General features: G+C 65.8%; 60 protein-coding genes and 1 pseudogene. 49 read left to right on the forward strand and 12 right to left on the reverse strand.

All coding sequences use genetic code 11. The features are described from left to right. The 29 genes and pseudogenes from tuf to QZ853_RS00870 all read left to right on the forward strand — a co-directional run. Positions 1-127, forward strand: a pseudogene (gene tuf, locus QZ853_RS00730) (elongation factor Tu); the annotation flags it as partial. A gap of 333 nt (positions 128-460) precedes the next feature. Beyond that, positions 461-772: a 30S ribosomal protein S10 gene (rpsJ, locus tag QZ853_RS00735; protein WP_010341589.1), complete on the forward strand. Its 312-nt coding sequence runs from the start codon at positions 461-463 to the stop codon at positions 770-772. An 11-nt stretch (positions 773-783) separates the two neighbouring features. Beyond that, the gene (rplC, locus tag QZ853_RS00740) at positions 784-1434 is read left to right on the forward strand and encodes a 50S ribosomal protein L3 (RefSeq protein ID WP_295569965.1); all 651 of its coding nucleotides are present in this window, start codon (positions 784-786) and stop codon (positions 1432-1434) included. Positions 1435-1446: 12 nt separating this feature from the next. Then, entirely contained in the window at positions 1447-2052 is a 606-nt protein-coding gene (gene rplD, locus QZ853_RS00745; RefSeq protein ID WP_295569968.1) for a 50S ribosomal protein L4, read from the forward strand. Next, positions 2049-2348, forward strand: coding sequence for a 50S ribosomal protein L23 (gene rplW / locus QZ853_RS00750; RefSeq protein ID WP_004145338.1), 300 nt, complete (start codon positions 2049-2051; stop codon positions 2346-2348). The genes rplD and rplW overlap by 4 nt, the downstream gene beginning before the upstream one ends. A gap of 10 nt (positions 2349-2358) precedes the next feature. Further along, entirely contained in the window at positions 2359-3186 is an 828-nt protein-coding gene (rplB, locus tag QZ853_RS00755) for a 50S ribosomal protein L2 (RefSeq protein ID WP_004145339.1), read from the forward strand. Between the two features lie 6 nt (positions 3187-3192). Beyond that, complete coding sequence (gene rpsS, locus QZ853_RS00760; RefSeq protein WP_005415413.1) at positions 3193-3462, forward strand: 30S ribosomal protein S19; 270 nt, start codon at positions 3193-3195, stop codon at positions 3460-3462. A gap of 12 nt (positions 3463-3474) precedes the next feature. Beyond that, positions 3475-3810 (forward strand): 50S ribosomal protein L22, encoded by a 336-nt coding sequence (gene rplV / locus QZ853_RS00765; RefSeq protein ID WP_080375339.1) that lies wholly within the window; start codon positions 3475-3477, stop codon positions 3808-3810. An 18-nt stretch (positions 3811-3828) separates the two neighbouring features. Continuing rightward, positions 3829-4563, forward strand: coding sequence for a 30S ribosomal protein S3 (gene rpsC / locus QZ853_RS00770; protein WP_004145350.1), 735 nt, complete (start codon positions 3829-3831; stop codon positions 4561-4563). A 5-nt stretch (positions 4564-4568) separates the two neighbouring features. Beyond that, entirely contained in the window at positions 4569-4982 is a 414-nt protein-coding gene (gene rplP, locus QZ853_RS00775) for a 50S ribosomal protein L16 (RefSeq protein WP_053519743.1), read from the forward strand. Then, complete coding sequence (gene rpmC, locus QZ853_RS00780; protein WP_004154487.1) at positions 4982-5167, forward strand: 50S ribosomal protein L29; 186 nt, start codon at positions 4982-4984, stop codon at positions 5165-5167. Before rplP ends, rpmC begins: the two co-directional genes overlap by 1 nt. 11 nt (positions 5168-5178) lie before the next feature. Further along, entirely contained in the window at positions 5179-5448 is a 270-nt protein-coding gene (gene rpsQ / locus QZ853_RS00785; RefSeq protein ID WP_004145355.1) for a 30S ribosomal protein S17, read from the forward strand. Between the two features lie 12 nt (positions 5449-5460). Beyond that, complete coding sequence (rplN, locus tag QZ853_RS00790) at positions 5461-5829, forward strand: 50S ribosomal protein L14 (protein WP_004145357.1); 369 nt, start codon at positions 5461-5463, stop codon at positions 5827-5829. 16 nt (positions 5830-5845) lie between these two features. Further along, positions 5846-6163 (forward strand): 50S ribosomal protein L24, encoded by a 318-nt coding sequence (rplX, locus tag QZ853_RS00795; RefSeq protein ID WP_004154490.1) that lies wholly within the window; start codon positions 5846-5848, stop codon positions 6161-6163. A gap of 11 nt (positions 6164-6174) precedes the next feature. After that, positions 6175-6717: a 50S ribosomal protein L5 gene (gene rplE / locus QZ853_RS00800; protein WP_004145361.1), complete on the forward strand. Its 543-nt coding sequence runs from the start codon at positions 6175-6177 to the stop codon at positions 6715-6717. A gap of 18 nt (positions 6718-6735) precedes the next feature. Then, positions 6736-7041, forward strand: a complete 306-nt coding sequence (rpsN, locus tag QZ853_RS00805) for a 30S ribosomal protein S14 (RefSeq protein ID WP_107229957.1) — start codon at positions 6736-6738, stop codon at positions 7039-7041. A 254-nt stretch (positions 7042-7295) separates the two neighbouring features. After that, positions 7296-7694 (forward strand): 30S ribosomal protein S8, encoded by a 399-nt coding sequence (gene rpsH, locus QZ853_RS00810; protein ID WP_197583408.1) that lies wholly within the window; start codon positions 7296-7298, stop codon positions 7692-7694. Positions 7695-7712: 18 nt separating this feature from the next. Next, complete coding sequence (gene rplF / locus QZ853_RS00815) at positions 7713-8237, forward strand: 50S ribosomal protein L6 (protein ID WP_197583407.1); 525 nt, start codon at positions 7713-7715, stop codon at positions 8235-8237. A gap of 80 nt (positions 8238-8317) precedes the next feature. Then, positions 8318-8677, forward strand: a complete 360-nt coding sequence (rplR, locus tag QZ853_RS00820; protein ID WP_295571114.1) for a 50S ribosomal protein L18 — start codon at positions 8318-8320, stop codon at positions 8675-8677. 161 nt (positions 8678-8838) lie between these two features. Further along, the gene (rpsE, locus tag QZ853_RS00825) at positions 8839-9381 is read left to right on the forward strand and encodes a 30S ribosomal protein S5 (RefSeq protein WP_053448882.1); all 543 of its coding nucleotides are present in this window, start codon (positions 8839-8841) and stop codon (positions 9379-9381) included. Further along, positions 9374-9565 (forward strand): 50S ribosomal protein L30, encoded by a 192-nt coding sequence (rpmD, locus tag QZ853_RS00830; protein WP_004145412.1) that lies wholly within the window; start codon positions 9374-9376, stop codon positions 9563-9565. The genes rpsE and rpmD overlap by 8 nt, the downstream gene beginning before the upstream one ends. A gap of 6 nt (positions 9566-9571) precedes the next feature. Then, the gene (rplO, locus tag QZ853_RS00835) at positions 9572-10015 is read left to right on the forward strand and encodes a 50S ribosomal protein L15 (protein ID WP_004154498.1); all 444 of its coding nucleotides are present in this window, start codon (positions 9572-9574) and stop codon (positions 10013-10015) included. A 6-nt stretch (positions 10016-10021) separates the two neighbouring features. After that, the gene (secY, locus tag QZ853_RS00840) at positions 10022-11389 is read left to right on the forward strand and encodes a preprotein translocase subunit SecY (RefSeq protein WP_197583406.1); all 1368 of its coding nucleotides are present in this window, start codon (positions 10022-10024) and stop codon (positions 11387-11389) included. 347 nt (positions 11390-11736) lie between these two features. Then, positions 11737-12093: a 30S ribosomal protein S13 gene (rpsM, locus tag QZ853_RS00845; protein ID WP_004154500.1), complete on the forward strand. Its 357-nt coding sequence runs from the start codon at positions 11737-11739 to the stop codon at positions 12091-12093. Between the two features lie 11 nt (positions 12094-12104). Beyond that, on the forward strand, positions 12105-12494 hold the full coding sequence (gene rpsK, locus QZ853_RS00850; RefSeq protein ID WP_004145443.1) for a 30S ribosomal protein S11: 390 nt from the start codon (positions 12105-12107) through the stop codon (positions 12492-12494). A 15-nt stretch (positions 12495-12509) separates the two neighbouring features. After that, complete coding sequence (rpsD, locus tag QZ853_RS00855; RefSeq protein WP_004145446.1) at positions 12510-13139, forward strand: 30S ribosomal protein S4; 630 nt, start codon at positions 12510-12512, stop codon at positions 13137-13139. Between the two features lie 55 nt (positions 13140-13194). After that, positions 13195-14193 (forward strand): DNA-directed RNA polymerase subunit alpha, encoded by a 999-nt coding sequence (rpoA, locus tag QZ853_RS00860; RefSeq protein WP_004145453.1) that lies wholly within the window; start codon positions 13195-13197, stop codon positions 14191-14193. Between the two features lie 193 nt (positions 14194-14386). After that, a complete protein-coding gene (rplQ, locus tag QZ853_RS00865) occupies positions 14387-14770 on the forward strand; it encodes a 50S ribosomal protein L17 (protein WP_005408217.1) in 384 nt (127 codons plus the stop codon). A gap of 188 nt (positions 14771-14958) precedes the next feature. Beyond that, complete coding sequence (locus tag QZ853_RS00870; protein ID WP_295569977.1) at positions 14959-15465, forward strand: disulfide bond formation protein B; 507 nt, start codon at positions 14959-14961, stop codon at positions 15463-15465. A gap of 88 nt (positions 15466-15553) precedes the next feature. Here QZ853_RS00870 and QZ853_RS00875 read toward each other — a convergent pair whose 3' ends face one another. Further along, complete coding sequence (locus QZ853_RS00875) at positions 15554-17680, reverse strand: TonB-dependent receptor (protein WP_295569979.1); 2127 nt, start codon at positions 17678-17680, stop codon at positions 15554-15556. 221 nt (positions 17681-17901) lie between these two features. Here QZ853_RS00875 and QZ853_RS00880 point away from each other — a divergent pair, with 221 nt between their 5' ends. Then, positions 17902-19296 (forward strand): 3-deoxy-7-phosphoheptulonate synthase class II, encoded by a 1395-nt coding sequence (locus QZ853_RS00880; protein ID WP_295569980.1) that lies wholly within the window; start codon positions 17902-17904, stop codon positions 19294-19296. A gap of 493 nt (positions 19297-19789) precedes the next feature. Further along, positions 19790-20917 carry a mechanosensitive ion channel family protein gene (locus QZ853_RS00885; RefSeq protein ID WP_345777862.1) on the forward strand — a complete coding sequence of 376 codons (1128 nt, stop codon included), beginning with the start codon at positions 19790-19792 and terminating at the stop codon, positions 20915-20917. 72 nt (positions 20918-20989) lie between these two features. Here QZ853_RS00885 and QZ853_RS00890 read toward each other — a convergent pair whose 3' ends face one another. The 3 genes from QZ853_RS00890 to typA are packed head-to-tail and all read right to left on the reverse strand — an operon-like array spanning position 20990 to position 24980. Continuing rightward, positions 20990-22612, reverse strand: a complete 1623-nt coding sequence (locus tag QZ853_RS00890; protein WP_295569983.1) for an amidase — start codon at positions 22610-22612, stop codon at positions 20990-20992. 41 nt (positions 22613-22653) lie between these two features. Beyond that, complete coding sequence (locus tag QZ853_RS00895; RefSeq protein WP_295569984.1) at positions 22654-23121, reverse strand: DUF2127 domain-containing protein; 468 nt, start codon at positions 23119-23121, stop codon at positions 22654-22656. Between the two features lie 11 nt (positions 23122-23132). After that, positions 23133-24980: a translational GTPase TypA gene (typA, locus tag QZ853_RS00900; protein WP_295569986.1), complete on the reverse strand. Its 1848-nt coding sequence runs from the start codon at positions 24978-24980 to the stop codon at positions 23133-23135. Between the two features lie 272 nt (positions 24981-25252). On the opposite strand from typA, the gene QZ853_RS00905 reads away from it, so the two are divergent. The 6 genes from QZ853_RS00905 (at position 25253) to QZ853_RS00930 (ending at position 31653) form a co-directional block, all read left to right on the forward strand. After that, entirely contained in the window at positions 25253-25744 is a 492-nt protein-coding gene (locus QZ853_RS00905; RefSeq protein ID WP_005408225.1) for a peptidylprolyl isomerase, read from the forward strand. A gap of 118 nt (positions 25745-25862) precedes the next feature. Beyond that, positions 25863-26849 carry a malate dehydrogenase gene (locus QZ853_RS00910; protein ID WP_004153634.1) on the forward strand — a complete coding sequence of 329 codons (987 nt, stop codon included), beginning with the start codon at positions 25863-25865 and terminating at the stop codon, positions 26847-26849. A gap of 92 nt (positions 26850-26941) precedes the next feature. Continuing rightward, entirely contained in the window at positions 26942-27556 is a 615-nt protein-coding gene (locus QZ853_RS00915; protein WP_295569988.1) for an RluA family pseudouridine synthase, read from the forward strand. Positions 27557-27950: 394 nt separating this feature from the next. Beyond that, complete coding sequence (gene prpE / locus QZ853_RS00920) at positions 27951-29831, forward strand: propionate--CoA ligase (RefSeq protein ID WP_295569990.1); 1881 nt, start codon at positions 27951-27953, stop codon at positions 29829-29831. Between the two features lie 216 nt (positions 29832-30047). Beyond that, positions 30048-30551 carry a hypothetical protein gene (locus tag QZ853_RS00925; RefSeq protein WP_295569992.1) on the forward strand — a complete coding sequence of 168 codons (504 nt, stop codon included), beginning with the start codon at positions 30048-30050 and terminating at the stop codon, positions 30549-30551. A 46-nt stretch (positions 30552-30597) separates the two neighbouring features. Continuing rightward, positions 30598-31653, forward strand: coding sequence for a suppressor of fused domain protein (locus tag QZ853_RS00930; RefSeq protein ID WP_295569994.1), 1056 nt, complete (start codon positions 30598-30600; stop codon positions 31651-31653). Positions 31654-31711: 58 nt separating this feature from the next. On the opposite strand, the gene QZ853_RS00935 is transcribed toward QZ853_RS00930, so the two are convergent. The 5 genes from QZ853_RS00935 to QZ853_RS00955 all read right to left on the reverse strand — a co-directional run bounded on the left by QZ853_RS00935 (position 31712) and on the right by QZ853_RS00955 (position 37072). Further along, a complete protein-coding gene (locus QZ853_RS00935; protein WP_295569996.1) occupies positions 31712-32323 on the reverse strand; it encodes a glutathione S-transferase N-terminal domain-containing protein in 612 nt (203 codons plus the stop codon). An 84-nt stretch (positions 32324-32407) separates the two neighbouring features. Next, on the reverse strand, positions 32408-32866 hold the full coding sequence (locus tag QZ853_RS00940; protein ID WP_025878087.1) for a cell wall hydrolase: 459 nt from the start codon (positions 32864-32866) through the stop codon (positions 32408-32410). A 296-nt stretch (positions 32867-33162) separates the two neighbouring features. Then, on the reverse strand, positions 33163-35193 hold the full coding sequence (locus QZ853_RS00945; protein WP_295569998.1) for an NADPH-dependent 2,4-dienoyl-CoA reductase: 2031 nt from the start codon (positions 35191-35193) through the stop codon (positions 33163-33165). A gap of 102 nt (positions 35194-35295) precedes the next feature. Continuing rightward, positions 35296-35940 (reverse strand): hypothetical protein, encoded by a 645-nt coding sequence (locus QZ853_RS00950; protein WP_295570000.1) that lies wholly within the window; start codon positions 35938-35940, stop codon positions 35296-35298. A gap of 112 nt (positions 35941-36052) precedes the next feature. After that, on the reverse strand, positions 36053-37072 hold the full coding sequence (locus QZ853_RS00955; RefSeq protein WP_295570002.1) for a zinc-binding alcohol dehydrogenase family protein: 1020 nt from the start codon (positions 37070-37072) through the stop codon (positions 36053-36055). 346 nt (positions 37073-37418) lie between these two features. Here QZ853_RS00955 and QZ853_RS00960 point away from each other — a divergent pair, with 346 nt between their 5' ends. From QZ853_RS00960 to QZ853_RS00975, 4 genes are all read left to right on the forward strand, one after another. Beyond that, positions 37419-38507, forward strand: a complete 1089-nt coding sequence (locus tag QZ853_RS00960) for an OmpA family protein (protein ID WP_295570004.1) — start codon at positions 37419-37421, stop codon at positions 38505-38507. 217 nt (positions 38508-38724) lie between these two features. Next, positions 38725-39231, forward strand: coding sequence for a hypothetical protein (locus QZ853_RS00965; protein WP_295570006.1), 507 nt, complete (start codon positions 38725-38727; stop codon positions 39229-39231). Between the two features lie 104 nt (positions 39232-39335). Beyond that, the gene (locus QZ853_RS00970; RefSeq protein ID WP_295571116.1) at positions 39336-40058 is read left to right on the forward strand and encodes a pseudouridine synthase; all 723 of its coding nucleotides are present in this window, start codon (positions 39336-39338) and stop codon (positions 40056-40058) included. An 85-nt stretch (positions 40059-40143) separates the two neighbouring features. Next, a complete protein-coding gene (locus tag QZ853_RS00975; RefSeq protein WP_295570008.1) occupies positions 40144-40479 on the forward strand; it encodes a hypothetical protein in 336 nt (111 codons plus the stop codon). 87 nt (positions 40480-40566) lie between these two features. On the opposite strand, the gene kbl is transcribed toward QZ853_RS00975, so the two are convergent. Continuing rightward, positions 40567-41775, reverse strand: coding sequence for a glycine C-acetyltransferase (gene kbl, locus QZ853_RS00980; RefSeq protein ID WP_295570009.1), 1209 nt, complete (start codon positions 41773-41775; stop codon positions 40567-40569). A gap of 198 nt (positions 41776-41973) precedes the next feature. On the opposite strand from kbl, the gene QZ853_RS00985 reads away from it, so the two are divergent. Then, a complete protein-coding gene (locus tag QZ853_RS00985; RefSeq protein WP_295570010.1) occupies positions 41974-42666 on the forward strand; it encodes a TorF family putative porin in 693 nt (230 codons plus the stop codon). 190 nt (positions 42667-42856) lie between these two features. Here QZ853_RS00985 and tdh read toward each other — a convergent pair whose 3' ends face one another. Beyond that, a complete protein-coding gene (gene tdh, locus QZ853_RS00990) occupies positions 42857-43879 on the reverse strand; it encodes an L-threonine 3-dehydrogenase (protein WP_249844903.1) in 1023 nt (340 codons plus the stop codon). 226 nt (positions 43880-44105) lie between these two features. Here tdh and QZ853_RS00995 point away from each other — a divergent pair, with 226 nt between their 5' ends. The 7 genes from QZ853_RS00995 to QZ853_RS01025 all read left to right on the forward strand — a co-directional run bounded on the left by QZ853_RS00995 (position 44106) and on the right by QZ853_RS01025 (position 52709). Further along, positions 44106-46271: a S46 family peptidase gene (locus QZ853_RS00995; RefSeq protein ID WP_295570011.1), complete on the forward strand. Its 2166-nt coding sequence runs from the start codon at positions 44106-44108 to the stop codon at positions 46269-46271. 228 nt (positions 46272-46499) lie between these two features. Continuing rightward, positions 46500-47144, forward strand: coding sequence for a histidine phosphatase family protein (locus tag QZ853_RS01000; RefSeq protein ID WP_295570013.1), 645 nt, complete (start codon positions 46500-46502; stop codon positions 47142-47144). Between the two features lie 41 nt (positions 47145-47185). Further along, the gene (folC, locus tag QZ853_RS01005; protein ID WP_295570014.1) at positions 47186-48457 is read left to right on the forward strand and encodes a bifunctional tetrahydrofolate synthase/dihydrofolate synthase; all 1272 of its coding nucleotides are present in this window, start codon (positions 47186-47188) and stop codon (positions 48455-48457) included. An 81-nt stretch (positions 48458-48538) separates the two neighbouring features. After that, on the forward strand, positions 48539-49573 hold the full coding sequence (locus tag QZ853_RS01010) for an SPOR domain-containing protein (protein WP_295570016.1): 1035 nt from the start codon (positions 48539-48541) through the stop codon (positions 49571-49573). A gap of 43 nt (positions 49574-49616) precedes the next feature. Further along, entirely contained in the window at positions 49617-50378 is a 762-nt protein-coding gene (locus QZ853_RS01015) for a CvpA family protein (RefSeq protein WP_295570017.1), read from the forward strand. Between the two features lie 30 nt (positions 50379-50408). Next, positions 50409-51875, forward strand: a complete 1467-nt coding sequence (gene purF / locus QZ853_RS01020) for an amidophosphoribosyltransferase (RefSeq protein ID WP_295570019.1) — start codon at positions 50409-50411, stop codon at positions 51873-51875. Between the two features lie 9 nt (positions 51876-51884). Beyond that, positions 51885-52709 carry a ferritin-like domain-containing protein gene (locus QZ853_RS01025; RefSeq protein ID WP_295570021.1) on the forward strand — a complete coding sequence of 275 codons (825 nt, stop codon included), beginning with the start codon at positions 51885-51887 and terminating at the stop codon, positions 52707-52709. Between the two features lie 20 nt (positions 52710-52729). Here QZ853_RS01025 and QZ853_RS01030 read toward each other — a convergent pair whose 3' ends face one another. After that, on the reverse strand, positions 52730-54187 hold the full coding sequence (locus QZ853_RS01030) for a DUF2235 domain-containing protein (protein WP_295570023.1): 1458 nt from the start codon (positions 54185-54187) through the stop codon (positions 52730-52732). Positions 54188-54244 lie beyond the last annotated feature (57 nt).

Consider the following 54244-nt stretch of genomic DNA (forward strand, 5'->3'; position numbering starts at 1 on the left):
GGGTGACAACGTCAAGATGGTCGTCACCCTGATCAACCCGGTGGCAATGGACGAAGGCCTGCGCTTCGCCATCCGCGAAGGCGGCCGTACCGTCGGCGCCGGCGTGGTCTCGAAGATCATCGAGTAATCTGCTAGACTCTGCGCCCCGATGTTGCCTGGGTAGGGCATCGGGGCGTATCAAAATGGGAAAGCAGGCACAGGATGTGCCTTGTGTTCCCCGGACCAGGAAGGGTCAATGCCATTCAGGCGGCGTCAACAGGAAGCTGTTGACAGCTGCCTTGTGTGCCATTATGCTTCTTCGTCTGGGCAGGCCTGGCAACGGGTCTGCCTACGTTTTTGAGGTCTACGGATTGACCTTGTCGGCCTGCAGGAGTGTGGGCCGTCCGCATTCAGGAATTTCATGGGGCAAAGCAACCCAGAGGCTTTGTCTGTCGCTCTTTTAACGAAGGAACCTACCGCCATGGCGGACCAAAAGATCCGGATCCGGCTGAAAGCGTTCGATCATCGTCTGATCGACCGTTCGGCCAGCGAGATCGTTGAAACGGCAAAGCGGACCGGCGCGCAAGTGCGTGGCCCGATCCCGCTGCCGACCAAGATCGAGCGTTACACCATCCTCGTCTCCCCGCACGTCGACAAGGACGCGCGCGACCAGTACGAGACCCGCACGCACAAGCGCGTGCTCGATATCGTTGACCCGAATGACAAGACCGTGGACGCGCTGATGAAGCTCGAACTGGCTGCCGGCGTCGACGTTCAGATCAAGCTGACCTGAGGACTACGACCATGACGAAGAAGTATTCGTTGGGCTTCGTGGGCCGCAAGGCCGGCATGAGCCGCGTGTTCACCGAAGATGGCCGTTCCATCCCGGTGACCCTGATCGAAGCAAGCCCGAACCGCATCGCGCAGATCAAGACCGTCGAAACCGACGGCTACAGCGCCGTGCAGGTGACCGTTGGCGCACGTCGTGCCGCCCTGGTCAACAAGCCGGAAGCCGGCCACTTCGCCAAGGCGAAGGTGGAAGCGGGTCGTGGCCTGTGGGAATTCCGCGTTGAAGACGCGCAGCTCGGCGATTTCGCCGTTGGCGGCGAAGTCAAGGCGGACATCTTCGAAGTCGGCCAGATCGTCGACGTCCAGGGTGTCACCAAGGGTAAGGGCTTCCAGGGCACCATCAAGCGCCACAACTTCCGTATGGGCGATGCAACCCACGGTAACTCGCTGTCGCATCGCGCGCCGGGTTCGCTGGGTCAGCGCCAGACCCCGGGTCGTGTTTTCCCGGGCAAGAAGATGTCGGGCCACATGGGCGCGGTGCAGCAGAGCACCCAGAACCTGGAAGTGGTCAAGGTCGACGTCGAGCGCGGTCTGATCGCGGTTCGCGGCGCCGTTCCGGGCGCGGCGGGTGGCGACGTGATCGTCCGTCCGGCGAGCAAGGCATAAGGAGAGATGACGATGGAACTCGTTATCACGGGTAGCAACAACAAGGTCTCGGTCTCCGAAGCCGTGTTCGGTCGCGATTTCAGCGAAGATCTGGTTCACCAGGTCGTCGTTGCTTACCGCAACGCCGGTCGCGCCGGCACCAAGGCACAGAAGACTCGTTCTGAAGTGGCTGGTACCACCAAGAAGTCGAAGAAGCAGAAGGGCGGCGGCGCGCGTCATGGCGCACTGACGGCTCCGATCTTCGTCGGCGGTGGTGTCACCTTCGCGGCCAAGCCGCGCAGCTTCGAGCAGAAGGTCAATCGTAAGCAGTACCGTGCCGCCATGTGCGCGATCCTGTCCGAGCTGAACCGCCAGGGCCGTCTGACCATCGTGGAGTACTTCGACGTCGAAGTGACCAACACCAAGGGTCTGATCGCCAAGCTGGCCGGCCTGGAAGTGGGCAAGCGCCCGCTGATCGTCACTGAAGAAGCCTCCGAGCACCTGTACCTGTCCGCCCGCAATCTGCCGTACGTGCAGGTGCGTGACGTGCAGGGTCTGGATCCGGTCTCGCTGGTCGGTGCCGACACGGTCGTCATCACCGCTGACGCGGTCAAGAAGGTCGAGGAGTGGCTGGCATGAACAGCAACGAAAAAATCTTCAGCGTGCTGCGTGCCCCGCGTGTCTCCGAAAAGACCGCGCGCCTGCAGGAACTCTCCAACCAGTATGTCTTCGAAGTTTCGAACGAAGCCACCAAGGCCGATGTAAAGGCCGCGGTTGAGCAGCTGTTCGACGTCAAGGTCGAAGCCGTCAACGTGGTCAACGTCAAGGGCAAGAACAAGTCCTTCCGTAACCGTGCTGGCCGCCGCGGCGATTGGCGCAAGGCGTACGTTCGCCTGGCCGACGGCCAGTCGATCGATGTAACGGCCAAGGCCTGAGGTACATCCCATGCCATTGATGAAATTCAAGCCCACTTCCCCCGGCCGCCGTTCGGCCGTGCGCGTGGTTACGCCCGACCTGCACAAGGGTGCTCCGCACGCCGCACTGGTCGAGTCGCAGAGCCGCTCGGGTGGTCGCAACCACCACGGCCGCATCACCGTTCGTCACGTCGGTGGTGGTGCCAAGCAGCACTACCGCATCATCGACTTCAAGCGCAACAAGCTGGGCATCCCGGCGCGCGTGGAACGCATCGAATACGATCCGAACCGCACCGCCCACATCGCCCTGCTGTGCTACGTCGACGGTGAGCGTCGCTACATCATTGCCCCGAAGGGCCTGAAGGCTGGTGATCAGGTGATCGCTGGTTCGGACGCCCCGATCAAGGCTGGCAACACCCTGCCGCTGCGCAACATCCCGGTCGGTACCACCATCCACTGCATCGAGCTGAAGCCCGGCAAGGGCGCTCAGATCGCTCGCGCCGCGGGTGCGGCCGTGCAGCTGGTGGCCCGTGAAGGCATCTACGCCACCCTGCGCCTGCGCTCGGGTGAAATGCGTAAGGTTCCGGTCGAGTGCTGCGCCACCATCGGCGAAGTCGGCAACGACGAGCACAGCCTGGAAAAGCTGGGCAAGGCCGGTGCCAAGCGCTGGCGCGGCGTCCGCCCGACCGTTCGTGGTGCTGCCATGAACCCGGTTGACCACCCGCACGGTGGTGGTGAGGCGAAGGCCGGCCAGGGTAACCCGCACCCGGTCACCCCGTGGGGTGTCCCGACCAAGGGTTACAAGACGCGCCATAACAAGCGCACTCAGCAGTTCATCGTCCGCGATCGTAGGGGCTAATCGACCATGGCACGTTCACTCAAGAAGGGCCCGTTCGTCGATCACCACCTCGTCAAGAAGGTGGAGGCCGCTGCGGGCAGCAAGAAGCCGATCAAGACCTGGTCGCGCCGTTCGATGATCCTGCCTGACATGGTAGGCATCACCATTGCCGTGCATAACGGCAAGAACCACATCCCGGTTCTCGTCAACGAGAACATGGTCGGCCACAAGCTCGGCGAATTTGCCATCACCCGGACCTTCAAGGGTCACGGTGGTGACAAGAAGTCGGGCAAGTAAGGAGAGATGACAATGGAAGCGAAAGCCATCCTGCGCACTGCGCGCATCTCCCCGCAGAAGGCTCGTCTGGTCGCTGACCAGGTGCGCGGTCTGCCGGCCGAGCGTGCGGTCAACCTGCTGAAGTTCTCGGACAAGAAGGCTGCCCACCTGATCAAGAAGGTGGTGGAGTCGGCAATTGCCAACGCCGAGAACAACCAGGGCGCCGACGTCGACGAGCTGAAGGTTCAGACCATCATGGTTGATGAAGGTCCGACCCTGAAGCGTTTCATGGCGCGGGCGAAAGGCCGCGGCACCCGCATCCTCAAGCGCACCAGCCACATCACTGTGGTTGTGGGCGCCGGCAAGTAAGCGGATAAGGAAAAGACCATGGGTCATAAAGTTCATCCGATTGGTATCCGTCTCGGTATTTCCAAGGACTGGAACTCCAAGTGGTACGCCAACAAGGCCGAGTTCGCTGGTTACCTGGCAGCCGACCTGAAAGTTCGTGAAATGCTGCGCAAGAAGCTGGCTCAGGCCGGCATCAGCAAGATCCTGATCGAGCGTCCGGCCAAGACCGCTCGCGTGACGATCCACACTGCCCGTCCGGGCGTGGTGATCGGCAAGCGCGGTGAGGACATCGAGAAGCTGCGCAAGGAAGTGAGCGAGATGATGGGCGTCCCGGCGCACATCAACGTCACCGAAGTGCGCAAGCCGGAGCTGGACGCACAGCTGGTTGCCGAATCGATCGCTCAGCAGCTTGAGCGTCGCATCATGTTCCGCCGCGCGATGAAGCGCTCGGTCGGCAACGCGATGCGCCTGGGTGCCCTGGGCATCAAGGTCAACGTGGGTGGCCGCCTCAACGGTGCAGAAATCGCCCGTTCGGAGTGGTACCGTGAAGGCCGTGTGCCGCTGCACACCCTGCGTGCCGACATCGACTATGGCTTCGCTGAAGCCAAGACGACCTACGGCATCATCGGCATCAAGGTCTGGATCTACAAGGGCGAGGTCTTCGACTTCTCCCAGGTTGGCCAGGAAAAGCAGGACGACACCCCGTCGCGCAACGATCGTCACGATCGCGGCGACCGTGGTGACCGTCAGCGCCCGGCCCGTGAAGCGAGGTAACGACAATGTTGCAACCCAAGCGAACCAAGTACCGCAAGGTACACAAGGGCCGTAACGAAGGCCTGAGCTGGAGCGCCAACGCTGTCAGCTTCGGCGAATACGGCCTGAAGGCAACCGCACACGGTCAGCTGACCGCGCGCCAGATCGAAGCGGCCCGCCGCTCGATCAGCCGCTACGTCAAGCGCGGTGGCAAGATGTGGATCCGCGTGTTCCCCGACAAGCCCATCACCAAGAAGCCCATCGAAGTTCGAATGGGTTCGGGTAAGGGCAACGTGGAATACTGGGTGGCCCAGATCCAGCCCGGCCGCATGATCTATGAAATCGAGGGTGTTTCCGAGGAAGTGGCTCGCGAGGCGTTCCGCCTGGCCGCCGCCAAGCTCTCGGTCACCACCACTTTCGTGACCCGTACGGTGCGCTGATGGATATCAAAACTCTCCGTGAAAAGTCGGCTGACGAACTGAAGGCCCACCTGATCGACCTGCGTAAGGAACAGTTCTCTGTCCGTATGCAGCAGGTCACCGGCCAGCTGCCGAAGACCCACGACATCCGCCGGGTCCGTCGCGAGATTGCTCGCGTCAAGACCCTGCTCGGCAGCACGAAGTAAGGATGGCCGCTATGAGCGACAATACTGAAAACAAGGCGCTGCGCACGGTCGAAGGCCGTGTCGTCAGCAATAAGATGGACAAGACGGTTACCGTCCTGGTTGAGCGTCAGGTCAAGCACGCGCTGTACGGCAAGTACATCAAGCGCTCGACCAAGCTGCACGCCCACGATGCCGACAACGCCTGCAAGGAAGGCGATGTCGTCCGCGTGACCGAGATTGCTCCGATGTCCAAGACCAAGAACTGGCGCGTGGTGGAAGTCATCACGCGTGCGGCTGAATAAGGAGTCTGAATCATGATCCAGATGCAGAGCTACCTTGACGTCGCGGACAATTCGGGTGCCAAGCAGGTGATGTGCTTCAAGGTGCTGGGTGGTTCCAAGCGCCGTTACGCCGGTATCGGCGACATCATCAAGGTCACCGTGAAGGATGCGATTCCGCGCGGCAAGGTCAAGAAGGGTGAAGTGTATGACGCCGTCGTGGTGCGTACCCGCAAGGGTGTGCGTCGCGCCGACGGCTCGCTGATCCGCTTCGATGGCAACGCTGCCGTTCTGCTGAACAGCAAGCAGGAGCCGATCGGTACCCGTATCTTCGGGCCGGTGACCCGTGAACTTCGTTCGGAGAAGTTCATGAAGATCGTCTCGCTCGCTCCCGAAGTGCTGTGAGCGACAGGAGATAATCATGGCTAACCGTATCAAGAAGGGCGACCAGGTTGTCGTCAACGCCGGCAAGGACAAGGGCAAGCAGGGCGAAGTCGTCCGCGTCGACGGCGACCGTGTGGTCGTCGCCAACGTGAACATCGTCAAGCGCCACACCAAGCCGAACCCGCAGGCAGGTGTTGCCGGCGGCGTGGTCGAGCGTGAAGCTTCGATCCATATCTCCAACGTGAATGTGCTGAACCCGGCTTCGGGCAAGGGCGAACGCGTTGGCTTCAAGGTGCTGGAGGATGGACGCAAACTGCGTGTGTTCCGCTCCAGCGGTGAGGCGCTCGACGCCTGAGGAATGTGAAGATGACTTCCCGTCTCGAAAAGTTCTACAAGGAAGAAGTGGTGCCGGCGCTGATGAAGCAGTTCGGCTACACCAATCCGATGGAAGTGCCGAAGCTCGTCAAGGTCACCCTGAACATGGGTGTCGGCGAAGCGGCCACCAACAAGAAGATCCTGGAAAACGCCGTCGGCGACATGACCAAGATTTCCGGCCAGAAGCCGGTTGTCACCAAGTCGCGTATTTCGGTTGCGTCGTTCAAGATCCGCGATGGTTGGCCGATCGGCTGCAAGACCACGCTGCGTCGCCACAAGATGTACGAGTTCCTGGACCGCCTGATCAACATCTCGCTGCCGCGCGTGCGCGACTTCCGTGGTGTTTCCGGTCGCTCCTTCGACGGTCGCGGCAACTTCAACATGGGTGTGAAGGAACAGATCATCTTCCCGGAAATCGACTTCGACGCTGTCGACGCGATCCGCGGTATGGATATCGCCATCACCACCACTGCGAAGACCGATGCGGAAGCGAAGGCGCTGCTGGCGGCGTTCAAGTTCCCGTTCCGTAACTGATCCGTCGAGGAAACCGAAATGGCAAAGACCTCCATGGTCAACCGCGACATCAAGCGGGAAAAGCTGGCCAAGAAGTACGCTGACAAGCGTGCGGCTCTGAAGAAGATCGTGTCCTCGGTGGATGCGAGCTACGACGAGAAGATCGAAGCCGCTACCAAGCTGGCCAAGCTGCCGCGCGATTCGTCGCCGAGCCGCCAGCGCAACCGCTGCGAGCTGTCCGGCCGTCCGCGTGGCGTTTACAGCAAGTTCGGCCTCGGCCGCAACAAGCTGCGTGAAGCCACCATGCGTGGCGACGTCCCGGGCCTGCGCAAGGCCAGCTGGTAATCCCAGCGGCCCTGCGATCAGGAGCCCTCCGGGGTTCCTGAACCGGGGAGGGGGGTGTTCAGCCTCCCTTCTGCGAAAAAACCCGAAGAGCCCGACGCAAGTCGGGCTCTTTTGGCGTATACTCCCGCGTCTTGCCCTGTGCAAACCGGGTTTCAGGGCGGGCCGCTGGCCTGCCGCAAGAAGGGGCCTGGCCCGTTTCCAGGAGACAACAGATTTTCGCGAAAGCGGATATCGGTGCACTCAAAGGTACTCATATGAGCATGACTGATCCCATCGCCGACCTGCTGGTCCGCATCAAGAATGCGGCCGCGGTTGGCAAGCAGACGGTGAAAGCCCCGTCGTCCAAGATCAAGGTTGCGATCGCCCAGGTCCTGAAGGATGAGGGTTACATCACCGACCTGCGCGTGACCAAGCTGGAAAACAACAAGTCCGAGCTGGAAATCGTGCTGAAGTATTTCGAAGGCAAGCCGGTCATCGCGACCCTGAAGCGCTTCTCGCGTTCGGGCCTGCGCCAGTACCGCGGCAAGAGCGAGCTGCCGAAGGTCATGAACGGCCTGGGTATCTCCATCATTTCCACCTCCAAGGGCATCATGACTGATGCGCAGGCGCGCCAGCTGGGCGTCGGCGGCGAAGTCCTGTGCTTCGTGGCCTAAGGCGAAAGGAGTAGAACTATGTCCCGCGTAGCCAAGAAGCCGATCGACCTGGGTAAGGTTGAACTGAACGTCCAGTCGGACACCGTCACCGCCAAGGGCCCGAAGGGCACCCTGTCGCTGGCCAAGCCGGCCGGTATTGCCATCAACGTCGACAACGGCGTTGCCACCCTGAGCACCGAGAACGCCGAACTGGTCGCACTGACCGGTACCGTGCGTGCGATCCTGGCCAACATGGTCAAGGGCGTGTCCGAAGGCTTCGAGCGCAAGCTGGAGCTGGTCGGCGTGGGTTACCGCGCTGCCATGCAGGGCAAGGACCTGAGCCTGTCGCTGGGCTTCTCGCACCCGGTCGTGTTCGTGGCGCCGGAAGGCATCACCATCACCACCCCGACCCAGACCGAGATCCTGGTCCAGGGCGCGGACAAGCAGGTGGTCGGTGAAGTCGCCGCCAAGATCCGTGCGTTCCGCAAGCCGGAACCGTACAAGGGCAAGGGCGTGAAGTACTCCGACGAAGTCATCATCCGTAAGGAAGCCAAGAAGGCGTAAGTGCGAGTCCCTCGCAAGAGCCCGCACTTCCCTGTGCGGACTCCTCAGGGAAAAGCCCATCCTTCAGCTTTCAAGGAACAATCAAAATGAACAAGAACATCGCCCGCCTGCGTCGCGCCAAGTCGACCCGCGCCCACATCCGTGAGCTCGGCGTTGCCCGCCTGTCGGTGCTGCGCACCGGTCAGCACCTGTACGCCCAGGTCTTCACTGCCGACGGTTCCAAGGTGCTGGCGGCTGCCAACACCACCCAGGCCGACGTCAAGGAAGGCCTGAAGAACGGCAAGAACGCTGATGCCGCTGCCAAGGTCGGCCGCATCGTCGCTGAGCGCGCCAAGGCCGCCGGCGTCGAGAAGGTTGCCTTCGATCGTTCGGGCTACCGCTACCACGGCCGCATCAAGGCCCTGGCAGAAGCCGCCCGCGAAGCCGGCCTGCAGTTCTAAGGGATAAGGGCAGGGGACTTCCGGTCCTCTGCCCGCCTGCTCGCCAGCCTGAGTGAGGCTGGACGGCGCCGCTCTTCTGCAGTGGCCCACCGGAACGACGCGTCACTCCACAACCATAAGCGGCCCCGAGCCGTACATACCCAAACTACCAAGGAATCAAAATGGCAGAAGAGCGTCAGCAGCGGGGTCGCGATCGCGACCGTAACCGCGAAGAGAAAGTCGACGACGGCATGATCGAAAAGCTGGTCGCGGTCAACCGCGTCAGCAAGACCGTCAAGGGTGGCCGCCAGTTCACCTTCACCGCCCTGACCGTGGTCGGCGACGGCGAAGGCAAGGTCGGTTTCGGTTATGGCAAGGCCCGCGAAGTGCCGGTCGCCATCCAGAAGTCGATGGAGCAGGCCCGCAAGAACCTGGTCAGCGTTGACCTGAACAACGGCACCCTGTGGCACACCATCAAGGATGGTCACGGTGCAGCCCGCGTGTTCATGCAGCCGGCTTCGGAAGGTACCGGCGTCATCGCCGGCGGCGCCATGCGCGCCGTGCTGGAAGCGGTTGGCGTGAAGAACGTGCTGGCCAAGGCCACCGGTTCGCGCAACCCGATCAACCTGGTGCGTGCCACCGTGAAGGGCCTGACTGCTGCGCAGTCGCCGGCTCGCATCGCGGCCAAGCGCGGCAAGAAGGTGGAGGAACTCAACCATGGCTAATGAGTCCAACAAGACTGTGAAGGTGCGCCTGGTGCGCGGCCTGCGTGGTGCTCAGTCGCGTCACCGCCTGTCGGTGCGTGCCCTGGGCCTGAACAAGCTCAACGATGTCCGTGAACTGAAGGACAGCCCGCAGGTTCGCGGTCTGATCAACACCGTTCACTACCTCGTCAAGGTTGAGGAGTAATCGATCATGACTCTGCGTCTCAATGAACTGAGCCCGGCACCGGGCGCCCGCACCGAGCGCACCCGCGTCGGTCGCGGTATCGGCTCGGGCCTGGGCAAGACTGCCGGCCGCGGCCACAAGGGTTCGTTCGCCCGTAAGGGTGGCGGCAAGATCAAGGCTGGCTTCGAAGGCGGCCAGACCCCCATGCAGCGTCGTCTGCCGAAGATCGGCTTCCGCTCGCCGATCGCCAAGGACACCGCTGAAGTGCTGCTGTACGCGCTGGACAAGCTGCCGGCCGGTGAGATCGACTTCGCCGCCCTGCGTGCTGCCAAGCTGGTCCCGAGCACTGCAAAGAAGGCCAAGGTCGTCGTCAAGGGCGAAGTGACCAAGGCGTTCACCCTGAAGGGTATTGCTGCCACGGCTGGTGCCAAGGCTGCAATCGAAGCTGCCGGCGGCAGCGTGACGGAGTAATAAATCATGGCGCAAGCTGGCATCGGTAACCTCGCGGGCGGAATGGGCAAGTTCACTGAACTTCGCCAACGTTTGCTGTTCGTCGTCGGGGCTTTGATCGTCTATCGCATCGGCTGCTATGTGCCGGTGCCGGGCGTCAATCCCGATGCCATGCTTGCCATGATGCAACAGCAGGGCGGCGGCATCGTGGACATGTTCAACATGTTCTCGGGCGGCGCCCTGCACCGTTTCAGCATCTTCGCGCTGAACGTGATGCCGTACATCTCGGCATCGATTGTGATGCAGCTGGCCGTGCACATCTTCCCCGCCCTGAAGGCGATGCAGAAGGAAGGTGAGTCCGGCCGCCGCAAGATCACCCAGTATTCGCGCATCGGCGCCGTGCTGCTGGCAGTGGTGCAGGGCGGTTCGATCGCGCTGGCCCTGCAGGGCCAGGTCTCGCCGTCGGGCGCTCCGGTCGTGTATGCGCCGGGCATGGGCTTCGTGCTCACCGCCGTGGTCGCGCTGACCGCCGGCACCATGTTCCTGATGTGGGTCGGTGAGCAGGTCACCGAGCGCGGCATCGGCAATGGCGTGTCGCTGATCATCTTCGCCGGTATCGTGGCTGGCCTGCCGGGCGCGATCATCCACACCTTCGACGCCTATCGCGACGGCAACATCCAGTTCATCCAGCTGCTGCTGATCGCCATCGTCGTGCTCGCCTTCACCTTCTTCGTGGTGTTCGTCGAGCGTGGCCAGCGCCGGATCACGGTCAACTACGCGCGCCGCCAGGGCGGTCGCAACGCGTACATGAACCAGACCTCGTTCCTGCCGCTGAAGCTCAACATGGCCGGCGTCATCCCGGCGATCTTCGCCTCCAGCCTGCTGGCCTTCCCAGCGACCCTGGCGATGTGGTCCGGCCAGGCCGCCAACCAGAGCAGCATGGGCCAGATCCTGCAGAAGGTCGCCAATGCCCTGGGTCCGGGCGAGCCGCTGCACATGATCGTGTTCGCCGCGCTGATCACCGGTTTCGCGTTCTTCTATACCGCGCTGGTGTTCAACTCGCAGGAAACCGCCGACAACCTGAAGAAGTCGGGTGCGCTGATTCCGGGCATCCGTCCGGGCAAGGCCACCGCCGACTACATCGACGGCGTGCTGACCCGCCTGACCGCTGCTGGCTCGGCCTACCTGGTGATCGTCTGCCTGCTGCCGGAACTGATGCGCACGCAGTTGAACGCCTCGTTCTACTTCGGTGGTACCTCGCTGCTGATCGTGGTGGTGGTGGTGATGGACTTCATCGCCCAGGTGCAGGCGCACCTGATGTCGCATCAGTACGAGAGCCTGCTGAAGAAGGCCAACCTGAAGGGTGGCAACCGCGGCGGTTTTGCTCGCGGCTGACAGGCCTGTTATACTTTCGTCTTCCTGACGTGATGGTCCCTCCGCTTCGCGGACTCCGGCCACACAAACGAAGGGCGGCCCCCGCAGCGGTTCCGGGTGGGGGTGTGATGAGGTGGTCCCGCGCTGGAGTAGCGCGGGCGGCCCCGGGGGAAGCCCCAGGTCCAACCCCATCCGGCGCCGGAGCCTGGGCACACTCCCCAGGCCGGGTTCATGAAACCAATGGTTTCACGGGCTTCCATGTAAACCGGAACCTTGTTAGTATCGCTAGTTCACTTTTTTGATCCATCCTGCCGGATTGGCGTGCCCGAGGCGCGCTGTCGGCCATCACTCAGCTGGAGAACCGCGTCATGGCGCGTATTGCAGGCGTCAACCTGCCAGCCCAGAAGCACGTCTGGGTCGGGTTGCAAAGCATTTACGGCATCGGCCGTACCCGTTCGAAGAAGGTCTGCGAAGTCGCAGGCGTTGCTTCGACCACCAAGATCCGCGATCTGTCGGAGCCGGAAATCGAGCGCCTGCGCGCCGAAGTCGGCAAGTACATCGTGGAAGGCGATCTGCGCCGTGAAATCGGCATCGCGATCAAGCGCCTGATGGACCTGGGCTGCTACCGCGGCCTGCGTCACCGTCGTGGCCTCCCGCTGCGTGGCCAGCGCACCCGTACCAACGCCCGCACCCGCAAGGGTCCGCGCAAGGCGATCAAGAAGTAAGGGACTGAGAAATGGCTAAGCCCGCTGCTAAGACCAAGAAGAAGATCAAGCGCGTCGTCACTGACGGCGTTGCCCACGTCCACGCTTCGTTCAACAACACCATCGTCACCATCACCGACCGCCAGGGCAACGCTCTGTCGTGGGCGACCTCCGGTGGCGCTGGCTTCCGCGGTTCGCGCAAGTCGACCCCGTTCGCTGCCCAGGTGGCTGCTGAAAAGGCCGGTCGTGCTGCGCTGGACTACGGCGTGAAGTCGCTGGAAGTCCGCATCAAGGGCCCGGGTCCGGGCCGTGAGTCGGCCGTGCGTTCGTTGAACAACGTCGGCTACAAGATCACCAACATCATCGACGTGACGCCTATCCCGCACAACGGGTGCCGTCCGCCGAAGAAGCGTCGCGTCTAAAGGGAGCGATAAGAAATGGCTCGTTATATCGGTCCTACCTGTAAGCTCGCCCGCCGCGAAGGCGCCGACCTGTCCCTGAAGAGCCCGGCGCGTGCGCTGGACTCCAAGTGCAAGCTGGAGCAGAAGCCCGGCCAGCACGGCGCCACTGCCCGCAAGGGCAAGCTGTCCGACTACGCCACCCAGCTGCGTGAAAAGCAGAAGGTCAAGCGTATCTACGGCCTGCTGGAGCGTCAGTTCCGCAACTACTACAAGAAGGCCTCGACCAAGAAGGGCAACACCGGCGAGAACCTGCTGCAGCTGCTGGAAACCCGCCTGGACAACGTCGTCTACCGCATGGGCTTCGCTGTGACCCGTCCGGCTGCCCGTCAGCTGGTGTCGCACCGCGGCGTCACCGTGAATGGCAAGTCGGTCAACCTGGCTTCGTACCAGGTCAAGGCTGGCGACGCCATCGCTCTGTCTGAAAAGGCTGCCAAGCAGCTGCGCGTCCAGGAAGCCCTGACCGTCGCCGCCCAGCATGACCTGAGCCCGTCGTGGGTTGAAGTGGATTCCGGCAAGTTCACCGGCATCTTCAAGGCTGTTCCGGATCGTTCGGATCTGCCTGCGGACATCAACGAAGCGCTGATCGTCGAGCTGTATTCGAAGTAATTCACATTGGAGAGCCCCCGGCGACGGCCGGGGGTTCACTAGGAGAACCCGCAACATGACGGTTACCGCCAACCAGGTTCTGCGTCCTCGCGGTCCGCAGATCGAACGCCTTACCGACACCCGTGCAAAGGTCGTTATCGAACCTTTGGAGCGGGGTTACGGGCATACGCTGGGCAATGCCCTGCGTCGCGTGCTGCTGTCGTCCATCCCGGGCTTCGCCATCACGGAAGTCGAAATCGACGGCGTGTTGCATGAGTACACCACAGTCGAAGGTCTGCAGGAGGACGTGCTCGAAGTCCTGCTGAACCTCAAGGACGTGGCCATCCGTATGCACTCCGGCGACAGCGCCACCCTGTCCCTGTCCAAGCAGGGCCCGGGCGTTGTCACCGCTGCCGACATCAAGGTTGACCACAATGTGGAAATCTTGAACGGCGACCATGTGATCTGCCACCTGACCAAGGATACGGCAGTGAACATGCGTCTGAAGATCGAACGTGGTTTCGGCTACCAGCCGGCTGCCGCGCGTCGTCGTCCGGACGAAGAGACCCGTGCCATCGGCCGTCTGGTCCTGGATGCCTCGTTCTCGCCGGTCCGCCGTGTCGCCTACGCCGTGGAAGCGGCGCGTGTCGAACAGCGTACCGACCTGGACAAGCTGGTCATCGATATCGAGACCAACGGCACCATCGATGCCGAGGAAGCCGTGCGCACCGCCGCCGACATCCTCAGCGACCAGCTGTCGGTGTTCGGTGACTTCACCCACCGCGATCGCGGTGCGGCCAAGCCGGCCAACAACGGCGTGGATCCGGTGCTGCTGCGCCCGATCGACGATCTGGAGCTGACCGTGCGTTCGGCCAACTGCCTGAAGGCAGAAAGCATCTATTACATCGGCGATCTGATCCAGAAGACCGAAGTGGAGCTGCTGAAGACCCCGAACCTGGGCAAGAAGTCGCTCACCGAGATCAAGGAAGTGCTGGCTCAGCGCGGCCTGTCGCTCGGCATGAAGCTGGAGAACTGGCCGCCGGCCGGCGTCGCCAGCCACGGCATGCTGGGCTGATATCGGCAATACCTGAAGGCTCCACCGTTCGCGGTGGAGCCTTCAACCGGTTTACCAAACATGCCACGACGAACGTCAGGTTCGCGGGCAGGGCGTCCAGGACGGACGACCAGGACCATCCGCAGTCCACGCAGCAACGCCAGGATGGCGACAACGATCCACACAGCCTCATCATTAACCAAGGAATATCACCATGCGTCACCAGAAGTCTGGCCGTAAGTTCAGCCGCACCAGCGCCCACCGCGAAGCGATGTTCAAGAACATGGCTGCCTCGCTGTTCAAGCACGAGCTGATCAAGACCACCCTGCCGAAGGCCAAGGAACTGCGCCGCGTTGCCGAGCCGCTGATCACCCTGGCCAAGGTCGACTCCGTCGCCAACCGCCGTCTGGCGTTCGCCCGCCTGCGTGACAACGAGGCCGTGGGCAACCTGTTCACCATCCTGGGCCCGCGCTATGCGAACCGTCCGGGCGGCTACCTGCGCCTGCTGAAGTGCGGCTTCCGCGCCGGCGACAACGCGCCGATGGCCTACGTCGAGCTGGTCGACCGTCCGGTCGTGGCCGAGGAAGTGGCCGAGTAATCGGACCGCTCCAACGCGACACAGCGAAAGCCCGGCGACTGCCGGGCTTTTTCGTTTCTGCGGGGCGGGATCCCTTTGCGAATGCAAGGGAATCCGACCCACACCGTTCCGACAGGCGTCACCTGTGGCGGTTCGAATGGCGCGCACTCTCGGTTACCCTTGGCGCCTGATCCATTCGAGCGTTGACGATGAATCCACTGCGCTGGCCGTTCCGTGCCCAGTTCTTGCTGGGCTTCCTGATCTGCGCAGGCCTGCTCGGCTACGCGATTTTCCTGCAGCTGAAGATGGGCCTGGAGCCGTGCCCGCTGTGCATCTTCCAGCGCCTGGCGTTCGCCGCACTCGGCCTGCTGTTCCTGATCGGCGCCTTGCATGGGCCGTCCAATCGACCGGGCCGTGCGACCTACGGCGTACTGGCCTTCATCGCCGCTGCAGTGGGCGTCGGTATCGCCGCGCGCCATGTCTACGTGCAGATGCTGCCACCGGAAATGGGCGCGACCTGTGGCCCGCCGTTGAGCTTCCTGCGCGAAACGATGGGGCCGCTGGAAGTGTTCCGCACCGTGCTGACCGGCACCGGCAACTGCGGCAACATCGACTGGACGTTCCTGGGCCTGACCATGCCGATGTGGTCGGGCGTGTGGTTCGTGCTGCTGGCGCTGTGGGCGCTGCTGGCGTCGCTGCGCAAGGTCAAGCGCTGAACGTGGCCACGCATGGCATGGCTCCACTGGGCAGTGCCGGCCGCCGGCCGGCATGCCGTGGTAACGCCGGCCAGCGGCCGGCACGGCCTCAGAAGTCCTGCTGCAGGCTCAGGTAGGCGCCGCGGCGCGGTCCCCACTGCGGGGCGAACACGCCGACGCCGCCACCATCGCGCAGCTGGTAGCTGCGATCCAATGCGTTGATCAGCGCCAGCTGCACATGCAGCGGATGGCCGCTGTCGGCATTGAAGTCGTGGCCTGCGCTGAGGTTGACCTGCAGGTACGACGGCAGCTCACCACCGTTGGGCACCGTGTCGGTATCCGAGCGCAGGCCGCTGCCGAACACATAGTTCGCACCGATGCGGTTGTGGCCGGCGAAGGCGTAGCTGAAGCCACCCGACGAGGTCAGCTTCTGGTCGTGGTCCAGGTGGATCCAGTGGTCGGCCACATAGGCCAGGGCCTCCGGGTCGAGGTTGTACTGGCTGGTGATGACGTCGGTACCGATGGCCTTGTTCAGGGCTGCGTTGAAGTAGGCGCTGAACGGACCGTTGCTGTAGTCGGCGCTGAATTCCAGGCCGCGGATGTGGCCGCGACGGTAGTTGAACGTCGAGTAGATGTAGGCGGCGCCGAACTGGCCTTCGTCCTGCAGTCGCGAGACGTGGCGATCATAGGCATCCAGGCCCAGGGTGAGGTGGTCGCCGACCTGCTGGGAGACGCCGATGTCGTAGTAGTCGCTGCGCTCGGCCAGCGGAATGTTGTTGCCACCGGACGGCTGCGCGTTGGTGGTGCCGTCATACAGGCTGATGTCGCTGCTGGCGATCAGCTCACTGGCGGGCGGGGTGAAGTAGCGCGAGTAGCCGGCGTGCACGGTGGTGCTGTCGCTGGCCGTCCAGACCACGCCCAGGCGCGGGCTGAGCTGGCCCTCGGTCTGGCCGAAGGCCTTGTAGCGGTCACCGCGCAGGCCGTAGTTGACCGTCCAGTCCTCGCCGATCTTCCACTCGTCCTGCACGTAGACCGCCATCGTGGTGGCCTTGAACGCGTTGCTGTCGGCAATCTGCAGCGGCGTCGTGCTGGCCTGCGCGCCGTCGTCGTCGACCGGGAACACCCAGCTGTTGTTGCTGGCGCGGGCACGCTCCTGGTTGCCGTACACGCCATAGCGCAGGGTGTGGTTGTCGCCCAGCGGCGTGGAGAAGTCCGCCTGCAGCGTGTTGGCGCGGTTGCTGCGCTGGACCTGCGAGGCGACGCCACTGAACACCAGGTCACCGGCCACGTCGGGATTGAAGCCGACATCGCTGTAGCGCTGCCCAGCGGAGACCTGGTACGCGGTCTCGCCCAGCGTGCCCTGCAGCACCAACATGCCGAAGCGGGTGGTCTCGCGCTGCGTCTCATCCAGTTGGCTGGAGTCGAAGGTGGTGGTGTCGAGGTAGCCGAACTGCGGCGTCTGGCCCGGATTGACCGGGATCTGGAAGCGGTTGTTGGCGAAGCCGGCGAACACGCTCAGGCGCGTGTTCGCGTTGACCAAGTAGGTCAGGTCAGCGAATGCTTTGCCTTGATGGGTATCGTCATGCAGCGGCTTGCGCGAAGCGGTGGGGTTCTCCAGGCCAACCTCGTTCTGGTCGTAGTTGCCGGTCAGGAACCAGCTCCAGCGCCCCTGGTTGCCCCACCAGGAGGCATTCGGATTGACTTTTCCGAACGAACCGGCGGTGAGGCCGGCGCTGCCGCCATTGCCAAGCTCGGCACCATTGCGCGTGGTGATGTCGACTACAGCGGCAGTGCGTTCACCGAACTGTGCCGGCAGCGCACCGTCCATCAGGCGGATGCTCTTGATGGTGCGTGCATCCAGGGTCTGGCCAAAGCCGGAGATCGACTCAGGCAGCAGCACGCCGTTGATGCGGTACTGCAGGTTGGCGTGGTCGCCGCGCACGTGCACGCCGCCGTAGGAATCCTGGACCACGCCCGGGGCCTGCAGCAGCACCTGGCTGAGCGGCGCGGACGCGCCCAGCGGCTGCTTCTGGATGTCCTCGGCGGTGATCTGGTACTGGCTGCTGCCAATGTCCGGCGACAGTGCGTTGCGGGCCTGGTCGAGCTGGGCGTGGACGGTCACTGCGTCCAGGTCCTTGACCGACGCAGGGGTGTCTTCGGCGACAGCGGCGAAAGCGGGCAGGCTGGCCAGGGCCAGGACGAGAGTGATGCCGGTGGCGAGGGGCGAGGGCTTCATCGTGGGAGAGGTGGCGGCAGGAGGTGGAAGGGGCCGGTCCGTGACGTAGCAGTGTTACTCCGTAACAAATCATGCGCCTGTCCGGCACGGCTGACCATGCACGATCTGGCCGATCGCGCCGGCCTTTCCCTGCCGTTCAGGCGGCCGGGCAGGCGGGGCTGGCCCTTTGCGTCAGGGGCTGGCTCTGCGACCATGACGGCCCCCCTCCCCGGAAGTCTGCAATGAGCCTGTCCGCCGTTCCGCCCGTCTCCGATCCCGCCGCAGCCGCCACCGGCGCCGCCGCCTGGTCGCCGGAGAGCTGGCGTGGCAAGACCGCGCTGCAGATGCCGACCTATCCCGATCCGGTGGCGCTGGATGCGGCCCTGCATGAGCTGAAGCGGCTGCCGCCGCTGGTCACCTCATGGGAGATCCTGGCGCTGAAGCAGCAGCTGGCCGAGGCGCAGGAAGGCAAGCGCTTCCTGCTGCAGGGCGGCGACTGCGCCGAGAATTTCAGCGACTGCGAATCGGGCACCATCTCCAACCGCCTGAAGGTGCTGCTGCAGATGAGCCTGGTGCTGGTGCACGGCCTGCGCCAGCCGGTGATCCGCGTCGGCCGCTTCGCCGGCCAGTACGCCAAGCCGCGCTCGGCCGATACCGAGACCCGCGACGGCGTGACCCTGCCCAGCTACCGCGGTGATGTGATCAACGCACCGGCGTTCACCGAAGCGGCGCGCCTGCCGGACCCGGAGCGGATGCTGCAGGCCCACGCGCATTCGGCGATGACGATGAACTTCGTGCGAGCGCTGATCGATGGTGGCTTCGCCGACCTGCATCACCCCGAATACTGGAACCTGGAGTGGGTAAGCCACTCGCCGCTGGCCGCCGAGTACCAGAAGATGGTGGCCTCGATCGGCGATGCGGTGCACTTCATGGAGACCCTGGCCGGGGCCCGCGTGCACAACCTCAACCGCATCGACTTCTACACCTCGCACGAAGCACTGCTGCTGCCCTACGAGCAGGCGCTGACCCGGCAGGTACCGCGCCAGCAGGGCTGGTTGAACCTGAGCACCCATTACCCGTGGATCGGCATGCGCACCGCCGCGCTCGATGGCGCGCACGTGGAATACCTGCGTGGCGTGCGCAACCCGATCGCGATCAAGGTCGGCCCGTCGGTGTCGCCGGACCAGCTGCTGCGCCTGATCGACGTGCTCAACCCGCATGACGAGCCGGGCCGCCTGAGCTTCATCCACCGCATGGGCGCGGCACAGATTGCCGAGAAGCTTCCGCCGCTGCTGGATGCAGTCAAGCGCGACGGGCGCCGCGTGCTGTGGGTGTGCGATGCGATGCATGGCAACACCGAAAGCACCGCCAACGGTTTCAAGACGCGCCGCTTCGACAACGTGCGTGGCGAGGTGGAGATGTCGTTCGACCTGCACGCGGCGGCAGGCACGCGCCTGGGGGGTGTGCACCTGGAGCTGACGGGTGAGGACGTGACCGAGTGCACCGGTGGCGCGCGCGAGCTGACCGAGCGTGACCTGGAGCGTGCGTACCGTTCGACGGTGGATCCGCGCTTGAACTACGAGCAGTCGCTGGAGATCGCGATGGCGATCGTGCGCAAGCAGGAGCAGGTTCGGTAGGTTTTTCTGCAAGGCTTGCAGCCCTGCACCTGCTGCAGTCAAAGGCAACGTCAACATCAAAAGCGGGGTGTCCGTGGGTTGGCGCGGCGGTGTGGGATTGCGGGGACGCCGCAAGTACGTCCTTGTAGGCTTGTCCGCGGCATCCATGCCGCGGACACCCCGCAATCCGACACCGCCGCGCCTTCGACAGGTTCACGCGGCTGTTGGTAGCTGTCGACCGTTGGTCGACACGATCCTTCTGTCAGATATCGAATTCCATATCGAGACGGTCGTCGGATCGCGTCTGGGAAAGAGCCCCCTGAGTCAGGGGGCGGCCGCGAAGCGGCGGGGGTGTGGGTGGTGGTAAGTGGGGTGCGCGTTTCGCACAGCCAAGCGTGGGAGCGGCAGCGCGCATGCGATGTCGCGTACCCTGCATACAACACACTCATGCCCCATGCGCGACCCTGTCCATCCGCGTGTTCGAGTGGAGGTGGCAAGGGTGCATTGGGAGCACATGCAGGCCTATGCATGGCCGTTGGGGCTGGCGCTGGTGATCGGCGGTATCGGCGCATGGGTGATCCTGTGGGTCTATCATCGGCTGAAGGGGCGCGATCGGCGCCGTGCGCGCATCGGCCGCGTGCTTGGCCTGCCGCTGGCCACGGCGCTGCCGCTGCTGTTGCTGATTCCCGCACTGCAGGCGACGCCGTTGCAGGATCCGCTGCTGGGTAATCTGCAGCGCATCCTGCATATCAGCTTGGTTGCCTGCTTCATCTGGTTGCTGGTGCGCGGTGTGAGCGCCATCGAGCGCGCGATCCTGCGTAGCAATCCCATCGATGTGGCCGACAACCTGGAAGCACGCCGCATCCAGACCCAGACCCGTGTGCTCAGCCGGGTGATCATGGGCGGCATCATCGTGCTCGGCGCCTCGCTGGTGCTGCTGCAGTTCGACATGGTGGCCAAGATCGGTTCGGCACTGCTCGCCTCTGCAGGCCTGATCGGCCTGGTGGCCGGTATCGCGGCAAAGCCGGTGTTCGGCAACCTCATCGCCGGTCTGCAGATCGCGGTGACGCAGCCGATCCGCCTGGATGACGTGGTGATCGTCGAGGGTGAATGGGGCCGTATCGAGGAGATCGGCAGCAGCTACGTGGTGGTGCGGATCTGGGATGAGCGGCGGATGGTGGTGCCACTGACCTGGTTCATCGAGAACCCGTTCCAGAACTGGACACGGCGCAGTGCCGACCTGCTGGGAACGGCCTTTCTGTGGCTGGATTATCGTGCGCCGATCGCGGCGATCCGCAGCGAGCTGGAGCGCATCTGCCGTGGCGAGGCGCTGTGGGATGGACGCGTCTGCGTGACCCAGGTGACCGAGACCAGTGAACGCGCGATCCAGGTACGCCTGCTGGTCAGCGCGCGCAGTTCCGGCGATGCCTTCGATCTGCGCTGCCTGGTGCGCGAACGCATGCTCGACTTCCTCGCGCGCGAGCATCCGCAGTCATTGCCGCAGGTGCGCGCACGCGTGCAGCACGATGATGAGCAGGACATGCCGCGCGGGCCGCGTGCACGCACCGCGGATGTGCGCTCGCCGGGTGCGGAAGACGGCGAAGCGGCGATCGTGCCGGCGGAGCCCGACCAGCCTCTGTAGAGCCGAGCCATGCTCGGCTGCTTTGGATTTTCCGTTGAAGCCGAGCGTGGGCTCTGCTCTACAGGAACACGATCACGGTTCGCCGGCGTCGATCAGCGTGTCGGTGTCGAAGTGCGGGGGGCGCCGCGCGCGGGTGCGCTGTTCGTAGGCGTAGGCCATTTCGATCAGCTTCGGCTCGCTCCAGGCGGTACCCATGAACAGCAGGCCGACCGGCAGGCCGTCGATCTGGCCCATCGGCACGCTGAGGCTCGGGTAGCCGGCCACGGCGGCAGCGCCGTAGCTCTCGCCGGGGAAGTCATCGCCTTCGCTGCGGATCGGCCAAGCCACGCCGGTGGTCGGCGCCACCAGCGCATCGAGCTGGTGGGCGGCGAGGGCGGCGTCGATGCCCTCCGGGCCGGCCAGCCGGCGCGCATCGCTGCGTGCGCGGATATAGGCCGGGTCGGCCAGGCCGGCGGTGGCGTCGGCCTCCACCAGCAGCTCCTGGCCGAACAGGCCCAGCTCCTGCTTGCTGTGGGCCTGGTTGAACGCGATCAGCTCGGCCAGGCTGCGCAGCGGGGCGCGATGGGTGCTGAAGTAGCGCTCCAGTCCGGCCTTGAATTCGTACAGCAGCAGCGCGCGCTCGGCCTCGGCCCAGGCGCCCTGGTTGGGCAGCTCGACAGGCACCACCACGGCACCGGCGCGACGCAGCTCGGTCGCCGCCTGCTCGATCAGCGGCGGCATGCCGCGGTACTTCAGCAACGGTGTCTGCAGCAGGCCAATGCGCTTGCCGCGCAGGCCCTGCGGGTCCAGGCGCGCGGTGTAGTCGTAGACCGCGCGGCCGGGCATGGTCGCGGTGGCCGGATCGGCATCGTCGCGGCCGGCGATGGCGGTCAGCACGACGGCGGCGTCGGCGACGCTGCGGGTCATCGGCCCGGCGGTGTCCTGGCTGAAGGAGATCGGGACGATGCCATCGCGGCTGACCAGGCCAACGGTCGGCTTCAGGCCGACCACGCCGTTGACCGCCGCCGGGCAGACGATGCTGCCGTCGGTCTCGGTGCCGATCGCCACGCTGGCCAGGTTGGCGGCCACTGCCACTGCACTGCCGCTGCTGGAACCGCAGGGCGAGTGGCTGAGGCGATAGGGGTTGCGGGTCTGGCCGCCGCGCGCGCTCCAGCCGGAAATCGAATTGTTGCCGCGGAAATTGGCCCACTCGCTGAGATTGGTCTTGCCCAGCACCACGGCGCCGGCCTCGCGCAGGCGCCGCACCAGGTAGGCATCGTCCGGGCGGAAGCCCTGCAGAGCCAGTGAACCGGCACTGGTGGCCATTGGTGCGGCGTTGATGTTGTCCTTCAGCAGCAGTGGGATGCCATGCAGCGGACCGCGCAGGCGTCCTTCGCGGCGCTCGCGGTCGCTCGCGGCGGCTTCCTTCAGCGCATCGGGGTTGAGCTCGATCACCGCGCGCAGGCGTGGCCCGGAGCGGTCCAGGGCGGCGATGCGCTGCAGGTAGGCCTGGGTCAGCGTAGCGCTGTCCAGCTCACCGGCGATCATCCGCGCCTGCAGATCGGCGACATCGGTTTCGGCGTACGGGAACGGCACGTTGCGGCTCGCAGGTTCGGCCGCATGCGCGCTGGGCGTGGCCGGACTGCAGCCAGCCGAAAGCAGCGCAGGCAGCGCGGCAAGCAGGCAGGTCAGCAGAGGCGGCAAGGACGGACGCATGGGGCGGCTTGGTCGGCTCCAATCGCCAGTGTAGCCGCTGCTCAGCGGTGGCGCTTGCGCAGGTCGCGGGCGAGCACGTAGACCACGATCAGGTTGATCGCCAGGATCGTCCAGGACGGCCAGCCGGGATGGCGGACGATCGCGAAGATATCGAAGGGCAGGTACAGCGAGGCGGTCAGGCAGCCCAGCCAGGAGGCCCAGGCCTTGGCCCGCCACAGGCCCCAGGCTTCGACCAGGTGCAGCAGGCCGTAGCCGATCATCCCCGCCGCGGCCAGGTGCACCGCGTCGGGGCTGATCATGTGCAGCAGCGAGGGCAGGGTGCCATGGTCCGGATCCAGGCTGAAACGCCGGATCAGGACCATGATGCCGTGCCGCAGCGGCTGCGGTCCGAGCACTTCCAGCCCGGTGGCGGCCAACAGCGCAAGCATCGCCTTGCTCGCTTCGAGCAGGGCGATGACGTGCAGGCCCGGATGCCGGTGCGGATCCGGGTTGTAGCCGCTCTGGGTCACGACGTACTGGCTCAGCCGCCGCGCGAAGCCTTCTTGCGGTCGCTTTCGGTCAGGAACTTCTTGCGCAGACGGATCTCCTTCGGGGTGATCTCGACCAGCTCGTCGTCTTCGATGAAGTCCAGTGCCTGTTCCAGCGAGTACTTGATCGCCGGGGTCAGCTGGATCGCATCGTCCTTGCCCGAAGCGCGCATGTTGGTCAGCGGCTTGGTCTTGATCGCGTTGACGGTCAGGTCGTTGTCCTTGGAGTGGATGCCGACCAGCTGACCTTCATACACATTGTCGCCTTCAGCAGCGAACAGCTTGCCGCGTTCCTGCAGCGGGCCAAGCGAGTACGCCGGGGTGGTGCCCGGCGCATTGGCGATCATCACGCCGTTGATGCGCTTGGCGATCGCGCCCTGTTCCTTCGGACCGTAGTGGTCGAACACGTGGAACAGCAGGCCCGAACCCTGGGTCAGGGTCTTGAACTCGTTCTGGAAACCGATCAGGCCACGGGCCGGGATCGAATATTCCAGGCGCACGCGGCCCTTGCCGTCCGGCTCCATGTTCTTCAGCTGGCCCTTGCGGGTGCCCAGCTTTTCCATCACGCCGCCCTGGTGGATTTCTTCGATGTCCACCACCAGCTGTTCGATCGGCTCCATCATCTGGCCGTCGATTTCCTTGATGATGACTTCCGGGCGCGACACGGCCAGCTCGTAGCCTTCACGACGCATGTTCTCGATCAGCACCGACAGGTGCAGCTCGCCACGGCCGGAGACCAGGAACTTGTCGGCGTCTTCCAGCTGTTCGACCTTCAGGGCCACGTTGTGGACCTTTTCACGGTCCAGGCGGTCCTTGATCTGGCGGCTGGTCAGGAACTTGCCACCGGACAGGTCCTTGTTGCCGGCGAACGGCGAGTTGTTGACCTGGAAGGTCATCGAGATGGTCGGCTCGTCGACGGTCAGTGCCGGCAGCGCTTCCGGGGTATCCGGGTGGCACAGGGTGTCGGAGATGGTCAGCTCCGGGATACCGGAGATGGCGACGATGTCACCGGCTTCGGCGGTGTCCTGCTCGATGCGCTCCAGGCCCAGGAAGCCCAGCACCTGCGCGACCTTGCCGTTGCGCTTCTTGCCTTCACGGTCGATGACCGCGACCTGCATGTTCTTCTTCAGGGTGCCGCGCTGGATGCGGCCGATGCCGATGACGCCGACGAAGTTGTTGTAGTCCAGCTGGCTGATGCGCATCTGGAACGGGCCGTCCGGGTCCACTTCCGGCTTGGGCGCGTGCTGCATGATCGCTTCGTACAGCGGGGTCATGTCGCCGTCGCGCACGGTGTCTTCCAGGCCGGCGTAGCCGTTCAGGGCCGAGGCGTAGACGATCGGGAAGTCCAGCTGCTCGTTGGTGGCGCCGAGCTTGTCGAACAGGTCGAACACCTGGTCGATCACCCACTCCGGACGCGAGCCCGGACGGTCGACCTTGTTGACCACGACGATCGGCTTGAAGCCCATCGCGAAGGCCTTCTGGGTCACGAAGCGGGTCTGCGGCATCGGGCCGTCCATCGCATCGACCAGGATCAGCACGGTGTCGACCATCGACAGCACGCGCTCGACCTCACCGCCGAAGTCGGCGTGTCCGGGGGTGTCGACGATGTTGATCCGGTTCTTGATACCGGTCTTCTTGTCTTCCCAGGTGATGGCGGTGTTCTTGGCCAGGATGGTGATGCCGCGTTCCTTTTCCTGGTCGTTGCTGTCCATCACGCGCTCGGCGAGGACGGTGCGCTCGGACAAGGTGCCGGACTGCTTCAGCAGCTGGTCGACCAGGGTGGTCTTGCCATGGTCGACGTGGGCGACGATGGCGATGTTGCGAAGATTTTCGATGGACATACGAAAGGGGGCCAGTCGGCGCCGGATTTGGAAAAAGAAGTCCAACATTATACGTCGAACTTGACGATTCGCGAAAAGGTGGATTTCACCCTGGCCACGGGGCCCATTCAGCTGGCCCGCCGCCGTCCGGCCGAGGCCGCCAGGACCCGGCGACGCGGCTCCCCGTCCGCGGGCTGAAGGCGGGCGCTTCACCGATGGTCGAAGCCGCCGCCGAGGCGAGGCGGGTGTAAACTAGGTGGCTAGACGCATTCCCCTCTGCATCAAGGATCTTCATGTCCCTCATCGCCACTTTCGACACCACCCAGGGCCCGATCAAGGTCGAGCTGTTCGCCGACAAGGCGCCGCTGACCGTGGCCAACTTCGTGAACCTGGTCAAGCACGGCTTCTATGACGGCCTGATCTTCCACCGCGTGATCGCCGACTTCATGATCCAGGGCGGCTGCCCGCAGGGTCGTGGCACCGGTGGCCCGGGCTACAAGTTCGAAGACGAGAAGAATGGCGTGAAGCACGAGGTCGGCTCGCTGTCGATGGCCAACGCCGGCCCGAACACCAACGGCAGCCAGTTCTTCATCACCCACATCAAGACCGACTGGCTGGACGGCCGCCACACCGTCTTCGGCAAGGTCCTGGAAGGCCAGGCCATCGTCGATTCGGTCAAGCAGGGCGACGTGATCCATTCGATCACCCTGGAAGGCGACGTCGACGCCGTGCTGGCCGCCCAGGCCGACCGCGTCGCCGAGTGGAACAAGCACCTCGCCGCCTGATCCCCTTCCGAAACGGCCACCCACGGGTGGCCGTTTCCCTGTTCCCCGCCGCCCGCCAGGCCTGCGCGGCTCCGCCCGCGGCGTCCCATCAAACGCTTGCAAGCAAGAGGAAACCCCCATGAAAGCACCCGTTCGTGTTGCCGTGACCGGCGCCGCCGGCCAGATCGGTTATGCCCTGCTGTTCCGCATCGCCTCCGGCGAAATGCTGGGCAAGGACCAGCCGGTGATCCTGCAGCTGCTGGAACTGCCGGTCGACAAGGCCCAGGCCGCCCTGAAGGGCGTGATGATGGAGCTGGAAGACTGCGCCTTCCCGCTGCTGGCCGGCATGGTCGGCACCGATGACGCCGAAGTCGCGTTCAAGGACGCCGACATCGCCCTGCTGGTCGGCGCGCGTCCGCGCGGCCCGGGCATGGAGCGCAAGGACCTGCTGCTGGAAAACGCCAAGATCTTCACCGCCCAGGGCGCGGCGCTGAACAAGGTCGCCAGCCGTGACGTGAAGGTGCTGGTGGTCGGCAACCCGGCCAACACCAATGCCTACATCGCCATGAAGTCGGCCCCGGACCTGAAGCCGGAAAACTTCACCGCCATGCTGCGCCTGGACCACAACCGCGCGCTGAGCCAGCTCTCGACCAAGCTCGGCAAGCCGGTCGGTGGCATGGAGAAGCTGGTGGTGTGGGGCAACCACAGCCCGACCATGTACCCGGACTACCGTTTCGCCACCGCCGATGGCGCGTCGATTGCCGACGCGATCAACGACCAGGAGTGGAACGCCAACACCTTCATCCCGACCGTCGGCAAGCGCGGCGCGGCGATCATCGAAGCCCGTGGCTCGTCCTCGGCTGCGTCGGCCGCCAATGCAGCCATCGACCACGTGCGTGACTGGGTGCTGGGCAGCAACGGCAAGTGGGTCACCATGGGCGTGCCGTCCGACGGTTCCTATGGCATTCCGGAAGGCGTGATCTTCGGCTTCGCGGTGACCACCGAGAACGGCAAGTACACCCTGGTGAAGGATCTGCCGATCGACGACTTCAGCCAGAAGTACATCGACAAGACCCTGGCCGAGCTGGAAGAAGAGCGCGCCGGCGTCGCCCACCTGCTGGGCTGATGCAGGGGGTACCGGCCGTTGGTCGGTACGCTTACCGCAGAAAACGGGGAGGCTTCGGCTTCCCCGTTTTCATTTGGAGTTCCTGGAATCGCATGATCCACCTGCACTACATCGACGACGCGCTGCTGGTGGCCGAGAAGCCGGCCGGCCTGCTGTCCGTGCCCGGCCGCAGCGCCGAGAACCAGGACTGCGTGGTCGCGCGCCTGCAGGCTATTTACCCCGATGCACTGACCGTGCACCGGCTGGACCAGGTCACCTCCGGCCTGCTGCTGCATGCGCGAGGCAAGGCCATGCAGGCGGCGCTGTCGGCGCAGTTCGCGCAGCGCACGGTGGGCAAGCGCTATGAGGCGATCGTGGAGGGGCTGCCGGATGCCGAGGCCGGCGAGGTGGACCTGCCGTTGATCGTGGACTGGCCTAACCGGCCGAAGCAGATGATCGACCTTGAACGTGGCAAGCCGGCACTGACGCGCTGGCGCGTGCTGGGCCGGGATGTCCAGGCGCAGCGCACGCGGGTGGCGCTGGAGCCGGTCACCGGCCGCAGCCATCAGCTGCGCCTGCACATGGCCAGCCTTGGCCATCCGATGGTGGGGGACGTGCTGTATGGTGCCGTGCCGGCGGCGCGTGTGCATCTGCATGCGTGCGCGCTGGCGTTCACCCACCCGGTGACGGGTGCCGCGCTGGCGTTCGAGTCCGCGGCTCCGTTCTAAGGGGGAGGTGGGGTCGGCAGGGCTGCGCCCTGCACCTGCCGAAGCAACGTCAACGTCAACGTCAAAAGCGGCGCTGGTTTTCTGTGTGTTGGGCGGGGCGGTGTGGGTGGGCAGGACACGCCGTAAACCCGTCCATGGGGCCTGCGGTCCTGCCCACCCACACCGCCCCACCTTCGACAGATTCACGCGGCTGTTGGTAAGGGCGACTGTGCGGCTGTGCAACCGGACCCACCACGTCAACCCCAGGAAGCCTGCCTCTGCTGTTGCTTCGGCTTCGGCAGGTGCAGGGCGGCAGCCCTGCAGAACACACCCCACCCCCTACCAAGGTAGGGCGGCCCGCACGGCAGCGCCGGACTATTCTCGAACCCATGACTTTGTCTGGGAGGGCTGCGTCATGAACTACGAGGAAACCTACCGTCGCTCGATCGACGAGCCGGAGGCCTTCTGGGGCGAGGAAGCCAAGCGTATCCATTGGCATAAGCCGCCACAGCAGGTGCTCGACTACAGCAACCCGCCGTTCCGGCGCTGGTTCGTCGGCGGTGAAACCAATCTCTGCTACAACGCGGTCGACCGCCATCTGGCCGATCGTCCCGACCAGCTCGCGCTGGTGGCGATTTCCACCGAAACCAATAGCACCCGCGAGATCACCTACCGCCAGCTGTATCGCGAGGTGAACGACTTTGCCGCGGTGCTCAAGCACCTCGGCGTCGGCCACGGCGACCGCGTGGTGATCTACATGCCGAACATGGCCGAAGCGGTGTTCGCGATGCTGGCCTGTGCACGCATCGGTGCGGTGCATTCGGTGGTGTTCGGCGGCTTCGCCGCACATAACCTGGCGCTGCGCATCGATGATGCCAAGCCCAAGCTGCTGATCGCCGCCGATGCCGGCATGCGTGGAGGCAAGCTGATCCCGTACAAACCGATGGTCGACGCCGCCTGCGCCGAAGCCAGCGCGCCGCCACCGCACGTGTTGATCGTGTCGCGCGGGCTGGACGCTGCCGAACCGCGCGCGCCGGGCCGTGATGTGGAGTACGCCACGCTGCGCGCGCAGATCGGCGAGGTCGATGTTCCAGTGCAGTGGCTGGAAGCGAGTGAGCCGAGCTATCTGCTGTACACCTCCGGCACCACCGGCAAGCCGAAGGGCGTGCAGCGCGATGTCGGTGGCTATGCGGTGGCGATGGCGCAGTCGATGGAAACCGTGTTCGACTGCAGGCCGGGGCAGGTGATGTTCTCCACCTCCGATGTCGGCTGGGCCGTCGGCCATTCCTACAACGTGTACGGCCCGCTGATCGGTGGCTGCACCTCGCTGCTTTACGAAGGGCTGCCGACCCATCCCGATCCTGGCATCTGGTGGGCGCTGTGCGAGCAGTACAACGTGCGCACGATGTTCTCTTCGCCTACCGCCATCCGCGTACTGAAGAAGCACGACGCAGACTTCATCCATCGTCATGACCTGGGCGCACTGAAGTACCTGTTCCTGGCTGGCGAACCGCTGGACGAGCCGACTGCGCACTGGATCAGTGACGCACTGGGCAAGCCGATCATCGATAACTACTGGCAGACCGAAACCGGCTGGCCGGCGCTGACCCTGCTGCCGGGCCTGGAGATGAAGCCGGTGCGCTTTGGCTCGCCCGGCTTCCCCAACCTCGGTTACCGCATGAAGGTGATTGACGAGAACACCGGCGAGGAAGTGGCCGCGGGGCAAAAGGGCGTACTGGTGGTATCGCCACCGCTGCCGCCGGGCTGCATGAGCACCGTGTGGAACGATGACGGCCGCTTCCTGCAGAGCTACTTCAGCCACTTCAAGGAACTGCTGTACAGCTCGCTGGACTGGGCGATCCGCGATGACGATGGCTACACCTTCATCCTCGGCCGCACCGACGATGTGATCAACGTGGCCGGCCATCGCCTCGGCACGCGTGAGATCGAGGAAGCCATCTCCAGCCATCCGCGCGTGGCCGAGGCCGCCGTGATCGGGGTCAAGGACGAGCTGAAGGGTCAGGTGCCACTGGTATTCGTCACCCTCAAGCAGGGGCTAAACGGCGAAGACCCCGCGCCGGTGGTGGCCGAGATGATGGCGACCGTGACCGGCTCGCTCGGCGCCGTGGCACGCCCGGCGCATGTGCATGTGGTCAACGCATTGCCCAAGACCCGTTCCGGCAAGCTGTTGCGGCGCTCGCTGCAAGCGTTGGCCGAGCAGCGTGACCCGGGCGACCTGTCGACGCTGGACGACCCCGGCGCACTGGAAGAGATCCGTCGCGCGCTGGGCCGCTGATCCGGTAGTGACGGCCACTGGCCGGTAATACCATCAATCCGGACGTTGCCGGCCAGCGGCCGGCACTACCCGCGATACATGCGCTAAGCTCGGCCTGTCATCGACCTGCAACACGCGGCGCGCGCCGGGGAACGCGCGTGCCGCCCGGGGATGGCATACAGGGGGGCGTGCCCGCCAGGGCGCGCCGGCATGGTGCATCAAGGAAAGGGGGAGGCAATGGCATTGCTGCACGCCAAGACGGCTGCTGGCCGTCAGGAAATCGAGGACCGTGGCCGGCGCCTGCCGGCCGCATTGCGTTCAATCCTGCTGATGGTCGATGGTCATCGCGACGACACCGAACTGCGGGGCCTGTTCGAGGGTCTGCGCGCGCCACCCGACGCATTGCAGCAGCTGCTCGCGCTGGGCCTGATCGAAGTGGTGGGAGGCCGTGTCGAGGCGGCACCGGCGCGCGGCATCAGCAGCGGCCGTGAACAGGATCCGGCGTTGTACCAGCAGCTGTACGACGCGATGAGTGAAGCGGTGCGCCGACATCTCGGCCTGAAGGGCTACTTCATGCAGCTGAAGATCGAGCGCTGCACGGATGCGCTGGCACTGGAGCGCCTGTGCCCCGAGCTGCTGGCCGCGGTGGGCAAGGCGCGCAGTCCGGCGCTGGCGCAGCGCTGGTGGCAGGAAACCCAGGCAGCACTGCTGCACGCGGATGGCGAGGTCGTGCAGGCCTGAGTCACCGCGTAAAGTGATCGGTTCACTTCCCCGCAAGGAGTCCCGTGTGCAGGACGACCACGACGATACCGATACCCCCGGCTGGGACGCGATCAACGCGGCGCTTGCCCCGTTGTACGCTGGCCAGGAACCCCGTCATTTCGGCACCGCGCTGCCGTACACGCTGGGGGGGCAGGATCCGCTTGATGGCATCAGCGTGTACTGGGCGGACGCGCCAGTGCCGCATTGGCACTACATTACCTATGGCTTCTCCGAGCTGTACGCCAAGGAGAGCGATGACCCTGCCATCAGCGGCTATGGTTTCGAGCTGACTTTCCGGCTGGCGGCCGAGGCCGGCGAGCGCGCGGACAGCACCCCGCCGGTGTGGCCGATGAACCTGCTGCAGAACCTGGCGCGCTACGTGTTCAGCAGCGGCAACGTGTTCGAGGACGGCCACCATCTCAATGCCAACGGCCCGATCGCGCTGGAGACCGACACGCGCCTGTGCCATCTGGCGTTCATTGCCGATCCGCAGCTGCCTGCGCGCGATACCGCCAATGGCCACCTGCAGTTCCTGCAGCTGGTGGGCCTGACCGACCAAGAGATGGAGGCGGTCAAGCGCTGGTCGACGCGCGGCGTGCTGCAGGCATTGCTGCCGGCGATGCCGCTGTGGATCAGCGACCTGCATCGTGGCAACCTGCTGGACGATCCGGCGCTGGCCGGGCAGATGCAGGCGGGCAGCCAGCGTGAGGGTTCGAGTACCGGCATGCTGTTCATCGAGACGCTGGACTGGCGGCAGCAGGCGGGCGTGACCACGCTGGTGCTTGGCGCCGGGCAGGTGCCAAGCGTCTGCGAGCTGCTGCCGCTGCGGCTGCGCCACGGCAAGTCGCTGGAGCTCGCCAGCCGCGAGCGCCACTGGGAGTTCACGCCGCCCGCAGCCGGGGAAACCGCTGAGGTGGGGACGGACCGCGCGCACTGGCCGCTTGACGAGGCCGGATTGCAGGCGTTGGCCGGCGTGCGTGCCGAGCGTGGCACTTATCCGGTATCCGCAGCGCTGCACTTTGAAGTGGTGCCGACCTGCCTGCGTGACGCCAAGGGCGAAGTGATCCGGCAGATCGGTTGATGGCGAAGATGGGGTCGGATCCGTTCGCCACGCCAACGGCGCCGACCCCAGCCAAGCCTCAGGCCAGGCCTTCAGCCTTCAGCGCGGCCTGCACGCCGGCGTCGACGTCCATACGCGCCTTGTAGGCGGCCAGGTTGTCCAGGCCGGACAGGTCGACCTTGGTGCCGGCAGCCCAGCGCAGGGTGATGTAGAAGTACGGGTCAGCGTAGCTGCGGAAGCCGGCCAGCCAAGGCTTGTCGGCCAACTGCTTGTCGGCGGTCTCGAACAGGCTGCGCAGGCGCTTGTGCGCGGCGGCCCGGATGGCGTCGTACTGGCCTTCGTCGGCGATGAACTTGCCCGGCGCGAACAACGGCGAGAACGCCGGGTGCACATCGGAATTGACGAAGGCGAGCCAGCGGGTGGCTTCGGCGCGCTGGCGCGGGCTGCCGTCACCTGCCAGGCCGGCCTGCGGGAAGCTGTCGGCGATATAGCCCATGATCGCGGCGTTCTGCAGCAGCACGAAGTCGCCGTCCACCAGTGCGGGTACCGCACCGGCCGGATTGATCCTGAGGAATTCCGGACCCTTCAGGGTGTCCTTGTTCAGCAGTTCGACCTCGAACGGCTGGCCGGTCCACTGCAGGGCGATGTGGTCGGCGGTGGAACAGGCACCGGGCTTGCTGTACAGCTTCATGGGAACTCCAGGTGATGCGGGCGGGAAGCGCCCACTATCCCAGAGCCTGCCGGCAGGCGGCAACGCTGCCGCCAGCACGGATCGTTACGACTGCCGCGGCTTGAGGTTCTGCACCTTGTAGAAGGTGTGATCGCCGATGGTGGCCACCTGGTAGGCGTTGCGCCAGTTCGGGCTGGCGATCGCCAGCGCGGCGAAATGGCTGGCACCGGGCACGATCTCGCGGCGCTCGCCCGCCGGCAGCGCCCAGTTGCGCTCGGCGTCGAAGGCCACGTCCATCGCCTCGCTCCAGGCCGCGTCATTGCCCAGCTGGGTACCGGGGGAGACGATGGTCGGTGCGAACTGCTTGCGCGCGGTGACCACTTGGCACATCGAGTCGCCCCACAGGCCACTGTCGAGGCGGCGCAAGGCGACCTCGGCGACGGCCTGCTGGCCACGCAGGGTCTGGTCGCGGGCTTCCAGGTACACGGTGGTGCTCAAACACAATGAATCAGCGGCCGGCTGCGGCAACAACTGCGACAGCCAGAGAATCCAGGCCAGTTTCATATAACTCCTTGCTCCGTATGGGCCGCACTTCGGGGATCCCGCAGCGGGGGCTGCGGGCCGGGGCACGACTTGGCGTCATGGGGAGGCGGCCATCGGGGCCGCCCCGTGGGCGGCCCCAAAAGAAACGATCAATACCGATCGAGGGGGCCGCGCCGGCTCACCGGAAACTGGCTGGTGAGCGGAAGATGGCGCAAGGTAGGGGGGAATAGCCGAACACATCATGAACCGTCCGGCTTGACATTCAGGTTCAGAAGGGGTGACGGAAATCACAATTCCGTCGCCCATTCAGGTCCTCATCAGAGCGCGGCGGCGACGCGACTGCCCTGGTCGATGGCCCGCTTGGCATCCAGTTCGGCCGCCACATCGGCGCCGCCGATCAGCTGCGCGTCGATGCCAGCGGCCTGCAGCTCGGCCTGCAGCGCGCGGTTCGGTTCCTGCCCGGCGCATACCACCACGTGGTCGACCGGCAGCCGCTGTTCGCTGCCCTCGACGCGGATGCGCAGGCCCTCGTCGTCCACGCCCAGATACTCGACACCGCCGAGCATGCGCACGCCCTTGGCCTTCAGCGTGGCCCGGTGGATCCAGCCGGTGGTCTTGCCCAGCCGCGCGCCGGGCTTGCCCGGGCTGCGCTGCAGCAGCCACAGCCGTCGCGGCGAGACCTCGGCCTGCGGTTTCGCCAGCGAGCCACGCGCTTCAAAGCGGCTGTCCACGCCCCATTCGGCCATCCAGCGCTGCGGGTCCAGCGACGGCGACTCGCCAACGTGGCTGAGGAACTCTCCGACGTCGAAGCCGATGCCACCGGCGCCGATGATCGCCGCACTGGCGCCCACCTCGACCCGGCCCAGCAGCACGTCCAGATAGCTGACCACCTTTGCATGGTCGGCGCCGGGGAAGTCGACCCTGCGCGGGGTGATGCCGGTGGCCAGCACCACATGATCGAAGCCGGCCAGGCTGGTCGCGTCGGCACGGGTGCCCAGGCGCAGCTGCACGCCGGTCTCAGCCAGCTTGTATCGGAAGTAGCGCAGGGTCTCGTAGAACTCTTCCTTGCCCGGGATGCGCTTGGCCACGTTGAACTGGCCGCCGATCTCCTCGTTGGCATCGAACAGGGTGACCTGGTGGCCGCGCTCGGCAGCGACCGTGGCGCAGGCCAGCCCGGCCGGACCGGCACCGACCACCGCAATCCTCTTCGGCGTAGTGGTGGGGCGGTAGACCAGCTCGGTCTCGTGCGCGGCGCGCGGATTGACCAGGCAGCTGGCCAGCTTGTTCTCGAATACGTGGTCCAGGCAGGCCTGGTTGCAGGCGATGCAGGTATTGATCGCCTCGGCGCGGCCAGCGCGCGCCTTGTTCGGCCACTGCGGATCGGCCAGCAGCGGGCGCGCCAGCGATACCATGTCGGCGCCGCCATCGGCCAGGATGCGCTCGGCCACCTGGGGCATGTTGATGCGGTTGGTCGCCACCAGTGGCAGCGTTACATGCGGCTTGAGCTTGGCGGTGACGCCGGCAAATGCCGCGCGCGGCACTGAGGTGGCGATGGTCGGGATGCGCGCTTCATGCCAGCCGATGCCGGAGTTGATGATCGTCGCGCCGGCGGCTTCAATCGCCTGAGCCTGCTGCACGATCTCCTCCCAGTTGCTCCCGTCCTCGACCAGGTCGACCAGCGACAGGCGGTAGATGATGATGAAGTCCGAGCCACAGGTCTCGCGGATGCGGCGCACGATCTCCACCGCGAAGCGCATGCGCTGGCCGGCGTCGCCACCCCACCGGTCAGAGCGCTTGTTGGTGCGCGGGGCGATGAACTCGTTGATGAGGTAGCCCTCCGAGCCCATCACTTCCACGCCGTCGTAGCCGGCCTCGCGGGCCAGCTTGGCGCTGCGCGCGTAGTCGGCGATGTGGCGTTCGACGCCGCTGGCCGACAGCGCGCGCGGGGTGAACGGGTTGATCGGCGCCTTCAGCCTTGACGGTGCCACCGAGAGCGGATGATAGGCATAGCGGCCGGCATGCAGCAGCTGCAGGCAGATCTTCGCACCGTGCTGGTGCGCGGCCGCTGTCAGCTGCCGGTGCGGGCGCACTTCCCAGGGCCAGGACAGCTTGCCGCCGAACGGCTTCAGCCAGCCCACCACGTTCGGCGCGAAGCCGCCGGTGACGATCAGGCCGACGCCGCCCTCGGCGCGCTCGGCGAAGTAGGCTGCCAGCCGCGGGAAGTCGCGGGCGCGATCTTCCAGGCCGGTGTGCATCGACCCCATCAGGACGCGATTGCGCAGCTGGGTGAAGCCCAGGTCCAGCGGGGCGAACAGGTGAGGATAGGCGCTTTCGTTGGCTGGCGACATGGTCGATACGCTTGCGTACGGAAGCGCGAAGCGTGCCGGGAAACGGCGGCCGGGGCAAGGGGCTGGCGAATCGGTAGCGCCGGGCCACGTCCGGCGACGCGGCTATCCGTGGCCGCGCTGCGCGCCCGCCGGGCATGGCCCGGTGCGACCCGCCGGCAGCGGTCGGCCAATCCCGAACCAGCCCAGGGTCACCCCGCACAGCGGCCCAATCGACAGGGCGAAGACCAGGGTGCCGACACCGACGTTGCCACCCAACCACCAGCCCAGCAGCAGCACGCTGCCTTCGATCAGGCTGCGCACCTTCCAGATCGGCCAGCCGGTGCGGGCGTGCAGGCCGGTCATCAGGCCGTCGCGCGGGCCGGGGCCGAGCCGGGCGCCGATATACAGGCCGGTGGCCAGCGCAACCAGCAGCATGCCCCCGCAGAACATCGCCAGCTGCCAGCCCAGGCCGACGGCTGGCGGCAGCAGCCACAACCCGAACTGCGCGGACGGGCCGATCAGCAGCACGTTCAGCACGGTGCCCACGCCAGGCTTCTGCCGCAGCGGCCACCACAACAGCAGCACCAGCGCACCGATCACATTGGTGGCCAGGCCGAAGGACAGCGGTGTCTGTGCAGCGATGCCCTGCGAGAGAACATCCCACGGCGCCACGCCGATTGCGGCACGGATCATCAGCGAGGCACCGAAGCCGTACAGGAACAGGCCGGTGATCAGTTGCAGCAGGCGCAGGGGCAGGGCGGTGGGCATGACGGCGCTCGGGGGAGGGGGGGCTGTTGCCACCGTAATCCCGAATGGGCTGCTTCAATAGATACAGATGGCAGCCAATCTGCCCGCACAGGCAGGGGCGCACGCGCCTGCGTCAATCATCCCAGCCGGCCAAGGCCAGCTTTCCGAGCGTTCGCCCGCTGGCCAGGCGCTGATGCGCGATGTCCAGATTGGCGGCCGTGATCGTGCCCAGCGTTTCACTCAGCGTGCCGCGCAGCTGGCCGGCGTCGATCATGCTGGCCGCACGGCTGAGGATGCGGTGCTGCTCGATGCGGTCGGCGGTGGCGAAGCGCGCGCGCGCGAACATGAATTCCCAGTGGATGCCGATGCACTTGGCCTTGTAGGGGTCGCCGATGCGCAGCGCACCACGCGGCTCGACGATCAGCCCGACATGGCCCTGCGGCGCCAGCACCTGGCCCAGTTCTTCCCAGTAATGGTCGGTGTCGGCCAGGTTGAGCGCGACCTGCACCGCATCGATGCCGAGTGCCTGCAGCTGGGGCAGCAGGGGCTGCCGATGGTCGATGACGTGCTGTGCGCCCATTCGCCGGCACCAGTCGATCGAGGCATCACGCGAGGCCGTGGCGATCACCTCGAAGCCGGCGTGGCGGGCGAGCTGGATCGCCATCGAGCCGACGCCGCCGGCGCCACCGATCACCAGCAGCCGTTGGCCTGCATGGCGGCGTTCATCCAGCTGCAGCGGCATGCGCTGGAACAACAGCTCCCATGCCGTGAGCGTGGTCAGTGGCAGTGCGGCGGCTTCGTCGAAATCCAGCGTAGTCGGCTTGCGTGCCACCAAGCGTTCGTCGACCAGCTGGTACTGCGCATTGCAGCCCGAACGGGTGACATCCCCGGCGTAATAGACCTCGTCACCGGAGGCGAACAGGCAGGCCTCGTCGCCGATTGCCTGGACCACACCGGCAGCGTCCCAGCCGAGCACACGGGGGGCATCGAGCGCGATCGGATCGGTGGCGGCACGCTGCTTGCCGTCGACCGGGTTGACCGAGATCGCCTCGACCCGGATCAGCAAATCGCGACCACTGGGAGGCAGTGGCGGCGGCAGGTGCATATCGCACAGGGCGGGGGCGGATTCACGACTCAGGGCGACAGCTTTCATCAGGGCTCCGGCTGGGTTCGTGTCCTCATCATAAGGTTCCTCATGTTTCAGCAAATGCGCTGAACTGCCTTGGCGCAATATGTCGCATTCCGCACTTAAATCCCGTCAAACCCTTACAGCGTGAGGGTCTTGCGGATTTTCATCATCCTGTATAGGGTTTCAACGTCGGACCGGTGGAGGGTCGGGCACATCACTTCACATGTTACGGGACTGTTAACATGACCTTCACCCGCCTGAGCATAATGTTCGCGGCGGTGGCGTGCTGAATCGGCTGTCGAACATCGACGCAGTAGTGCTGGCCCATGCCTCTACCGGTTTCATACCCCCGAAATAGGAGCTGTACTCAATGAACAAGAAGATCCTTACTGCCGCGCTGCTGGGTGGTCTGGCTTTCGCCCAGGCTGCCTCCGCGCAGGAGTTCGATGACCGCTGGTACCTGACCGGTTCGGCCGGCTTCAACTTCCAGGACAGCGACCGTCTGACCAATGACGCTCCGTTCGTGACCCTGGGCCTGGGCAAGTTCATCAGCCCGAACTGGTCGCTGGACGGTGAGCTGAACTACCAGAACCCGAACTTCGACGCGAACAAGGACCAGAACTGGTCGCAGTACGGCGTTTCGCTGGACCTGCGTCGCCACTTCATCAAGGAAGGCCGCGGCTGGAACCCGTACATCCTGGGTGGCCTGGGCTACCAGAAGTCGGAAGAAACCTACCCGCTGAGCGCTGCTGGCCCGGGTAAGCGCAAGGACGGCAACGTTGCCGCCAAGGTCGGCGTCGGTCTGCAGACCACCTTCGAGAAGCGCGTTGCTGTTCGCGCCGAAGTCGCCTACCGCGCTGATTTCGACGACCAGAGCATCGCTGCACGCGACGAAAGCTGGTTCGGCGACGTGCTGGCTTCGGTCGGCGTCGTGATCCCGCTGGGCCCGGCTCCGGTCGCGGCTGCTCCGGCTCCGGCTCCGGTTGCCCCGAGCTGCGCCGACCTGGATGACGACGGTGACGGCGTCAACAACTGCGACGACAAGTGCCCGAACTCGCAGCCGGGTCAGACCATCGGTCCGGACGGTTGCCCGGTGCCGGTCTCCATCGACCTGAAGGGCGTGAACTTCGACTTCGACAAGTCGAACCTGCGTCCGGACGCCGTGGCGATCCTGAGCGAAGCCACCGAGATCCTGAAGCGTTACCCGGATCTGCGCGTTGAAGTCGCCGGTCACACCGACTCGAAGGGTACCGACGCTTACAACCAGAAGCTGTCGGAGCGTCGTGCTACCGCCGTGTACAACTACCTGACCAAGAACGGCGTTGACGCCGGTCGCCTGGTCGGCCCGATCGGCTACGGCGAGAGCCGTCCGATTGCTCCGAACACCAACCCGGATGGTTCGGACAACCCGGAAGGTCGCGCCAAGAACCGTCGTACCGAGCTGAACGTCCAGAACTGAGTTCTGACGCTCCGCCCGTAAGACACTGCAAGACCCGGCTTCGGCCGGGTCTTGTTGTTTGGGCGGCCTGAAGGTTGAAAATGCGCCTGCGGCATCACCGTTCGTCGGCATTTTGCTCATGAAACCAATGAGTTGCCGTATTCATTGAAAGTGGCGCTTGAAAGCTGTCGCGGCATTGCTAAACTCGCCGCGTCACTTCCTTTCCTGGATGCCCATCATGCTGCGCTCTGCATCGGCCGCCGTCCTGGCGCTGGCCCTGATTCCTGCCGCCCACGCTGCGGTCGATTGCTCGGTCAACACCAGCGCCTCGCCGCTGCCGTTGCCCGCCACGACCATCGCACCGGTGGCCGACGAGCTGTACATCCGCAGCAACCAGCTGGGCATGCCGGCCGGCGTGCTGAGCGGCAACTACGATCCGTCGCAGTCGCTGGACCAGGTGCTGCAGCGCCTGCGCATCGACGGTTGCCAGAACATCGCCAAGGCCATTCCGAGCGCGCCGGCGGTGAAGCCGAACGATCCGGCGGCGTACAAGCCGCAGACCGAGTTCGACAACACGCCGTGGCGCTTCGACATGAGCCAGAACGGCAAGCGCATGACCGCCGAAGAATTCGACGCCTGGATGAAGGCGCGCGGTGTGCGTGTGGTCAAGGCCCGTCCTGCACCCGCTGCCGCCCCGGCCGCCGCCGAAGCACCGGCTGAGACCAAGCCGGGCGAGAAGAAGTAAGTCGCGCGGGGAGCAGAGGCTTGCGCACGCGCCGCCCACCTGCTGCCCCCGCCGCCCGCTCCCACGCATCGCGTGGGCGTGCGAACCCGGACGTCTCCACCGGCGTGCGTCATGGCTTGGCGCGCGTGCTGTCCAAGGCCGGCGTGTGCTCGCGCAGCGAGGCCGCGCGCTGGATCGCCGAGGGCCGCGTACGCGTGTCCGGGCGCATCGTCCGTGACCCCGAGTTTCCGATTGCACAGCCGGCGCCACCGATCGAGGTGGACGGCCAGCCGTTGGGCGCGCCGCAGCGCCTTTACCTGATGCTCAACAAGCCGCGCGGGGTGGTGACCACCGTGCAGGACGAGCGTGGCCGCGACACTGTATACCGCTGCTTCGATGGCGCTGGCCTGCCGTGGATCGCACCGGTCGGGCGCCTGGACAAGGCCAGCGAGGGGCTGTTGCTGTTCAGCAATGACCCGCAATGGGCCGCGCGCCTGACCGATCCGGAAACCGGTCCGCAGAAGACCTATCACGTGCAGGTTGATCGCCTGCCCGACGACGGCACCCTGGCGGCGCTGCAGGCCGGGGTGGAGGACGAGGGCGAGTTCCTCGTTGCCCAGGCCGTGCACGTGCTGCGCAGCGGCGACAAGACCGCGTGGCTGGAGGTCGTCCTCGACGAGGGCCGCAACCGCCACATCCGCCGCCTGTTGGCGGCCTTCGACCTGCAGGTGCTGCGCCTGGTCCGGGTCGCGATCGGTGGGCTGCTGCTCGGCGATCTCGGCAAGGGCCAGTGGCGGGTGCTGGAGGTCAGCGACCAGCAGCGGCTGGGGGCCGCTGCAACGGGCTGATCATCGCCCGCGGCCGGCAGCTGCCGGTCACCGTTCCAGGCGTAGGGGGCGTCTGGTTGTTGAACTTCCCGAACGGAGCCTGCCCATGTATCGCCCGACCCTCAACCAAACCCTGCGCTGCGCAGGCCTGTTGCTGCCGATGCTGTTGCTGTCGGCCTGTGGTGGCCACAAGAAGGTGGCCAAAGCGGAAACCCCGGCCGAAACCCCGGTGGTGGAAGTGAAGACCCCGGAACTGGATGGTCGCGGTAGCTATCGCTTCCTGATGAGCAACGGCGACAAGAAGATGACCGCCGACGAGTTTGATGCCTGGATGAAGGCCAACGGCATCCGCGTGGCCAAGGGCAACGGACAGACCCCTCCCGCTCAGCCGGTGGTGGTGGCCAGCAAGGACGAGCCGAAGGGCAAGAAGAAAAAGAAGTGACGCCTGTCGTGCCGGCCTGGGTCGGCGCGCCTTGAACGGTGGGGTCAGAGCCCTTTCCCGCAGGAAAGGGACCCGACCCCCGCATGATCAGGCCTTGATCACGCCCAGCTCGACGCCGATGCGGGTGAACGCATCGATCGCGCGATCCAGATGCTCGCGGCTGTGCGCCGCGCTGATCTGGGTGCGGATGCGCGCCTGGCCCTTGGGCACCACCGGGAAGAAGAAGCCAATCGCATAGATCCCTTCTTCCAGCAGGCGCTCGGCAAACTTCTGGGCCAGCGGTGCGTCGTACAGCATCACCGGGCTGATCGGGTGCACGCCGGGCTTCACGTCGAAGCCGGCAGCGGTCATCTTCTCCCGGAAGTAGGCGGTGTTCTCTGCCAGTGTGCCGCGCAGGTCATCGGCGGCGGCCAGCATCTCGAACGCCTTGATTCCGGCGGCGACCACGTGCGGCGGCAGCGAGTTGGAGAACAGGTACGGGCGCGAACGCTGGCGCAGCAGTTCGATCACCTCGGCGCTGGCGCAGGTGAAGCCACCCAGCGCACCGCCCATGGCCTTGCCCAGGGTGCCGGTGATGATGTCGATCTTCTCCAGCACACCCTTCACTTCGGCCGAGCCGCGGCCGGTGGCGCCGAGGAAGCCGGTGGCATGGCATTCGTCGATGTGCACCAGTGCGTTGTACTTCTTCGCCAGCGCGGTGATCTCGTCCAGCGGGGCGATGAAGCCGTCCATCGAGAACACGCCGTCGGTGGTGATCAGCTTGGTCTTGCAGCCGGCGGCGTCGGCGGCCTGCAGCTGCGCTTCCAGGTCGGCCATGTCGCAGTTGGCGTAGCGGAAGCGCTTGGCCTTGCACAGGCGCACGCCGTCGATGATCGAGGCGTGGTTCAGCGCATCGGAAATGATCGCGTCGTTCTCGCCAAGCAGCGGCTCGAACAGGCCGCCGTTGGCATCGAAGCAGGCCGCGTACAGGATCGTGTCCTGCTTGCCGAAGAAGTCGGAGATCTGCTTTTCCAGCTGCTTGTGCAGGTCCTGGGTGCCGCAGATGAAGCGCACCGACGCCATGCCGAAGCCGTGGGTATCCAGTGCATCCTTGGCGGCCTGGATCAGGTCGGGGTGGTCGGCCAGGCCCAGGTAGTTGTTGGCGCAGAAGTTCAGCACCTTGCGGCCGTCGTCGAGGGTGATCTCGGCCGACTGCGGGCTGGTGATGATCCGTTCGGACTTGAACAGGCCCTGGGCGCGGATGGCGTCCAGTTCCTCGGCGTAGTGGCGGGTCAGGGCGGAGGAGGCGTCGGTCATGGCGTGGGCACGGCTCAGCACGGGGAAACCGTTGATTCTACCGGGCAACGATGGCCACCAACCGGGCCGGGCAGGGCGCCGCCACTGCCGGCACATGTTGCATCGCAATAGCAAACGGGTTAAAAATTCGTGAACCGCGCCTGTCTGGCACCGGTTACCTGCTCGCCATTTCCGCCCCCCGCCCCCTCGGAGACGCCCATGAAGCACGCCCGTGCCTGCCTCGCCATTGCCGCCGCCCTGACCCTCGCGCCATTCGCGGCCAGTGCCCAGGACAACGAATCTCCGTACAGCTGGAACGTCACCGCCGTGTCGGACTACCTGTTCCGTGGTGTCTCGCAGACCGATGAAAAGCCGACCCTGCAGGCCGGCTTCACCTACACCTCGCCGGTCGGCCTGTACGCCGGTGTATGGGGTTCGGGCGTGGACTTCGGTCCGGGCGACCCGAACACCGAGGTCGACTACCAGATCGGTTACGGCGTGGACGTCACCCCGCGCGTCAACTTCGACGTGTTGCTGAACCGCTATACCTACCTCGGTGCCAGCAGCCTGAACTACAACGAGCTGATTACCACCACCACGCTGGATGAGACCTACAAGCTGACCGTGGCCTACACCAACGATCAGTGGAACAGCGGTACCGACGGCTGGTACTACGGTGTCGGTGGCCAGTGGGGCCTGCCGCGCGACTTCACCCTCAATGCCAATGTCGGCCGCAGCAGCTTTGAAAAGGGCCTGGCCAAGGACTACACCGACTGGAACGTCGGCGTCAGCCGCCAGTTCGGCCTGTTCAACGTCGGCCTGGGCTACTACGGCACTGACAGCGATGGCCGCTACAACTCCGGCAAGCTGGCGCACAGCCGCGTGCTGCTGACCGTGGCCATCGGCAAATAACCCTTGCTTCGGTAGGTGCCAGGCTTGCCTGGCACGCTTTACGAAAAAGGCGCCCATCGGGCGCCTTTTTCAGTTCCGCAGTGTCCTTGATCCTATCTCGGGAAGAGCCCCCTTGTTGTTCAAGGAAGCGCGCCGAAGGCGCGGGGATAAGGAAACCTGCGCGGATTCAACGTGGCGAAGCCACGATGAATCAATTCCAGCTCAGAACCACCTTGCCGGCCTTGCCTTCTTCCATCAGGTCGAAGCCCTTCTGGAATTCGTCGATCGGCAGCTGATGGGTCATCACCTTGCCGAGCGGGAAGCCGGACAGCACCAGTTGGGTCATCTTGTACCAGGTCTCGTACATCTTGCGGCCGTAGATGCCCTGCACGGTCAGGCCCTTGAAGATGATCTTGTCCCAGTCGCAGCCGGCGCCCTTGGGCATGATGCCGAGCATTGCGATCTTGCCGCCGTGGTACATGCAGTCGAGCATGTCGTTGAACGCGCGCGGGTTGCCGCTCATTTCCAGGCCCACATCGAAGCCCTCCATGTGCAGTTCCTTCATCACGTCCTTCAGCGACTGGTTGGCGACGTTGACCACGCGGGTGGCGCCCATGTCGGCGGCCAGCTTCAGGCGGAAGTCGTTGACGTCGGTCACCACCACGTTGCGCGCACCGATGTGCTTGCAGATGCCTGCCGCGATGATGCCGATCGGGCCGGCACCGGTGATCAGCACGTCTTCACCGATCACGTCGAACTCCAGCGCGCAATGCGCGGCGTTGCCGTACGGGTCGAAGAATGCGGCCAGCTCCGACGGGATCTGGTCGGGGATCGGCCACAGGTTGCTGGCCGGCATCACCATGTACTCGGCGAAGGCGCCATTGACGTTGACGCCGATGCCGACGGTATTCGGGCACAGGTGCGGGCGGCCGCCACGGCAGTTGCGGCAATGGCCGCAGACGATGTGGCCTTCGGCCGAGACGCGCTGGCCGATCTCGTAGCCGGTCACCGCCGAGCCGAGCGCGGCGACGCGGCCGACGAACTCGTGGCCGATGGTCAGGCCCGGCTTGATGGTGCGCTGGCTCCACTCGTCCCACAGGTAGATGTGCAGGTCGGTGCCGCAGATCGCGGTCTTCTCGAGCTTGATCAGGACCTCGTTCGGGCCCGGGGTCGGCACCGGAACTTCTTCCAGCCAGATGCCCTTGGCCGCTTCGCGCTTGACCAGGGCCTTCATCGTTTGCTGCGCCATCGGGGTGGAACTCATCAGGGGGAAAACGCGGATTATAGGGTGCTGCGCGGATTTCCCATGTTGCGCTGCGGGTGCAATGGCGGAACGAAAGGCGTGCCCCGGCGGGCGTTTCGAACGGCGCTGTCGCGCTCGCCGGGCCATGACTTCCGGGGTTCGGGCCGGGGCAGGGCGGCGGGCTACAATCGGGGGTTCCACTACCAGGGGCCGCTCCATGCGCTCGAACCTGCTTGCATTCTCCATCGTCGCCAGCCTCGGGCTGGCCCAGGTCGCCCATGCCGCTGAAGGCATGTGGGTGCCGCAGCAGCTGCCGGAAATCGCCGGCCCGCTGCAGAAGGCCGGCCTGAAGCTATCCCCGGAACAGCTGTCCAACCTGACCGGCGACCCGATGGGCGCGGTAGTCGCCCTTGGCGGCTGCACCGCCAGCTTCGTCTCGCCGCAGGGCCTGGTGGTCACCAACCACCACTGCGCCTATGGCGCCATCCAGCTGAATTCGACCGCGCAGAAGAACCTGATCAAGGACGGCTTCAACGCCCCGAAGCACAGCGATGAACTGAGCGCCGGCCCGAATGCCCGCGTCTACGTGCTGGACCAGATCACCGACGTCACCGCACAGGCCAAGGCCGCGATTGCTGCCGCCGGCAACGATCCGCTGGCCCGCAGCCGCGCGCTGGACGCCTTCGACAAGGCCCAGGTGGCCGCCTGCGAAGCCGAGGACGGCTTCCGCTGCCGCCTGTACACCTTCTCCGGCGGCAACACCTACCGCCTGTTCCGCAACATGGAAATCAAGGACGTGCGCCTGGTCTACGCGCCCCCGGGCAGCGTCGGCAAGTACGGCGGCGACGTCGACAACTGGATGTGGCCGCGCCACACCGGCGACTTCTCGTTCTACCGCGCCTACGTCGGCAGGGACGGCAAGCCGGCGGCGTTCTCGGCCGACAACGTGCCGTACCAGCCCAAGCACTTCCTGAAGTTCACCGACCAGCCGCTGGGTGCCGGTGACTTCGTGATGGTGGCCGGTTACCCGGGTCGCACCAACCGCTATGCGCTGGCCGGTGAGTTCAACGAAACCGCCAACTGGACCTACCCGACCATTGCCCGCCACTACAATGCGGTGCTGAAGATGATCGACGAGGCCGGCAAGGCCGACGCCGACGTCAAGGTGAAGTACGCCGCCACTGCGGCCAGCATGAACAATGTGGCCAAGAACTACTCGGGCCAGCTGGAAGGCTTCAAGCGCATCGACGCGGCCGGCCAGAAGCAGGCGGAAGAAGCGGCCGTGCTGGCCTGGCTGAAGAAGCAGGGCGCCGCCGGCAAGCCGGCCTTGGCCGCGCACGCGCAGCTGGTCAAGCACCTAGACACCAGCAAGGCCACCCGCGAGCGTGACCTGTTTGTTGGCCAGTTCAACAACACGCAGGCAGTCAGTGCCGCCATCAGCCTGTACCGCCTGTCGATCGAGCGCGCCAAGCCGGATGCCGAGCGCGAAGTCGGCTACCAGCAGCGCGACCTGCCGACCCTGGAAGGCGGCCTGAAGCAGATGGACCGCCGCTACGTGGCGAAGATGGACCAGCAGCTGCAGACCTACTGGCTGGACCAGTACGTCGCCCTGCCGGCCGCACAGCGCAACAATGAAGTGCTCAATACCTGGCTGGGCGGCAGCGATGCCAACGCGGTCAAGGCGCTGGTCACCAAGCTTTCGGGCACCGAGCTGGGCAGCCTGGACGCGCGCCTGAAGTGGTTCAAGGCCGACCGCGCTGCGTTCGAAGCCAGCAGCGATCCGGCGATCCAGTACGCGGTGGCGATCATGCCGTCGCTGCTGAAGCAGGAAGAGCAGAAGAAGATCCGCGAGGGCGAATCGCTCACCGCGCGCCCGCTGTACCTGCAGGCACTGGCCGACTACAAGAAGAGCCAGGGCGAGTTCGTGTACCCGGATGCCAACCTGTCGCTGCGCATCACCTTCGGCAACGTCATGGGCTATGAGCCCAAGGACGGCGTGGCCTACACCCCGTTCACCACGCTGGAAGGCATCGTGGCAAAGGACACCGGCGTGGACCCGTTCGATGCGCCCAAGGCGCTGCTCGATGCGGTGAAGGCCAAGCGTTACGGTGGCCTGGAAGACAAGCGCATCGGCTCGGTGCCGGTGAACTTCCTGTCCAACCTGGACATCACCGGTGGCAACTCCGGTTCGCCGGTGCTGGACGCCAACGGCAAGCTGGTCGGCCTGGCCTTCGACGGCAACTGGGAGTCGGTCAGCTCCAACTGGGTGTTCGACCCCGTGATGACCCGCATGATCTCGGTCGACAGCCGCTACATGCAGTGGATCATGCAGGAAGTGGCGCCGGCTCCGGAGCTGCTGAAGGAACTGAACCTGGCGAAATGATCCGTTTGCGGTCGCTGGCTGTCTATCCACGCATAGCGCGGATCTGCTGCCGGACGGTAGTGCCGGCCGCTGGCCAGCAACCCTGACTGAAACCCCGCGACCCGCGTCGCGGGGTTTTTTCATGCCCGGCCCGGCCGGGTGCGCCGAACAGGTATCATCCCTGTTCCGCGCACTTCACAGGATGTGAACGAAACGCGGGAACCTCCTCCCCCAGGACCCCTTGCACGCATGCGCATCCTGCTTGCCCGCCACGGCGAAACGCCGTGGAACGCCGAAGGCCGCTACCAGGGCCAGATCGATATTCCGCTTTCGCCGATCGGTGAGGCCCAGGCCCAGGCACTGGGTGCCCGGCTGGCCTCGGTCGACATCACCCGTGCCGTCGCCTCGCCGCTGTCGCGCGCGCAGCGCACTGCGCAGCTGGCGCTTGGTACCGCACGTGCCGACATGCTGCTGACCGAACCGGAACTTCAGGAAATCGCCCACGGTGAGTGGGAAGGCCTGCTGGCCAGCGAGATCAACGAAAAAGACCCGTCGCGCCTGAAGGCCTGGCGCGAGGAACCCGATACCGTGCTGATGCCCGGCGGCGAATCGCTGCGCCTGGTGCTGGAGCGCAGCTGGCGTGGCCTGGCCCGCGCCAGCGAAGGTCTCGGCGAGCACGACACCCTGCTGGTGGTCGCCCACGACGCGGTCAACCGCGTGATCCTGTGCAAGGTGCTGGGGCTGCCGCTGTCGCGGCTGTGGACCTTCCGCCAGGCACCGACCACGCTCAACCTGCTTGAAGGTGCCGACCTGGACAGCCTGGAAGTGGTGCGCCTGAACGACTGCGCCCACCACACGCCGTTCTTCGGCGAAGCCAAGCACCGCGCCCTCTGATCCATCCCCTTGCATCAACTGCTTCTGCTGGAACCGCTGCCGTGACGAACACCCCGACCACCCTGGCCGATTGGCTGGACTACATTGAACGCCAGCACCCGGCGACCATCGACATGGGCCTTGAGCGCGTGCGCGCCGTTGCCACGGCGATGGGCCTGGGCGTGCCGGCCCAGCGCACCATCGTGGTCGGTGGCACCAACGGCAAGGGTTCCACCGTGGCCTTCATCGAAGCCATCGCACGCGCCGCGGGCTGGAAGGTCGGGGCCTACACCTCGCCGCACCTGCTGCGCTACAACGAGCGCGTGCGCATCGATGGCCAGGATGTGGACGACTCGGCGCTCGTCGCCGCGTTCCATGCGGTCGAAGCCGCACGCGGCGAAACCACGCTGACCTATTTCGAGTACGGCACGCTGGCCGCGCTTCAGCTGTTCGCCGACGCCGGGCTGGACCTGGCGGTGCTGGAAGTGGGCCTGGGCGGCCGCCTGGATGCGGTCAACATCATCGACGCCGATGTCGCGGTGATCACCACCGTGGACATCGACCATGCCGAATGGCTGGGCGAGGACCGTGAAGCCATCGGTACCGAGAAGGCCGGCATCATCCGCGGCTGGAAGCCGGTGATCCTGGGCGAGACCGACCCGCCTTCGAGCGTGCTGGCGCGTGCCTACCTGGTGGGGGCTAACGCGATCCGTGGCGGCAGCGACTACTTCTACGAGCCGATCGATGCGCAGCGTTGGCGCTGGCGCGATGTTGGCCTGCGCATGGAACTGCCGACCCCGGCGCTGGCCGGCCCGATCCAGCTGGCCAATGCCGGTGCCGCCATCGCCGCACTGCGCGCGCTGGACAAGCCGGTGCCGCGTGCGGCGTGGGCCGCGGGCGTCGCGGCGGCACGCATTTCCGGCCGCCTGCAGGCGTTCGAGCGCGACGGCGTGCAGATCCGCGTCGACGTCGGTCACAACCCGCAGGCGGCCGCTCAGCTGGCGCGTGCACTGAAGTCCGAAGCGTCGGCCGGCCGCACGCTTGCGGTGTATGCCGCGCTGCAGGACAAGGACGCGGTGGGCGTGGTGCAGGCGCTGCAGGACGTGGTGGGCGAGTGGACCCTGGCGGGGCTGGATGGCCCGCGTGGGCAGAGTGCCAGCCAGCTGCAGGCGCGCCTGGCCGCGACCGCCGCTGCCAGCGCGGAGCAGGCCGACAGCGTCGAGCAGGCGCTGGCGCAGGTGCTGTCGAAGGCAGAGCGGGGCGATCGCGTGCTGGTGTTCGGGTCCTTCCATACCGCGGCCGCGGCCCTGCAGTGGCTGCAGAACGCCGCCTGATCCGCGTTCAGCCAACGCCGACGCCGTGCGGTCCGGCACCCGTATAATCGACCGCAACCTCCGGACAGTTGCCCGCCTCACGTGGATACGCCTCTGAAACAGCGTCTGATTGGTGCCATCGTGCTGGTGGCGCTGGCCGTGATTTTCCTGCCGATGCTGGTCAAGGGTCCGGCACCGGACAGCGGCGTGGCCAATGTGCCGATCGCCGCGCCGGATGCACCGGCCGATGGCCAGTTTGAAACCCGCGAGCTGCCGCTGGTCGCCCCGGCCGGTGGCGCCACCGGCCTGCAGAGCGGCCAGGCCAAGCCGGTTCCGGATGCGGCCGCGCCGGCCACGCCGCCGACCGTCGATACCTCGCCCGCAGTCGCCGCCGGCAACTACGCGGTCACCTTCGGTGCCTATGGCAGCAAGGCCGACGCCGATGCAGTGATCGCCTACCTGAAGCGTTCGCAGCTGCCCGGCTTCACCGAGACGGCCACCATCAACGGCCGCCAGGCTTGGCGAGTGCGCGTCGGACCCTATGCCGATCGTGCCCAGGCGGAAGCGGCTCGCCTGCAGGCGGTGAAGATCCGCGCTGATGTGAAGGCCGAAGTCATTGCACTGGATGCGGCGGCGGGCAGCGATGCCGCAGTTGCAGCCACGACGGCCCCGACGGCCAGCACCCCGGCCGCCGCGACCGCACCGTCGGCCAACGGCAACCCGGTGCACAGCGAAAGCCTGCCGCCGAGCACGCCGACCGCGACCACCAGCCCGGCCACCCGGCCGGATCCGTCGAAGCCGGCAGTGAAGCCGGAGGCGCCGAAGCCCGAGCCGAAGCCGGACGCCGCCGCCAGCAAGCCGGCGACGGCACCGGTCACGCCGGCCGCCCCTGCCGCCAGCGGTGTCGGCTTCGCCGTGCAGCTGGGTGCATTCGGCCAGGCCAACGATGCCAACGCGCTGCGTGACAAGGTCCGTGCCGCCGGCTTCAGCGCCTTCGTCGAGCAGGTGCGCACTGAAAAGGGCACCCTGCATCGCGTCCGTGTCGGGCCGGTGGCCAACCGCGCCGATGCCGAGCAGCTGAAGGCGCAGGTTGCGGCCAAGGTCGGCGTCGCCGGCATGGTCCGACCGCACCCGTGATCGGGCGCGCTGTCCGCCGCTGTCGAAGGCAGGAGCGGGTCGCGTGATCGATATCGTGCTGGGCGTGCTGATCGGCGCGTCCGCCCTGTTTGGTTTCATCCGCGGGTTCGTTGGCACGGTTGTTGCGCTGGTGTCCTGGCTGCTGGCCGGCTGGGCCGCGTTCACCTTCGGCAACCAGGCGTCGCACTGGTGGGCCGCACCGCAGTTGCCGGGCAGTGGTCACTATCTGGCCGGCTATCTCGGCGTCTTCGTGGCCACCGTGGTGCTGGTCGGCCTGATCGGCCTGCTGCTCAAGGCAGTGATCAAGCTGACCCTGCTCGGCGGCGTCGACCGCCTGCTGGGCGGCGCACTGGGCGCGGTCCGTGGCGTATTCTTCGCCAGCGTTGTGCTGTTGCTGGCCGGCTTCACCGCGTTGCCGGGCGAGCCGGCGTGGCAGCAGTCCCAGTTGCGCCCGATGCTGCAGCCCGCCGTGGCGTGGATGCAGGCGCAGCTGCCGCAGCTGGATGACGTGCTGCCGCCGGCGCTGCCGTTGCAGGCGCTGCTGCCGCAGGGGCTGCCCTTGCCTCTGGCCGAGGATGCCCCATCTCCACAGCAGGAGTTGGGCAAGCCGTCGGTCACAGGCGATAATGGCGTTCTCAACCAGGTAGTGGCGGGCGGTGGATGGCCGCAGCCCGTGAGCGTGGAGCCGGAGCCCGGACGGGCCCCCGCACTGCCCAGCAATATTGAGCCGGCGCCCGTGCGCCCGGCCCGGCCCGCGTCTGACGCGGGCGGGATCCCCGGCCAGGTACGGCCACCTTCCTTGTAACTGGGCACAGCCCAGCGGAGACCTCGCACCATGTGTGGCATCGTCGGAATCGTCGGCAACCAGAACGTCGCCGGGCAGTTGTATGACGGCTTGACCGTCCTCCAGCATCGCGGCCAGGACGCGGCGGGCATCGCCACGGTCAACGGCAGCCGCCTGCGGGTGCAGAAGGCCACCGGCCTGGTCCGCGATGTGTTCGATGCGCGCACCATGTCCACCCTGGAAGGCAGCGTCGGCATCGCCCATGTGCGCTACCCGACCGCGGGCTCGGAAGGCATGGACGAGGCACAGCCGTTCTATGTCAATTCGCCGTACGGCATCGCGCTGGCCCACAACGGCAACCTGATCAACACCGAGGTGCTGCGCCAGCAGGTGTTCGAGCAGGACCGCCGCAACGTCAATACCGATTCGGACAGCGAAGTGCTGCTGAACGTGTTCGCCTATGAACTGGAGCAGCAGCGCCAGCTCAGCCCGGAGGCCGCGATCCGTGCGGTGGCCGGCGTGCACCGCCGCTGCAAGGGCGGCTACGCCGTGGTCAGCGTGGTGCTGGGCCTGGGCCTGGTCGCCTTCCGCGATCCGCATGGCATCCGTCCGCTGGTGCTGGGCAAGCGCAGCCATGCCGAGGGCGATGAATACATCGTCGCGTCGGAGTCGGCCGCGCTGGACGTGCTGGGCTTCCAGCGCGTGCGTGACGTGCAGCCGGGCGAAGCGCTGGTGATCACCGCGCGTGGCGAGCTGTTCTCGGAAATCTGCGCCGAGCCGGCCGAGCACACCCCGTGCATCTTCGAGTACGTGTACTTCGCGCGTCCGGACTCGATGATCGACAACGTCTCGGTGCACAAGGCGCGCATGCGCATGGGCATCAAGCTGGGCGAGAAGATCCTGCGCCTCCGGCCGGACCACGACATCGACACCATCATCCCGATCCCGGATACCTCGCGCGATGCCGCGCTGGAGATCTCCAACGTGCTCGGGGTGAAGTACCGCGAAGGCTTCATCAAGAACCGCTACATCGGCCGTACCTTCATCATGCCGGGACAGGGTGAGCGGGTGAAGTCGGTGCGTCGCAAGCTCAACCCGATCCACCTGGAGTTCCGCAACCGCGTGGTGCTGCTGGTGGATGACTCGATCGTGCGCGGTACCACCAGCCAGCAGATCGTGCAGATGGCCCGCGACGCGGGTGCGCGCAAGGTGTACCTGGCCAGCGCCGCACCGCCGGTGCGTTACCCGAACATCTACGGCATCGACATGCCGGCCGCCGAAGAGCTGGTTGCGCACAACCGCACCGTGGAAGAGATCGAAGCGTACCTGGGCTGCGACTGGCTGATCTACCAGGACCTGGAAGACATGGAAGCGGCGGTGAGCGAGGGCAATCCGGCGCTGCACAGCTTCGATTCATCCTGCTTCAACGGCCACTATCCGACCGGTATCGAACCGGGCTACTTCGAGCGCATCCAGCAGCTGCGTTCGGACGACGCCAAGCACAAGCGCCGCGCCTGAGGTCCAGGCGTGGTTGACGTGCCCGACGTTGGAGGCGACCTGCTGCGCGCGGCGCAGCAGTGCCTGGCCGAAGCCGATCCGCTGCGCAAGGTCGCGCTGACCCAGGCCTACGCTGCGGCGTTCCGGGCCGGCCGCCTGAAGGTGGCGGCCGATGCGCCGCCACCGGAACCGATCCGCATGCCGGGTCGTCCGCCGCAGCTGGTGCTGGTGCACCCCCGCGAAGTGCCACGGCGGGGGCTCGGTGGCGTGGCAGGGCGAGCCGCCTTCATCCACGCCATCGCCCATATCGAGCTCAACGCGATCGACCTGGCCTGGGATGCGGTGTACCGCTTCCGCGGCCTGCCGTCGGCATTCCACGCCGACTGGGTCAGCTGCGCCGACGACGAATCGCGCCATTTCATGCTGCTGCGCGAACGTCTGCGGGTGCATGGCCAGGACTACGCCGATTTCCCCGCGCACAACGGCCTGTGGGAGATGTGCGAGAAGACCGCACATGACGGTCTGGCGCGCATGGCGCTGGTGCCGCGCGTGCTGGAAGCGCGTGGCCTGGACGTAACCCCGGGCATGATCGAGAAGCTGCGCAAGGTCGGCGATGGCGAAACCGCCGAGGTGCTTGAGGTGATCCTGCGCGAGGAAGTGGCGCATGTCGCCGCCGGTTCGCGCTGGTACCGCTGGTACTGCGATCGCGCCGGCGCCGAGCCGCGCGCACGCTTCAAGGAACTGCTGGAGGAGTATGCCGGTGGCTACCTGCACGGCCCGTTCAACATGGAAGCGCGCCTGCTGGCCGGCTTCGATGCCGACGAGCTGGCCAACCTGGTCGAACAGGCGGGTTGACGGGCACCGGTGGATGCAGTTCACCCATTCGGCAACACCACGCGCTTGCCGTCCACGGTGGGGCGGTTGATGTAGAACAATCCCGGTCCGGGGCGGTAGGGCAGTTCGCTGACGCCGGCGTCGGCGGCGTAGGTCAATGCGGTATCGCCCAGCGCGTCGAAGTTCCAGTGCGCCGACTGCATCAGGTAGCGACGCCGCAGCAACGCCTCCTGGGTCTGGGTCAGTGCCTGCCCGGCGATCAGCCGTCGCGCGATCGGCAGCAAGGCCGACGGCAGTTCCCAGCCGGGAACATCGGCGGCGTCGGCCTGCCAGTGCACGCCGGCAGCGCGCGCGTACTGCTGCATCACCTGCAGCGCGATCAGCTGGTAGCGCCAGTCGATGCGTCGGCGCAGTACCACTGCGGCCGTTACGTAAAGCACCGGCGACAGCAGCACGCTGCGGCTGCCGGCACGGCGCTGCTGCTGCCACTGGTGCCAGACATCGACCCACACTTCCTTGTCGCTCGCACCCAGCTGCTGCCGCCAGCGCTCGGCGTCGGCCTGCGCTTCGGCATAGGCCGTGGTGGCCTGCAGCATCGCCAGTGATGGCGTCTGGTAGTCGGCAACGGCAGGGCGGCGCAGTTGTTGGCGCCGCGGGCGACTGAGCAGCTTGGGGCCTTCCTCTACCTGGTTGTAGCCGCCGCCAATGTTGGCGTGCACGCCGGGCAATGCGAGGTCGGTGAACGGCGGTGCCACGCTGGTCAATGGATAGTGCTGGCGGTGCTCGTCGCGCGCGATCAGCTGCACGGCCATTGCGGCGAGGCCGTTGCGCAGGGCCACCTGCGGTTGCTCATCGGCGCGGCCGCCATTGACCGCGACCACGGTGTCGAACAGACCGATGAAGCGCAGCGGCGGCGTTGCCACGGCGAAGTCGGCGCTGCAGGCCAGGCCCGAGGCCCGCAGCAGCTGCCGCCAGCGTGCGCTGTCCCAGCCCTGCAGCTGGTTGGCGATGTCACGCGCGGCCGCAGCGCCGCGTGAGTAGCCGAACAGATCCAGCTGCACGCGGCGCAATGGCTGCCGCCAGCGCGAAGACAACTCGGTCAGCGCGGCCGGCAGCAGCACCTGAAGCGCGCGCTGCACTTTCGCGCGCACGCCGCTGGCACCGATGCCGAACGCCAGCCCGATCAGATCGTCATCGGCACCGTCGCGCGTGCCCACGCCTTCCACGTAGATCGACAGCGCGGGCGCGAACGTCGCATCTCGGCGGCTGTCCGGGTACAGCTGCTGCAGGCGCGCGATGTTGGTCAGGCCGTTGTCGTAGCTGCTGGTCAGCCGGCTCTGGTAGGTCGAATCGTCGTCGGCGCGCAGTTCGGCCGGACGCGGTTGCGGACGCTGCGGGCGACCGCGCGCCAGGTTGTGGGCATTGTTGCGCGTGCCATCGAAGAACAGGCCTATCCGCAGCAAGCCGTCATCTTCGTCCGTCTCCTGCGATGGTGCCATGTGCATCCCCCGTCGTGACTGCGTCAAAGTAGCGCGAAAACAGTGTGTGTACGACGT

It is taken from the genome of uncultured Stenotrophomonas sp. (genome assembly GCF_913778665.1).
Taxonomy (GTDB): domain Bacteria; phylum Pseudomonadota; class Gammaproteobacteria; order Xanthomonadales; family Xanthomonadaceae; genus Stenotrophomonas.

What these genes read in the sequence shown, in the direction of transcription:
- rpsK (WP_004145443.1), top strand. Translation starts at nt 12,105, where the DNA reads ATGGCTAAGCCCGCTGCTAAGACCAAGAAGAAGATCAAGCGCGTCGTC.
- rpmD (WP_004145412.1), top strand. Translation starts at nt 9,374, where the DNA reads ATGGCTAATGAGTCCAACAAGACTGTGAAGGTGCGCCTGGTGCGCGGC.
- QZ853_RS00935 (WP_295569996.1), bottom strand. Translation starts at nt 32,323, where the DNA reads ATGAAGCTGTACAGCAAGCCCGGTGCCTGTTCCACCGCCGACCACATC.
- QZ853_RS00975 (WP_295570008.1), top strand. Translation starts at nt 40,144, where the DNA reads ATGTATCGCCCGACCCTCAACCAAACCCTGCGCTGCGCAGGCCTGTTG.
- rpsH (WP_197583408.1), top strand. Translation starts at nt 7,296, where the DNA reads ATGAGCATGACTGATCCCATCGCCGACCTGCTGGTCCGCATCAAGAAT.
- QZ853_RS00950 (WP_295570000.1), bottom strand. Translation starts at nt 35,940, where the DNA reads ATGCCCACCGCCCTGCCCCTGCGCCTGCTGCAACTGATCACCGGCCTG.
- rplB (WP_004145339.1), top strand. Translation starts at nt 2,359, where the DNA reads ATGCCATTGATGAAATTCAAGCCCACTTCCCCCGGCCGCCGTTCGGCC.
- rplE (WP_004145361.1), top strand. Translation starts at nt 6,175, where the DNA reads ATGACTTCCCGTCTCGAAAAGTTCTACAAGGAAGAAGTGGTGCCGGCG.
- rpsJ (WP_010341589.1), top strand. Translation starts at nt 461, where the DNA reads ATGGCGGACCAAAAGATCCGGATCCGGCTGAAAGCGTTCGATCATCGT.
- QZ853_RS00960 (WP_295570004.1), top strand. Translation starts at nt 37,419, where the DNA reads ATGAACAAGAAGATCCTTACTGCCGCGCTGCTGGGTGGTCTGGCTTTC.
- QZ853_RS00915 (WP_295569988.1), top strand. Translation starts at nt 26,942, where the DNA reads ATGATCCACCTGCACTACATCGACGACGCGCTGCTGGTGGCCGAGAAG.
- rpsQ (WP_004145355.1), top strand. Translation starts at nt 5,179, where the DNA reads ATGAGCGACAATACTGAAAACAAGGCGCTGCGCACGGTCGAAGGCCGT.
- purF (WP_295570019.1), top strand. Translation starts at nt 50,409, where the DNA reads ATGTGTGGCATCGTCGGAATCGTCGGCAACCAGAACGTCGCCGGGCAG.
- QZ853_RS01030 (WP_295570023.1), bottom strand. Translation starts at nt 54,187, where the DNA reads ATGGCACCATCGCAGGAGACGGACGAAGATGACGGCTTGCTGCGGATA.
- rplD (WP_295569968.1), top strand. Translation starts at nt 1,447, where the DNA reads ATGGAACTCGTTATCACGGGTAGCAACAACAAGGTCTCGGTCTCCGAA.
- QZ853_RS00940 (WP_025878087.1), bottom strand. Translation starts at nt 32,866, where the DNA reads ATGAAACTGGCCTGGATTCTCTGGCTGTCGCAGTTGTTGCCGCAGCCG.
- QZ853_RS00955 (WP_295570002.1), bottom strand. Translation starts at nt 37,072, where the DNA reads ATGAAAGCTGTCGCCCTGAGTCGTGAATCCGCCCCCGCCCTGTGCGAT.
- rpoA (WP_004145453.1), top strand. Translation starts at nt 13,195, where the DNA reads ATGACGGTTACCGCCAACCAGGTTCTGCGTCCTCGCGGTCCGCAGATC.
- rpsC (WP_004145350.1), top strand. Translation starts at nt 3,829, where the DNA reads ATGGGTCATAAAGTTCATCCGATTGGTATCCGTCTCGGTATTTCCAAG.
- QZ853_RS00890 (WP_295569983.1), bottom strand. Translation starts at nt 22,612, where the DNA reads ATGCGTCCGTCCTTGCCGCCTCTGCTGACCTGCCTGCTTGCCGCGCTG.
- rplV (WP_080375339.1), top strand. Translation starts at nt 3,475, where the DNA reads ATGGAAGCGAAAGCCATCCTGCGCACTGCGCGCATCTCCCCGCAGAAG.
- QZ853_RS00945 (WP_295569998.1), bottom strand. Translation starts at nt 35,193, where the DNA reads ATGTCGCCAGCCAACGAAAGCGCCTATCCTCACCTGTTCGCCCCGCTG.
- QZ853_RS00995 (WP_295570011.1), top strand. Translation starts at nt 44,106, where the DNA reads ATGCGCTCGAACCTGCTTGCATTCTCCATCGTCGCCAGCCTCGGGCTG.
- rplN (WP_004145357.1), top strand. Translation starts at nt 5,461, where the DNA reads ATGATCCAGATGCAGAGCTACCTTGACGTCGCGGACAATTCGGGTGCC.
- kbl (WP_295570009.1), bottom strand. Translation starts at nt 41,775, where the DNA reads ATGACCGACGCCTCCTCCGCCCTGACCCGCCACTACGCCGAGGAACTG.
- QZ853_RS00885 (WP_345777862.1), top strand. Translation starts at nt 19,790, where the DNA reads ATGCAGGCCTATGCATGGCCGTTGGGGCTGGCGCTGGTGATCGGCGGT.
- typA (WP_295569986.1), bottom strand. Translation starts at nt 24,980, where the DNA reads ATGTCCATCGAAAATCTTCGCAACATCGCCATCGTCGCCCACGTCGAC.
- QZ853_RS00910 (WP_004153634.1), top strand. Translation starts at nt 25,863, where the DNA reads ATGAAAGCACCCGTTCGTGTTGCCGTGACCGGCGCCGCCGGCCAGATC.
- rplC (WP_295569965.1), top strand. Translation starts at nt 784, where the DNA reads ATGACGAAGAAGTATTCGTTGGGCTTCGTGGGCCGCAAGGCCGGCATG.
- rpsM (WP_004154500.1), top strand. Translation starts at nt 11,737, where the DNA reads ATGGCGCGTATTGCAGGCGTCAACCTGCCAGCCCAGAAGCACGTCTGG.
- rpsE (WP_053448882.1), top strand. Translation starts at nt 8,839, where the DNA reads ATGGCAGAAGAGCGTCAGCAGCGGGGTCGCGATCGCGACCGTAACCGC.
- QZ853_RS00880 (WP_295569980.1), top strand. Translation starts at nt 17,902, where the DNA reads ATGAGCCTGTCCGCCGTTCCGCCCGTCTCCGATCCCGCCGCAGCCGCC.
- rpsS (WP_005415413.1), top strand. Translation starts at nt 3,193, where the DNA reads ATGGCACGTTCACTCAAGAAGGGCCCGTTCGTCGATCACCACCTCGTC.
- secY (WP_197583406.1), top strand. Translation starts at nt 10,022, where the DNA reads ATGGCGCAAGCTGGCATCGGTAACCTCGCGGGCGGAATGGGCAAGTTC.
- QZ853_RS00925 (WP_295569992.1), top strand. Translation starts at nt 30,048, where the DNA reads ATGGCATTGCTGCACGCCAAGACGGCTGCTGGCCGTCAGGAAATCGAG.
- QZ853_RS00965 (WP_295570006.1), top strand. Translation starts at nt 38,725, where the DNA reads ATGCTGCGCTCTGCATCGGCCGCCGTCCTGGCGCTGGCCCTGATTCCT.
- rpsD (WP_004145446.1), top strand. Translation starts at nt 12,510, where the DNA reads ATGGCTCGTTATATCGGTCCTACCTGTAAGCTCGCCCGCCGCGAAGGC.
- QZ853_RS00985 (WP_295570010.1), top strand. Translation starts at nt 41,974, where the DNA reads ATGAAGCACGCCCGTGCCTGCCTCGCCATTGCCGCCGCCCTGACCCTC.
- rplX (WP_004154490.1), top strand. Translation starts at nt 5,846, where the DNA reads ATGGCTAACCGTATCAAGAAGGGCGACCAGGTTGTCGTCAACGCCGGC.
- rplP (WP_053519743.1), top strand. Translation starts at nt 4,569, where the DNA reads ATGTTGCAACCCAAGCGAACCAAGTACCGCAAGGTACACAAGGGCCGT.
- rpmC (WP_004154487.1), top strand. Translation starts at nt 4,982, where the DNA reads ATGGATATCAAAACTCTCCGTGAAAAGTCGGCTGACGAACTGAAGGCC.
- rpsN (WP_107229957.1), top strand. Translation starts at nt 6,736, where the DNA reads ATGGCAAAGACCTCCATGGTCAACCGCGACATCAAGCGGGAAAAGCTG.
- QZ853_RS00875 (WP_295569979.1), bottom strand. Translation starts at nt 17,680, where the DNA reads ATGAAGCCCTCGCCCCTCGCCACCGGCATCACTCTCGTCCTGGCCCTG.
- rplW (WP_004145338.1), top strand. Translation starts at nt 2,049, where the DNA reads ATGAACAGCAACGAAAAAATCTTCAGCGTGCTGCGTGCCCCGCGTGTC.
- tdh (WP_249844903.1), bottom strand. Translation starts at nt 43,879, where the DNA reads ATGAAGGCCCTGGTCAAGCGCGAAGCGGCCAAGGGCATCTGGCTGGAA.
- rplQ (WP_005408217.1), top strand. Translation starts at nt 14,387, where the DNA reads ATGCGTCACCAGAAGTCTGGCCGTAAGTTCAGCCGCACCAGCGCCCAC.
- rplF (WP_197583407.1), top strand. Translation starts at nt 7,713, where the DNA reads ATGTCCCGCGTAGCCAAGAAGCCGATCGACCTGGGTAAGGTTGAACTG.
- QZ853_RS00870 (WP_295569977.1), top strand. Translation starts at nt 14,959, where the DNA reads ATGAATCCACTGCGCTGGCCGTTCCGTGCCCAGTTCTTGCTGGGCTTC.
- prpE (WP_295569990.1), top strand. Translation starts at nt 27,951, where the DNA reads ATGAACTACGAGGAAACCTACCGTCGCTCGATCGACGAGCCGGAGGCC.
- QZ853_RS00905 (WP_005408225.1), top strand. Translation starts at nt 25,253, where the DNA reads ATGTCCCTCATCGCCACTTTCGACACCACCCAGGGCCCGATCAAGGTC.
- QZ853_RS01000 (WP_295570013.1), top strand. Translation starts at nt 46,500, where the DNA reads ATGCGCATCCTGCTTGCCCGCCACGGCGAAACGCCGTGGAACGCCGAA.
- rplO (WP_004154498.1), top strand. Translation starts at nt 9,572, where the DNA reads ATGACTCTGCGTCTCAATGAACTGAGCCCGGCACCGGGCGCCCGCACC.